The following is a 57,671-nucleotide window of genomic DNA, read 5'->3' as shown; positions in this document are numbered from 1 at the left end:
AAGCCCGTTCTTCCCAACCTCCTCCATTCTGTCACGGGTATCCATCATAATCTTACGTGGCGAAAGCAACTTTCCCGTAATATTGGCAGGACAAACCGAGGTACATCTACCGCATTCTGTACAGGTATAGGCGTTCATCAGGTTAACCCATGTTAAATCGTTTACATCTTTTGCTCCAAAACGCCCGGCAGCAGCATCGGGCGGCGTAAAGGATGGATCAAGCATGGCTTTAACTTCATTGGTTACACTTTGCATGTTGCTGAACTCGCCTTTAGGTTCCAGGTTCGAAAAATAGGTGTTTGGAAAAGCGAACATAATGTGAAAATGCTTGGAATAGGGCAGGTAGTTTAAAAAAGCAAAAATGCCGATGATATGGAACCACCAGCAACCTCTTTCAATGGCAAGCAAGGCTGTCTCTGTATTGGGCAGAAGGTTCTGTAAAAACTGGCTTACAGGAAAAGCTCCAGCAGCGGTATAATGCCCGGCACCCATGGCTTGCAATTTTGCGTCTGCGGCATTCATGGTCAGAAAAGCGGTCATCAACAGGATTTCAGTAATGAGGATGTAATTGGCATCAGACCTTGGCCAGCTTTTCATCTCTACACCGCTAAACCTTTTCAATTTAAGCACATTTCTCCTGACCAAAAAGATAGCACAGGCAAGCCATACACCCAGAGCAAGGACTTCAAATGAGCCTATAAGGAAGTCGTAAAATGCACCAAGACCGCCAAATACCCTGTGGGTACCAAAGATGCCATCTATCATGATCTCCAATACTTCGATATTGATAATAACAAAGCCTGCATATACAATAAGATGCAGAAAGGCGGGAATTGGCCTGAAAAACATTTTCGTTTGACCAAATGCTACCTTAAGCATTGTCATCCATCTTTTCTGGGGTTGATCTGACCTGTTTGCGGGTCTTCCCAGGCGAATGTTACGGATAACTTTTTTCAAGTTATAACTGAACAGCAGTACTGCAGCCAGTGTAATGACTATAAATATGATTTGTGACACCATTTGCATATCTCTTATCGTGTCGCTAAGTTAAAGTATTTAGAGCAAAACAAATTGTTATGCATGCATAAAATTAAAAATTTAGAAGGGATTTAAATAAAACCGATTTATGCCCTTATAAGTATTGATCTGGACCCCTTGGTGTTAGCTCTCATTAACGAACTTGGTTTAAACCTTAAAACCAAATATAATGAAGATGAATTTTAATCATTTCCCATTGGCATTATCCTTTGCCTTACTGCTGCCTTTTGGCTGCAAAAAAGATTCTGTTGAAAATGATGCTGCAACAGGAGCGCTTAACACAGAAAAAACGGCAGCGATCAATTCCGTAGCCGATCATGTGGTCGAAACAGGGATGACACTTGCCCAGATTAATGCCGTAATTGCCGGAGCTACAGCCGGAGATACGGTATATGTACAGCCCGGTACTTATTCCATTACGGGCAAGATCATCATGAAAGCGGGGGTATCCCTCATTAAACAAACCGGTACCAACCCTATTTTTGATGCAAGCAGTTCGGCAAACTTGCTAATCATGAACTATACCACAGATATGAGCAACTGCATTGTTTCCGGCATTACTTTCTGGAATATCCGCTTTTCTATAGTAAGTGCTGGAAGCACTGTATTTAAATACTGCATCTTTGATTACGGAAAAAGGACACCCAACACCAATAAAACCAATAACCTTAAAGATGCCTATCTGGAATTTAAAGACACAAATCTGAGCCAGGTAAATAATTGTGTCTTTAGCCACAGGATAGCCGATCCGGGGCGTGGTGTATGGATAAAGAATACAACCAATTCGAAGATCCTCAATAATGCTTTTGGCAATGGTGGCACAACAGGTTATTTCGTTACCGCCATAAACGACAACAGCCAGAGTAACTCTTTAATTGATGGAAATGTGGTCAAAAGAAATATCGTGTTGAACAGCGTAGATAGTTTAACCGATCATGGCATGTATGCGCATAGCTTCAACGGGCTTACCATAACCAACAATACCATTTCGGGCTGGCCCGCAAATGCTAGCGGAGGAAGTATCAAAGCCCGGAATGGCCAAAACCTGAATATCTCAGGCAATATATTGAATGATTCGGGAATTCTGCTCTACGAATATTTAAGCGGAACTGCCTTTCCTTATCTCAACAATGTGGTCGTTTCGGCTAATGAGATCAATATAGCTTCCCCGGCCAGTGATATGTACCATGGTATTGGGTATTACCGCGACAATACCAGCCATTCAGAGTATTCCATCCGGATTGCCGCCAATAAATTACCCAACGGGACAATTTATGCCTTGGCTTCAGCCATTAATGTAACGAATTTTAATGCTGCAGGTGGTGGGGTGTACAACAACGATACTGCGGCTGGCTATTTATTGTTGAAAAGCGGCATTGCTAATTCCGGTAATTATTGATTTTTCAGGTGAGTAGCCTTATCAATTGATTCCCTGTGTATTAATTAGAGGATTCCGGGTAAAACCGGAATCCTTTTGATTTGATGGCGCAGATATATTTAAATTATTTTGAAAAAAGATTTTGATGTTCAAAAAAAGACACTACATTTGCACTCCCAACCGAGGGGAACATGAGCAATCATGTTGAACAAATAAGATGGTACGGTAGCTCAGTCGGTAGAGCAATGGACTGAAAATCCATGTGTCGCCGGTTCGATCCCGGCCCATACCACGCAAAAAGCCTTAGAGACATCTAGGGCTTTTTTGTTTTTGTGCCTTATAATAAATTATCGTAGTCAAAATTAACTTACCCCGGATTTGCTCAACTCCTGTTTTAGTATTACTTTAGCGTCAGCATTATACGAATGGTAAATATTCTAAAAAATATCATCAGCAGACCATCTTAATTCAGCATTCAGCTGAATAACCCCTATTTTACTTCAATAAAAACACTTCATATTTAATTTCAGGCATCAGCCGGCGCAAGCAAGTTGGTGTAATTCATATTTGATTAATCTTTTTAAAATGATTTTTGAAAATAATCTGGCATTTGCCCGAAATATGGATCAGCAGGATCCACTCCGCGAACTCAGAAATGAGTTTTTGTTTCCACAACAAAATGGCAAACCTTTCATTTATCTATGCGGTAACTCGTTGGGCCTGCAGCCCAAAACCGCAAGGTCGCATATCGGGCAGCAGCTCGACAATTGGCACAACCTGGCCGTTGAGGGCTGGTTTGAAGGCAAAAGCCCCTGGATGTTTTACCATAAGGAAATCAAGAAACTGATGGCACCAATTGTGGGTGCAAGCCCCCAGGAAGTGTGTCCGATGAATACGCTCACGGTAAATCTGCACTTGTTGATGGTAAGCTTTTACCAGCCATCAGGCAAGCGGTTTAAGATCATTATGGAAGCTGGAGCTTTCCCTTCAGACCAGTATGCTATCGAAAGCCAGGTACGTTTTCATGGCTACGATCCTAAGGAGGCCATCATTGAAGTAGCACCAAAAGCAGGTGAACATACATTGCGTACGGCAGATATCGTTGCCGCTATTGCAGGCCAGGGAGATGAAATCGCGCTGGTGCTATTTGGTGGTGTCAATTACTTTACCGGTCAATGGTACGATATGCCTGCAATTACCAAAGCAGGGCATGCAGCAGGTGCAATTGTAGGTTTCGATCTAGCACACGCTGCCGGCAATGTGCCCCTGCAGCTCCACAACTGGGATGTTGATTTTGCCTGCTGGTGTTCCTATAAATACCAGAATTCGGGCCCGGGAGGTATTAGTGCCATATTTGTCCATGAAAAACATTTTCAGGACGAGCGTATTAACCGGTTTGCCGGTTGGTGGGGCTACCAGGAGCAGGAACGTTTCAAAATGACCAAAGGTTTTGTGCCCGAAGCAGGAGCAGACGGCTGGCAGGTAAGCTGCACCCAGGTAATCCCTATGTCCTTATACTATGCCTCCCTGCGTATTTTCGAAAAAGCAGGTTTTATAGCACCTTTAAGAGAGAAAAGCCAAAAACTCACCGCTTATCTTTTTTATGTGATAGCCGAAGTAAATAAAAGCTTAGGCGAAGAACAGTACCAGATCATCACACCTGGCACCATAGAAGACCGTGGTGCCCAGGTTTCCATAGTGGCCAGGCAAAAAGCCAGGGAGGTTTTCAATACATTGATGGCCAATAATATTCTGGGTGACTGGCGTGAACCAAACGTGATTCGCTTAAGCCCAGTGCCCTTGTATAACAGTTTTGAAGATGTATTTATTACAGGTGAACAGCTGCTGAAAATCAGTAAGGAACTGATTTAGGATCGCATTAGTTTGAAAATAAAAAATTAAGAAATGGAAATCACACCAGAAATTAACGAGCGCCTCTCCCAGCTACAGGAAAAATTTTCTGCCATGGGACAAGACATCAATGCCTATCTGGATGGTCTGCTTTATGCAGATTACCTGACTTATTGGGACTACATACACGTAGACACGCTATTGAGTCTTCAGAACCCCAAAACCCCATTTCCGGATGAAGAGATCTTCATCATGTATCACCAGATTACCGAGCTTTACTTTAAACTTACTTTGCATGAATGCAAGCAGATCAGCGGGCATCCCGCATTGACGGCAGCATTCTTTGCCGAAAGGTTAAAGCGTATCAATGCCTATTTTACGGCTTTGGTATCTTCTTTCGATATTATGGTGGATGGGATGGACAAATCACAATTCCTGAAATTCAGGATGTCGCTGCTCCCGGCAAGTGGTTTCCAGTCGGGCCAGTACCGTATGATCGAGATCAGTGCTACAGACCTCATCCGGCTGGTCGATAAAAGCAAAAGGGACGAACTGGCAGGGGCAACAATTGAAGAACAGTTTGAATACATCTATTGGAAATTTGGCGCTTCGGAATTGTCCACCGGAAAGCAGACGCTTACACTTCAGCAATTCATTGCCAAATATGCCATGCAATTCCTGCAGCTTGCAAAAGACAACACCGAAACTAATTTTGCAGCATTGTACAGAAGATTGGTAAAAGAAGGCCAGGATGTAACCGCGCTGCAGGAGGAAATGCGCAAACTGGATCTGTTCGTTAACGTTGAATGGCCCTTGTCGCATTACAAGTCCGCAGTCCGTTATCTCGAAAAAGACCCGGCAGATATTGCTGCTACAGGCGGCACCAACTGGCAAAAATACCTGCCGCCGCGATTTCAGAAAAGGATTTTCTTTCCTTTCCTCTGGACTGAAGTACAAATTGATGAATGGGGTAAAACCTGGGTTATGAATGTATTGAAAAACTACAGGATTTAACCTCTTCTCCGCAATAAACTGATCGTTAAGAAGCCAGGGGCTTTAAGTCCTGGCTTTTGCTTTCAGGCACAATTTACAGTGTTAAACGCATTGAGGTATTTGTCAATATAAAATTGCTTTTCGGCTGTTTTGTATTGCATAATAAACCTCGGATGCTCCAGCGGCACCAGTGTTTTAAAAAAACCGTACTTGTCATTTACCCTGCGCAGGAATTTTTCATTTTTTCCGGTCCCGAAGCAGAAACAAGCCTCTGTGTTAATACCCAATGCAATTTGCTTCCTGATGTTCTCCATCATAAATTCATAGACTGCGCTTTCCAGTGCCTTACTGTCATAATAATTGTAATTCTTTTCTTTACCGTCTGGAGTTATAGAAGTAAAACCGAGCGGACAAGGTGAACTGATGTAAAAGCGGCTGTAAAAAGCTTCCGGCCCACCAAATGCCTTGATCATTTCATAGATAAAAACCGAGGAAGGTTCGTGTGAAAGTTTGCCTGTATAAGGAATACCGCATTCGGTAATGAGCCGTTTGGGATCTGTAAACGGTATTCCGGTAAGTCCGGCACCAAACCTGCCGGGATTGATCCCCAGAATGAGATAGCGTGGAGATTCATCATTATAGTATTTGTGGTAAAATTTTTCTACCAGGCCCATGGTTTGTTCATGTTCCCTGAAAGGGTTCATGATACGGATACCCGGGGGCAGCTCAGATCCGGTATAGATCAGGTTACGATTAAACAGGATAACCTTATCGGCAAATGTCATGGCAGGCCATATTTCTTTTTGGGGCTTTTCAGCTGTAATTTAGTTAATTTAAGTAGATTTTTATTCATAGTAATTAAGAAACTTTTTGCAAACACGATTGTTTACTTATTGTATGCTGCTGCTTGTTGATGTGCTCTTGATTTAATTTAATAAAAATATCATGGAAACATTTTCGATAGCCTTTAAAGTTGGGAACCTGGAGTTGGATGCTATTGTTACCGCATTCGACCATCACCGTAGGTTTAAAGTGGAAATGGTGACCAATGAACATGATCCTATTCTGCTGCAACGTTTAACCGCCGGAGAGTGGAAGGTGGAGCAGGCCGGGCAAAGGAGCATATCGGAAAAAGGTTTCGCAGCCATGCAGGAAGCCATCGACAGCTACCTTGAAAAGATATATGCTGCCCATAACATATTGGTACTTACTGATTTCTCGCTGGCGGCCTCAAATGCAGCTAAATATGCTGCAGCAATGGCACGCAGCTTCAACAGCATCAATATCGTACTCTACCACTCGATGTCTGTCCCTCTTGCCACTGAAATTCCGTTGCAAACACCGCCCCCGGCGTTAGATTTCCAGCAGGAAGCTTTGTCAAAACTGGAAGAACTGAAAAATGAAATTCTGCCCATTAGCGGCAGCGGAACTACTGTAACCGTCAGAACCGACGAACGCCCGCTTGTGGCTGCGGTAAACATCCTTGCCGAACAGTTGCAACTGGGGCTGGTAATCATGGGCATCACTGGAAAAGGAAATCTGGAAAGGGTATTTATAGGCAGCAATACCATTACCGTTGCAAAGGAATGTAAGGTGCCTTTACTCGTTGTTCCGGCTAATGCAGTATTTGAAAAAATAGAACGTGTGGTATTTGCATGCGACCTTAAAAAAGTATCCGAAACTACGCCTACGCAAGCCATAAGGACCCTGATCCACAAACTGAATGCTAAGCTGTATATTTTAAATGTGGCCCGGGATGGGGCCAGCTTTAATCCGGCAACAATCAATGAACTGGCAGCCCTGCACCGTTTATGGGACGAAGAGCATCCAGAATACCACTATACCGATCATGACGATCTGGTGCAAGGGATCATGGACTTTACAAAAGAGCACCAGATACAGCTACTGATCACCGTGCCCCGGGAATACGGCTTTTTTGAGGGGATATTTCACCGCAGCATGACCGAGAAACTCGCTTATCATACCCATCTTCCCCTGTTGTTGTTCAGGGAAGACAAATAAAAACTATTTAAGGTAGGCTGCCAATGGGGATTTAATTTCCTTTAAGCCCTGGGCTGCAAGACGGGCAATTTCTGTGGCCCCGAATACACATAGGTGGCTATCGTCTTTTTTTCCTTGTGGTAATTTACTGAACTTCCCTGGCTCAATATACAGAAAGAGTTTTTTCGATTCTTCAGGACCATAACTCGTTACCAGGTCTGCCGATTTCTTGTTCAGGTCTATCACCGGTACACCAGTAGCTGCACCAAGCTGCTGCACTGCAGTTACATATTCTCCGTAGGTATCTGTAAGTTTACCGTCTTTACCAAAATGCCGGCGTACCAGTGAAGTAAAAAGAATGGGGTATGCTCCTTTGGCCTTGGTTTCCTCGATATAATTCAGCAGGTTCTGGCGGTAGGTAGTGGCGGGATCTGTATGTCTTGCCGTGTCTGCCTTCTGATCATTTGCACCAAACATAATAAATACATAGTCGCCTGCCTTCAGTTTTTCCAGCACTGGTTTCCAATGCCCCTCTGTTCTAAAACTTTTAGAGCTCCTACCGCTGCGGGCAGCATTTTGTACCACCACATTGTCTTTAAAAAATAGGGGCATCATTTGCATCCAGCCCCTTATGGGATAGTTTTCTCCGCCAAACTGGGAAAGGTAGGCAGGGGCAAAGTCGCACATGGTAGAATCGCCAATGGAATATACTGTTATTTTCTTTTGTCCGCTTTTAAAGCCGATGAATATAAACAATAGTGCCGCCGCCGCAACTAAGGTCTTTATGGTCTGTTTCATAATTGTAGGGTTATGTTTCCTCACGAATATACTTTTCTGCTGTTTCTGTGCTGCCTTATAAAGGTATAAAATTACCGGAAGCGGTTTCGATAACGTTATCGGTAACGCTTGCATACTTTTTTAAGGCTAAATGGTCATGATCTTCATCAGAATGATGTAATCTTGTTATAAGCGATTGCTCTGTCGTGCTAAACCAGCTATAACCAAACATTATGAAAAGATTTTTGCAAGTATTTTTTGTTTTGCTGCATTTTTCGGGGATTTCTTTTGCACAGCAAAACCGTGCCATCTCGGGTAAAGTCATGAGCCAGGCAGAGGATGAGCTGCTGCCGGGCGTATCGGTAGCTGTTAAAGGACAAACCATTGCCGTAAGCACCGATGTAAACGGCGAATTTAAATTAACAGTTCCGGGTAGTGCTGAGCTGACGCTCGTATTTAAGTACCTGGGCTACAAACCCAGGGAAGTAAAAGTTACAAACGAAACAGAGCTCACAGTAAGGCTTCAGCCAGAAGCCTATATGCTGAACGAAGTGGTTACTATAGGCTATAAAACATTGCAGCGTAAGGACATTACAGGTGCCGTGGCCTCTGTTAATGCACGCCAACTGAAAGACATGCCGGTAAACTCTGCGGCAGAAGCCCTGGCGGGCAGGTTGGCCGGGGTTCAGATTACGGCAAATGAAGGAATGCCCGGTGCTGATGTAAGGGTATTGGTCAGAGGCGGAGGTTCCATTACCCAAAGCAACTCACCACTATATATCATAGATGGTGTACAGGTTGAGGATGGTCTATCCAATATTTCACCTACAGATATTGAATCTGTAGAGGTATTAAAAGATGCATCTGAAACAGCTATTTATGGCGCCCGGGGTGCAAATGGTGTGGTGGTGATTACCACCAAGGGGGGGAAAGAAGCCAAAACCCGGATAAGCTATGATGGCTTCCTGGGCTTGGCACAACTGCAAAACAAGCTGGACGTGATGAGCCCTTACGATTTTGTATTGCGGCAGTACGAGCGGTCTAGGGGCCTTACCAATACTGAAACCGCTTTTGAGCAGGCATACGGCAGTTTTGCCAATATCGGTGATTATAAAAATCTGAGGCCGGTAGACTGGCAGGAAAAAACATTTGGCCGCGATGCGGTTTCGCAAACCCATACCGTGGCACTTACCGGTGGGGGCAAGGCAACCACCTTTAATGTTAGCTACACCAACAATTCCCAACAGGGCATCATGCTCAATTCTAAATTTAACAGGCAGCTTTTTAATTTGAAGCTCGACCACAGGGCCAGCGATAAACTCAGGGCAGGCTTTGGTGCACGCTACAACAACCAGAAGATACAGGGTTCGGGGGTGTCTACAAGCGAAGCCACGGCAACCTACAGCTTATTACGGCATACCATTAAATACAAACCGCTCAACACCACAGGTATGGGCGATGATGTGCTGGATGAAGATTATTTCAATGAAACCAATACCGGAAATGGCCTTGGGGTATTGAACCCCATCCAGCTTAGTGATGCGCAATACAGAAACCGGCCTTCCGACAACCTGAACATCAATGGTTATATCAATTATACGTTAATCAAAGGGCTTTCTTTCAGGTCTACAGCGGGGGTAAACTTCAGCAACAATACCCTCAATGCATTTGATGATTACATCACTTCCAATGCGCGGATAAATGGGAGTGGGCTGCCCATTGTAAACATCAATAATACCAAACGTTTTAGCCTCAATAACTCTAACGTATTTACTTATACCTTTAAAAAAGGGGTAAATAACTTTAGTGCCTTGCTGGGACAGGAAATCTATAACCTGAAAGACGAGGTTAGGCTCGATCAACTGAGGTTATTCCCTATGGGCATTACCCCTGAAAAGGCCCTCGGACAGCTGAGCCTGGGGCAAAGCACACCACTATATCCCAGCAATTTGATCAGTGAAAGCCGTCTGCTTTCCTTTTTTACCGGGCTGAACTATTCATTTTCAGATAAATACCTGGCCAAGTTTACGTTCCGGACAGATGCTTCGTCAAAATTTGCTGCTGATAAAAGATGGGGCTATTTTCCTTCGGGCTCATTGGGATGGAGGATATCGAAAGAAGATTTCATGAAAGACCTTAGTTTTATCTCCGATCTGAAGCTGCGGGCCAGTTATGGAGCATCAGGGAACAACAGGATCGGCGACTATTTATACCTCACCACTTTTTCTACCAATGCCAGATACGCGCTTAACGAAGTGATCAATCCAGGATACAGCTCTGCCAGCCTGGCCAATAAAAACCTGAAATGGGAAACTACGGTTACGCAAAATATAGGTCTTGATATTGCCTTGTGGAATAACCGGGTGCAGCTGAACATTGATGCCTACAAGAATAAGGTTAAAGACCTGCTGCTGGACGTGCGTATCCCTGCCATCTCAGGCTATGTTACACAGCTGCAAAATGTGGGCGAGACTTCAAACCGCGGACTGGAATTCCAACTGAATGCCATTCCGATACAGCGTAGAGATTTCTCCTGGACCACCAATTTTAACCTGGCCTTTAACCGCAACAAAATTGAAAAACTGGCCACAGCCTCCAGCTACCTGCCATCACCTGCAGTGGCTTTTGTATCGGGCCAGCCCTCAGATTATATTGTACAGGTTGGTAAGCCTGTCGGCTCCATGTATGGCTATATATCAGATGGTTTTTACAGTGTCAGCGATTTCAATTACGATGCTGCTACCCAGGTGTATACGCTTAAGGCTGGCGTAGCTGATGTATCAGGTGTATTGGGCACAGCCCAGCCTGGCTGGATGAAACTCAAAGACCGGGATGGCAATAACATCATCAACGAAAATGATAAGGACATTATCGGTAATGCTACTCCTAAATTTTCGGGGGGCTTTAACCAGCAGTTTACTTATAAAAACTTTGACCTGAGCATGTTCATCAACTTTGTAGTAGGCAATGATGTGTACAACGCAAATAAAATTGAGTTTACAAACAGCTATACCCCAAACACCAATATGCTGGCCGTGATGAAAGACCGCTGGAAAACCATTGATGCAAATGGCAACGTAGTACAGAAAGTTACGGTAACGGGAGGGGTTGCCCAGGTTACAGGTATTCCGCCTGATCAGCTGGCCGCACTGAACAAAGACGCGAAGATATGGCAGCCCATTACCGGAAGCGGGGCTTTTTATCCAACTTCATGGGCAGTTGAAGATGGCTCGTTCTTAAGGCTCAACAACATTACTTTAGGCTATACCTTTCCTGTAAAACTGCTGAGCAAGGCAAAAATTAATAAGCTAAGGGTGTATGCTACGGCAAACAATGTAGCCGTGATTACCGGTTATTCCGGCTTTGATCCTGAAGTGAACGTAAGGAGTTCAAATCCGGTAACTCCCGGGGTAGATTATTCTGCATATCCGCGCAGCCGTACTTATATATTTGGCATCAACCTTTCCCTTTAACCTATAAAGCTAAAAAGATGAAATCAAAGATATTTTTCCCAATAGCCATCGCATTTATTTGCGTACTCAGTCTGAACTCATGTAAACGTTACCTTGATGTGTCGCCACCCTCCGCTTTTGATGAGCGTTTTGTCTTCAGCAATGTAGCCAATGCCACCAGTGCATTGATGGGTGTTTATGAGCAGTTGACTGGCGATAATGGCTACGGAAGCCGGTTGAGCATGATGTACCCTTACGATACCGATGACTTCATTGGGGTTACCAATGCTTCGGCACCAGACAACAACTCCCGCGATTTATCCAGGTACAATCTGCAGCCTACCAATGGGCAGCTTACCTTACCTTTTCAACAGCTCTATACCGGGGTAGAAAGGGCAAACATCTGCATTAAAAACATTCCCTCAATGGTCATGTATAATAGTGGCACTGAAGCAGAAAAACAACAGTTAAGGCGCCTCTATGGCGAAGCGCTTACCCTCCGCGCCCAGTTTTACCTGGAGTTGATCAGGAACTGGGGAGATATTCCTGCCATATTTGAGCCTGCAATAGAACAGGCAGATCTTTATCTGCCAAAAACCGACCGAGACCAAATCTACGACAGGCTGATTGAAGACCTGAAAACTGCTGCTGAGCTGGTGCCATGGCGTAACGATGCCGGGATTGCAGTTGACGAACGCATTACCAAAGGGGCTGTTAAAGGTTTAAGGGCCAGGATTGCACTGTTCAGGGGTGGTTATTCACTGAGGAGTACTTCCGAGCAAATGGAACGTAAGGCAGACTACCTTGATTTTTATAAAATTGCCCGCGACGAATGTTCCGAAATTATGGCACGCAGGGATAAACACACGCTTAACCCTATCTATCAGGATATATTCAAAAATTACATTGACGCTTTTAAGATTGAGCCCAATGGCGAAGTAATGTTTGAAGTGGCCCTTGGAAAAGACATCAGCGGAAGAATTGGCTATTATGACGGGCCGCGTTTTTATGCATCTTCAGGTACGGCTCAGCTGGGCAACAGTTCGGTGCGGGCAGTGCCGGTTTATTTTTATGCCTTCAATGCCCTGGATACCCGAAGGGATGTAACATTGGCGCCTTACTACAACAATGCAGATAAGACCAAAGCAGTACAAACCATGGTAAATATGGTGAGCGGAAAGTTCAGGGCCGACTGGTGGAACCCCGCAGCCTCATCCGCCAGCCAGCAAACCGGTATCAACTGGCCCATCCTGCGTTTCTCAGACGTATTGCTAATGTTTGCTGAAGCAGAAAACGAACTCAACAACGGGCCTACTGCTGCAGCAAAATCAGCTTATGAAGAAGTGCGCAAGCGAGGATTCAAAGGTAATGAGGCTGCTATTGGCGTAACACCATCCGGCAAGGCCGATTTTTTTAACGCCATTGTAAACGAACGTTATTTTGAGTTTGGAGCTGAAGGCATTCGCAAATACGATCTGATCCGCTGGAACCTGCTGGCCTCAAAGATTGCCGAAACCCGTGCCAATTACACCAAAATGCTGAATAAGGAAGTCCCCTACAATAATCTTCCGCAGAATATGTATTATAAATCGGCATCTACGGAAGTAATATTCAGCAATTCCCTTTATGCACCAACGCCGGCTGCAACGCCTACAGGTTATACCAGGGTAGCCTGGGTAAGTTCCATTACAGCAGCCTGGATTACCAACTTTGCACAATATTTTAAACCCAATCATAGTGAATTGCTGCCATTGCCTCAATCTGTAGTAGAGTCGAACCCAAAGCTGAAACAAGACTATGGTTACTAAAATGATCAGGGGAGGGCTGGTAGGCCTGCTTTGCTGCATGGCTGCCACGAAGCTCTGCGCCCAGACAGCAGCAACTGCCAGCTGGGCTTTGACCACAAATCAGAATGGCACTGTAACTGGTAGCGTTGCTGCCGGGCCGCAACTGCTTTCCGGGTTATCCATCCAGGATTACCTATCAGGCGGGCAACGTACCATTCCGCCCGGGGGTAGCTGGCCAGCCCAGAGCCAGCCAGACAGCACACGGTTCATGCAATTTGTGCTGAACCCTACCAGCGGAAATGACTTAAATATCAGTTCCATAGCAATGATGATCAGCTTTTATGGTTCCAGTGCAGGACGTGTAAATATGGCCTGGTCTACCGATAGTGTCCATTTCACAAACCTAACGGCTAATTTTTCCCTGGTTTCAGGTACAACGCCAAAGGCCTATACCTTTGGAGGGCTGAACATTACCGTGCCGAGTGGAAAGAAACTGTATTTCAGAATTTCACCATGGGCGGCAAGTGCGGTGACCAGTAAATACCTATTGATAAAGAACCTGGTAGTTAGCGGAACAACAACATTAGCTCCGGCCGCGGCATGGGCCTTAACAGCAAACCAGGGATTAGCCATAACAGGACAGATTAGTGGGACGGCACAGACATTGTCAGGCCTTAAGGTAAACAATTACATCTCCGGTAATGGTGGCCAGCGCATTTTACCATTAGACGGCATCTGGCCTGCAAATGCAGGGCCAGACAGCGGCCGTTATGTGCAATATGTAGTGAACCCGGCTACGGGTTATGATCTGGTTGTAACCCAGGTAAAGGTACCCTTGAGTTTCAATTCCTCATCTGCCGGCCATGCCCGCATCTGCTGGTCTACAGATGGGCTTACCTTTACTGACCTTGCCGCAAATATAGCCTTGGCATCTGGTTCGACCCCTGTTGTGAACACATTCTCAAGCCTGAACATTCCGGTTACAGATAACCGTAGTTTTTACCTCAGGGTTTATCCCTGGACTACCAGTGCATTTGCAGACGGCCGTTACCTGGTCTCCAAAGATGTGGCCATCAGCGGAATTAGCGAGGTTTCCCCTCAGCTTGCCTTTCCCGGGGCAGAAGGGGGCGGGCGTTATGCCAAAGGGGGCAGGGGCGGAGATATCTATTATGTAACCAATCTTAATGATAATGCTGCCGGGAGCCTGCGTGATGCCGTATCACAGCCCAACCGTACCATTCTGTTCAAAGTTTCTGGTACCATCAACCTGCAGAGTGTTATTTCCATCACCAAAGACAACATCACCATTGCAGGGCAAAGTGCACCGGGTGATGGTATTTGCCTGAAAAACTATGGGCTGGCCATCAGGGCCAATAATGTTATTGTAAGGCACATCCGTTCCCGTCCTGGAGATATCATTACCGTGCCAGGCGATTCATCTAAGGTAGTGGATGCCATGTACAATGGATTTGGCACCCCCATTACCCAGCCTTTTAAAAACATCATTGTTGACCATTGCTCCATGAGCTGGTCTACTGATGAAGTGGGCTCTTTTTATGCAGTCTCAAATTTTACTTTGCAGTGGAGTATGCTGAGCGAAAGCCTTTACCGCTCACTCCATACCAAAAGTACCCCTCATGGTTACGGAGGGATATGGGGCGGGCAGAATGCCTCCTTTCACCATAACCTGCTGGCCAGCAATTCCAACAGAAACCCACGTTTTTCGGGCAGTACTACCACACTGCAACCTGAGCTGGAATATGCAGATTTCAGGAACAATGTGGTTTACAATTGGGTAGGCTCGCCCTATGGAGGGCCGGGCGGGCATTACAATATGGTCAACAATTACCATAAAGCAGGACCAGCCACTACGGGTGCTGCCACAAGCTCAGCTACGAACCGTAAAAACCGGATCCTTTTGTATACCAGCTACAGCACCACCTTAGCGGGAGATACTGTATTTGGAGGGAAATTTTACGTCAGCGGCAATTATGTGCATGGCTTTCCCGATGTAACTGCAGACAACTGGACAACAGGAGTGCAGCTAGACAGTTATTACAATGCTGCAGCCATGAAAGCAGCAGGAAAAGCACTCAGCGCCTTTCCTTGTGCGCCTGTTGTAACGCAGACGGCCGAGGATGCCTTTACTGCAGTGATGAACAGCGCAGGGGCCGTATTGCCCCGCAGGGACACCATTGATCGGCGCATTATCAAAGAAACGCTGACAGGTACTGCCACTTACGAGGACAGCAGCTATGTAGCATCCGGAATGGTACATCCCTCAGGCATTATAGACAGCCAGAATACGGTTGGCGGCTGGCCGGTATTGAACAGTACAACTTATCCAAGAGATACAGATAACGATGGCTTGCCAGACTGGTGGGAGAAGATGGTTCAGAACGCTGCAACAGATTCAATCGGACTGGATAAAAATACTTATGGTGCCGATGGCTATACCATGCTCGAAAAATATCTGAACGGCATCCCTTCACCCGATCAGCAGGTTAGCTTTCTGGCTATCAATGCGCAAAAAGGAGGGTCGGATACCGTTAAAGTAAACTTCAGTACCGACTGGGCAAAAGACCAGTTCAACCTGAGATTGTACCGCTCCACAGATGGCAGCTCATTTACAAAAATCGGTGAGCGGGCGGCTTCCATTAATGAAGTTGTTTATCAGATAAAAGACAATGCCGCGCCCCAGCAGCTGGTGTATTATAAAATAGGAAGCAAACGCATTGACGGTACCGGAACTACAGTTTACAGCAATACGGTAAGTATAGATAATAGCCCATCCTTAATGGCGCGGGCTTCGGTAGCTCCTAAAATGCCTGATACCGCTGCAATGCTGGAAACAAAAAAACTGAAAATGTACCCAAACCCCGTTTCAACGGTATTAACGGTAAAGCACCCTAAGGCCCAGATATCTGCAACGATAAATGTTTATGGCATAACGGGTAAAAAGCTGATCAGTAAAAAAGTTCAGGCAGGAGCGGAACAGACCGAGCTTGATGTGGCCCATTTGCCGCAGGGCTCGTATGTTATAGAGTTTAACAACATCAGTACAAGGCAAAACGTGATGTTCATGAAGATGTAAGTACTCTGGTTTAAGTCCTATTCTTTAACAATTTTCTTACGGATAAAACACTTTCAATTTACGGATGTTATATGCCCATAAATTTTTTGAACTATGCTTTATTTAAAATTGAAGAGGAAGAAAGTAGCCAAAGCAGTAACTACAAAAAGTAAAAAGGTACGAAGAACCAAAGATAGCTATCAGGAAGATCGGCCAGCGCAACCTCAACAGCAGGATTGATAAAAAAGGTATAAAATTGAATTGATTTGTAACTAACGTGAGTTGGGGCTAAATTTGTAGCCCTCAATAACGCATATCATGATCGCAGAAAAAAAAACAAATAAATTTCGGTTATCCCGAATCCTGGCAGTTGAAGACGATAAAGATCTGGCCGAAATTATTCAGGAAGTATTTGATCAATCTGGCTACCAAAGTCTTATACTTCGGAGAAGCGAAGATATTATCGATCAAATGTTTGATTTTAAACCCGATTTGGTATTGCTGGATTATTTATTACCCGGAATAAATGGCGGCGAACTTTGTGGCCAGATCAAACGGCACCAAGCGTTTAGCAAGATTCCTGTGATCATCTATTCAGCTTATCCAAAGGTACTTACCTCGTTAGGCGATTACGGATGTGATTTATTCCTGCCAAAACCCTTTGATCTGGATGAGTTAGCCAAACACATTGAAACGTTATTGTTAAAGAAAGAACACTCGACCTTGCTACATTAAACCCTGGCATTTAGGGAAATTAATTTTACCCCTTTGTTAATTTTCATCAGCCATAAAGTAGATCCTTGTCTTGAGCCAGATAAAATCGCTTAATAATCAGCTAATTTGGCTGACTCCCAGCGGAATTATTAAAGTTAACTTTAATAAGATCGGCAATGAAGCTGATTTTTTAAACCTCTTAATTATGAAAAAACTATTGTTTGTTTTGTTTCTGTCTTTTGCCTGCACAAGTATCTATGCCCAGGTAAAAGCAAACTCACCCAGCACCACCATGTACTGTAATGGCGATTCTTATGGCTTCTACATTGATGAGATTCCGGGAGCAGTTTCTTACACCTGGTCTGTTCAGGGCTGGGCAGGCGGAGCAACGGTATGGCCAGGATGGGACACGGCAATTGATATGACTTTTTCAAAACCCGGAATTTACGACATCATATGCACCGTTCAAATGGACAGTGGTCCCGATCAGGTGTATGCCTTGGCAGTGGATGTGTATGAAGAATAGCACTTATAGTAAAAAAGCTCTTCGTTCGGAAGAGCTTTTCTGTTTACACTGTTGAAAGCAGTTCTGCGGAGGCTTTATCGAAATAGAATCTGCAATCCGGGTGCAGCTGTAATATACTCGAAGGATATTTATTGCTTACCGGCTGCTCCAGGCTATCCTTTACCGCCTGGGCCTTCCTGCGGTCCGGCACAGAGCAGATGATGTGCTTGGATTTCAGGATCTGCTGAACCGACATGCTGATGGCCTGGGTAGGTACATCGTCAATACTTTTAAACCATCCTTCTCCAAATTGCTGTTTGCGGCATTGCTCATCCAGGTTCACCACCAGGTAAGGTACATGGGTATCAAAATCTGCAGGTGGATCGTTAAAGGCCAGGTGGCCGTTTTCACCAATGCCCACCAGGGCTACATCTATAGGGTTTTGCTGAATGATCTCGCCCAGGCGTTTGCATTCTGCTTCCGGGTTGTTCTCGCCATTAACAAGATATACTGCTTTTAAAGGCGAAACTTTTTCGAGGAAGCGTTCTTTAAGGTATTTTCTGAAACTGGCAGGAGAAGATTCCGGCAGGTCAATGTATTCATCCAGATGGAACATGGTTACCTTACTCCAGTCAATATCTTCTTTGATCAGCTGGTTTAAAGTTTCAAACTGGCTCGCCCCTGTGGCCAGGATAATGTTCGCTTTGCCATTGCTGGCGATGGTTTCCCTGATGAGGTCTGCCGCAGCCTTTCCGGCGGCAATTCCGAGTTCCTCAGGACTGTTTGTTACGCTTGTTTCCATTTTATTGTATTCGTGTTTTCAATGATTTATGATCTTCTTTTGCCGGTTTCAAGGGCAATAACTATCCGTTCTCCCCAAAAAGGGCAGTTCAAATGCGCTTGTTTTTCTGCTTAAATTACTCCTGTTGTGCCGCCCTTTGAAAGGGAAATATCTACAGGTAAATTCTTCTTCCAGGATCCCCCGGTAAAGTCGGGAACATCAATAGAATTTGAACGGTTATTTACAGACCACTCGCTCAAGGGGAGTATCGAGCTCCAGAGTGCAGCATCATAAACATCCTGGTCTAAAGGCAATCCGTTCCTCAAACAATCTATGGTACGCCAGTCCATCAGAAAGTCCATTCCGCCGTGCCCGCCTACTGCTTTGGCCATCTCACCGATCTTCCTGACCAGGTTAGGGGTATATTTTTCCTCCACAGCTTTGAAATCAGCTTCAGAAAGCCAGCCTTCATGGCTGTTGGAAATGCGTGCAGGTAAGGGGTATTTTTGGGCGGTACCCTTTGTTCCGCTAATGAGGTGCAGACGGGAGTAAGGCCTTGGCGAGGTCACATCGTGCTGCACCATAATGGTACGGCCCAGCTGCGTTTTTATGGTAGTGGTACTCATGTTGCCCCTGTAGGCCTTGCCCACATAAGGTTTAAAAAAGGCATCTTTGGCGGCCAGTTCCCTGGCCATTTCGTTCATCATGAAATCATTTGAAGAAACCGACACCAGGTAATCCATTTTATCGCCGCGGTTGATGTTCATCACCTGGCATATCGGGCCAAGCCCGTGGGTAGGATATAAGTTGCCTTTATGTTTGATGTTCTCCTTTAACCTCCACATATCGTAATACTTGGTCTTAGAAAAATTTCCTTCCAGCAGGTCGTGTATATAGGCACCTTCGCAATGGATGATATCGCCAAAATAACCCTGTCTGGCCATGTTCAGGGTAAGCATTTCAAAAAAGTCATAGCAGCAGTTTTCCAGCATCATACAATGCTTTTTTGTACGCTCAGAAGTTTGTACCAGTTGCCAGCACTCTTCAAGTGTGGTAGCTGCGGGAACTTCTGTGCATACGTGCTTGCCATGGTTCATGGCATAAACAGCCATTGGGGTATGCAGTTCCCAGGGAGTAGCTATATAAATGAGATCAATATCCTCACGCTCGCAGAGTTTTTTCCAGGCTTCTTCCTTATCGGTGTAAACCACAGGTTTGTGTGCGGTCTTTTTTAAATTATCAAGTGATGCAGCAGCCTTTTCCGGACGGAGATCGCACAGCGCATTGATGCTGGTACCGGCAATCCTGGCCATGCGTTTTACAGCTGCGGCACCACGGTTGCCCAGGCCTATGAAACCTATACGCACCGTATCCAGTTTGGGGGCGGCATAGCCGCTCATGTTAAACTCCTGCTTGTGTACCCTTTTGGCCAGCTTAAGGATGTCATCCTGCCCCGGATTTTCAGCAGGGTTGTAACCCGATAAAATACCGGAAGAGGCCAGTCCGAGGCCCGCAAGGCCGCTCAGTTTTAAAAAATCTCTCCTGTTGTTCTTCATTAATTGTGTGATTATTGATGATGAGTTTTTTTTCAAAGCTATTAAATGACTTTTAAGAATCTGAGGGAAAAACTGAATAAAACAGCGAGAACGTTATCGGTAGCGTTGCCGCTCATTTATCTGTTCTGTAGTGTTTTATTCTCTGCTGATATCCTTAGTTTCGTTTTTCAGATCATATACCATCAGCTATGGCCAAACAACCAGTTTCTTCTGTATCGGTAGGTTCCCTGAGTAAGGGAGATACCTTGATTTCCATCCTCATTATCGGGTTATTGTTTTTTATATTTGGTTTTGTCTCCTGGATAAATGCCATCCTGATCCCCTATTTCAAGATCGCCTGCGAGCTGAGCAATTTTGAGTCTTACCTGGTGGCTTTCGCTTTTTACATTTCCTATTTTGTCATGTCTGTACCTTCCTCCTTTCTGTTAAAATCTGTAGGTTTTAAAAAAGGGATGATGATTGGTTTCTGGACGATGGCCCTTGGTGCGTTTATATTTGTACCGGCTGCGCTGACCCGCACTTACGAGATCTTTTTACTGGGCTTGTTTTCTCTGGGTGCAGGCCTGGCCATACTGCAAACTGCCGCCAATCCCTACATTACGGTTTTAGGCCCTAAAGAAAGGGCCGCCCAACGCATCAGCATCATGGGCATTTGCAATAAAGGTGCGGGCATACTGGCGCCATTGCTATTTGCCGCGGTGATCTTAAAAGCTACTGATGGCGAGCTGTTTAAGCAATTGCCTTTAATGAGTGCGACAGAAAAGAGCGCTGCACTTGATGAACTGATCAGGAGGGTGATTGTACCCTATGCCTGTGTAGGTACTGTACTGATTGGCCTGGGCCTGATGGTGCGTTACTCGCCCTTGCCCGAAATTGATACCGAACATGAAAGCGAAGACCTGGCTGCTGCCAACTCTGGTAAGACCAGTATCTTTCAGTTTCCTCACCTTATACTTGGTGCTGTTGCCATATTCCTGCATGTAGGTACGCAGGTTATTGCCATTGATACAATCATAGGTTATGCCGGCTCCATGAATATCCATCTGCTGGAAGCCAAAGTCTTTCCTTCCTATACGCTGTTTGCCACCATTTGTGGTTATACCATTGGGATACTGATCATCCCGAAATTCATTAGCCAGGTAAATGTACTGCGCATTTGTACCCTGCTGGGTACAGTGTTTACATTGCTGATCATTTTTGGCCATGGTTCGGTTAACATTCTTGGGCATACGGCCGATATTTCCATCTGGTTTGTAGTGTTGCTCGGACTGGCAAATTCATTGGTGTGGGCGGGTATATGGCCGCTAGCACTTGATGGTCTGGGCAGGTATACCAAACTGGGTGCATCCATTATGATCATGGGCCTTTGCGGTAATGCCATTATGCCGCTTTTTTATGGCTACCTTGCTGATGTATATGACCTCAGGACTGCCTATTGGGTGCTGTTCCCGTGTTACCTGTACCTGGTGTTTTATGCATTTAAAGGTTACCAGATCAGAAACTGGTCAATCCAATCAATTAATCGTTAAATTTAAGCTGTAAATGATTTTCTAAAGGAGATAAACAATGAAACCGGAAGAACTTTCAAGAAGACAATTTTTAACCAGGAATGCGCTGGCTTTGTCGGGCTTAGCGTTAAGCTATGCAGGTGTTCCTGCTGTAGCGCAGGGCCATTTCAGAAATGATAGCATCAGGATAGGGGTAATTGGTACCGGATCAAGGGGCACCGGCCTGATCAAACTTATTGGCGGGATCCCGGAACTGCAGGTTACTGCCTGCTGTGACCCTATAGCCGAACACCTCAAAAATGGATTGAAACAGGCCGCTAAAGGTGCTAAAGCCTATACAGAATACCGTAAGCTGCTGGAAGATAAAAGTATTGATGCAGTGATCATCGCCACCCCGCTTTATCTGCATTGCCCAATGGCGGCAGATGCGCTGTCGGCCGGGAAGCATGTATACCTCGAGAAATCCATGTCGTACAACATTGCCGAGGCTATTGCACTGGAAAAAAAGGTGCGGCAATCCAGCCTGGTTTTTCAGGTAGGCTACCAGTACCGCTATTTTGGTTTGTACCATAAGGTAAAAGAAGTAATGGAACAGAACTGGCTTGGCAAGATCACTCATTTTGAATGCCAGTATAACCGGAACTCCAACTGGCGTTTTCCGGTAAGTGATCCAAAAATGGAGCGCGCCATCAATTGGAGGATGTACAAGGAATATTGTGGAGGGCCTTTGTCTGAATTGTGTGCGCATGCCATAGATGCCGTACATTACCTCACCGATTCCCGTCCCTTAAAGGTGACTGCAATGGGTGGTGTAAATTACTGGAAAGACGGCAGGGATACCTACGACAACATCAGGGCCATTTACGAATATCCAAAAGACATAAAAGTGAGTGTAACATCGGTGCTGTCCAATGCCTATAACGGCTATGGTATCCGTATTCTGGGCGATAAAGCAACCCTTGAGATACAGCGCGACAAGGCATTCATTTATCCTGAAGTGTTGAACAACAAAAAGGGCACGGTAGATGGGGTTACGGGGGCTACCATTGCGGTTACCACCCAAGGAAAAGGTAATGAGCTGGTATTTGAAAAACCCGGCGAAAAATCGTTAGAGCCAACGGTATATGCTTTGAAAGACTTTGCAAAATGTATCCTTACAAAAACGAGGCCTCTATCCAACGCAGCTACCGCAAAAGATTCGTCCATAGCCATTCACATGGGCAATACAGCAGCAGAAACAGAAACATTACAACTCTGGAAACCAGAATATTCAATTTAAATATGCAAAGCCAAAGGCTAAAAATATACAATGGGCAGGTCATCACGCCCTATAAAATCATTAAACAGGCCGCTGTGCTGATTGAGGACGGAAAGATTGTAGCCATACGGGAGGGAAACCCTGATTTTCCGGATGCGGAGGAAATTGATGCCGGGGGAAATTACATCTCGCCAGGTTTTATAGACCTGCACATTCATGGGGGCGGGGGCCACGATTTTATGGACAATACCATCGAAGCATTTCTGGGCATCGCTGAAACCCATGCCCGTTATGGCACTACGGCCATGTGCCCAACCACGCTCACGAGTGAAAAGGAAGACCTGCTGGAAACCCTGCGGATTTATGAGCAGGCAGACAAGCTGAACGTTAAGGGAGCCCAATTTATAGGCATGCACCTGGAGGGGCCATATTTTGCCCTGAGCCAGAGAGGGGCACAGGACCCAAGGTATATCCGCGATCCTGACCCTTCGGAATACAAGGAAATACTGGCCTCTACAAATGTGATTAAAAGGTGGAGTGCCGCGCCCGAGTTAAAGGGGGCTATTGAATTTGGCAGGTACCTGAAATCGAATGGGGTACTGGCGGCAGTAGCGCATACAGATGCCATTTATGAGGAAGTACTAGAGGCCTTTGAAAATGGCTATACACTAGCCACACACTTTTATTCCAGCATGTCGGGCGTAACGAGGCGCGAGTGTTTCCGCTATGCAGGCGTAGTAGAAAGCGGCTACCTGATTGACGAAATGGATGTGGAAATCATAGCTGATGGCGTCCATCTGCCGGCCCCACTGCTAAAACTGATCTTTAAAATAAAAGGCGCAGGGCGCACTGCACTCATTACCGATGCCATGCGGGGTGCGGGAATGCCACCCGGTGACAGTATATTGGGGAGTTTAAAGAACGGCCTGAAGGTGATCATAGAAGACGGTGTGGCCAAGCTGCCCGATAAAAGTTCTTTTGCAGGAAGTGTGGCCACGGCCGACCGGCTGGTGCGGAACATGGTGCAAATGGCCGGGGTTTCGCTGGAAGATGCGGTAAGGATGATCAGTAAAACCCCGGCCCGTATCATGGGTCTGGAATCGCGTAAAGGCGCGCTGGTTGCAGGTAAAGATGCCGACCTGGTGATCTTCGATAAGGATATCAATATCCGGCACACCATCGTAAATGGAAAAGTAGTTTACAGCCGCCCTTAGTTTTTTCTGCTGCTCGATTCCCTGACGATCAGTTTGCCCGGCAATACAATTTCTTCGGCATGAAAGTATTTCTTGGTGATGTGTTTGATCAGGAGCTCGCAACTTAGTTTTCCGATTTCGAAAGCAGGTTCTGCAATAGTCGATAAGCTGGGCGAGATAATCGTCGACATGGGGTCGTTGGTAAAGCCAATCACGCCAAACTCTTCCCCCACTTTAATCCCTTTGTTTTTTAGGGTAAGCATGGCACCTATGGCTTTTCTGTCGTTCACGGCAAAAATGGCATCTGGCTGCTGTTTCAATTGCAAAAGCTGCAGGGTGTCGGCTTCCCCGTGCTCCTGCGAAAAGCCTGAATAAACTACCCAATCTTCGTTCGGCTCAATGTTGTGCTGTTTCAATGCGTCCAGGTAGCCCTGTAGCCTGGCTTCGGTAAAGCTAAGCCCTTTAGGACCTGCAATATGTGCGATTTTTCTATATCCATTCTCAATCAGGTGCGCTACGGCTTCAAAAGCACCATTGTAGTCGTCCTGCATTACTTTCGAGGTTTCAATTTCACTGGCTACACGGTCAAAGAACACCACGGGGATGCCTTCGTCTACGATCTCCTGAAAATGGCTGCAGGAATCGGCATTTGAAGATATGGAGACCAGCAGTCCGTCCAGACTGGAAACTGAGAGGTTTTCCATGATGGCCAGTTCCCTTTCAGGTGAGTCGTTGGTGACAAACAAAATAATATTATAACCGTTATTGTAAGCTACTTCCTGGATGCCGGTAATAACCGTAGAAAAATAATAATTGGTAATAAAGGGCAGAATTACCCCAAGGTTGTGCGTGCTGCCCTTGGCCAGTCCGGTTGCATTAAAGTTGGGCTTGTAATTCAGCTCAGCAGCAAGGGCCAATACCTTTTCCTTAGTTTCCTGGTTTACATCGTAGGTATCCCTTAAGGCCCTGGATACCGTAGAGACAGAAATATTTAAAATTTTTGCAATATCCTTTATCGTTACGTAATGACGGGCCATAGAAAGGGTTTTTATGAGCCTAAGTTAGTAAAAAAAACAGGAAAGCGGGATGACTGCGAGTGTCACAATAGTGATTGTAATCTTTGCGAGACGTGGCTGTACTCGGTTTCGTTTTCGGGGCCGCCATTTTTCATCCTGAGATTTAATCGCTAAATTTATCTTAAATCTACAGTCGATGTCTCAGGACCAGATAGCTGCACAGAATCTACATGAACTTTATAAGAGGCTAAGTATAATGAGCACATTAAATAACAAAGTAATCCTTGTGACGGGAGCGTCAAGAGGCATCGGTGCTGAAATAGCAAAACAGCTGGCTGCAGCCGGTGCAAAAGTAATCGTAAACTATGCTGGCGGGAAAGATGCCGCAGACAAGGTCGTGTTTGCTATCAAGGAGCAAGGAGGCGATGCCATTGCCTTACAGGCTGATGTCAGCAAGGCTGAGGAAGTGGCTACTCTTTTTGACAACACGATTAGTCATTATGGAAAGGTTGACGTACTGGTTAATAACGCGGGCATCATGATTACCAAGCTAATTAAAGACACTACTGATGAGGACTTCACCCGCCAGTTCGATGTCAATGTAAAAGGTACGTTCAACACATTAAGGGAGGCTGCTACCAAACTTGCTGATAACGGCAGCATCATTAACTTTTCTTCCACTACCACAAAGCTGTTGATGCCAACCTATGGCACATACGTAGCTACTAAAGGTGCGGTTGAACAATTGACCCGCGTTTTTGCCAAAGAAGTTGGCGCAAGAGGAATCAATGTAAATGCCATCCTTCCCGGACCTACCGATACCGAATTGTTCACGAAAGGCAAATCCCAGGAAGTAATTGACCGTCTGGCTTCGCTAAACGCGTTTAACCGTTTGGGTGAACCGGCAGATATTGCCAAAATAGTGGTCTTCCTTGCCAGCGATGATGCCAAATGGATAAGTGGACAAACGATTGGCGCCAACGGCGCCATGGCCTAATGACGTGAACCTGCAGGTTTCCAGATCTTGAAAATGTTCTGGTGGCCCCCCTCAATTTCCCGGATGACCAGGCAAAGATTGTCTTCCCTTTGGGGGAAATGTTTATCAATGATCTGTTGTGTTTGCTGTAGCAGTTTCCCAAGGTGCTGTTCAAAGTCGATGTTACTTACATATAAGATGACCTGGTTCATTCTGGACGAAATGGTGCATTCAAAGGTGAATTCTTTTTTGAGCGCTTTTACTACTTTTGATCTCAGTTTTTTCATTAGCAGAAATTGTTGCTGTTACATTTTACACTACCTTCGGGTACGAGTAAATATAAGTATTATCTCCGGTTATAACGATGAATGTATTAAAGATATTATAAACCGTTGCTGTCGCTGGTCAGCACCTCAGTCATGTAATCAAAAAACGGGCGCATGGCCTGGAAGGTAAGGCTGGCTTCGGTTAAAAAACTGTCTGACAGAACTTCTTTATCAGTAAACTTTCTCCTGAGCAGGAACTGCTTATAGCGTAAAAGGTCAATGGCCTCGTGGTCCTGGTCAAAACCTTTGGGAGCTGTTTTTAACTGTTCGCCCCTCAATATTTCAAATTTAGTTACAAATGATGGGCTGCTGATGATCTTTTTTAAGGGGGCTGCGTCGAATGCAATGTCCTCCCTGATCAGTTTCAAATCGGCAGGTACCGGGCCCCAGAACCCGCCGGCAATGAAACTGTTGCCGGGTTCAATCTGAAAATAGTATCCACCCCTGCGGTATTTGGTTGCACGTTTAAAGCTACCACTCCAATGGGTTTTATAAGGTGTTTTATCTGTCGAAAAGCGGGTGTCCCTATATATGCGGTACAGGCTTTTTTTACCCGAGGGTGTTTCTATTACATCGTGGAGCGATAGTTTTTCCAGCAAAGCCTCGGCAAAGCCCTCAATAAGGTTTTGCTCTTTTTGGAATTCTGCTTTATGGGTATTGAACCAGTCCCGATTGTTGTTGTCTTTTAAAGTATTCAGGAAACTGAAAGCACTTTCATGGATCAGTTCTTGTTGTTCAGTGAATTTTGACATAGCGATGTGATGTGCTGCAAATATAGGCATAAGCCTTTTCTCTTGAATTGCCTATCTTTGGATATACGATAAAGATATGAAAGCTATAGGATTTAAAACCTCATTACCCATTACTGAAAAAGAAAGTTTTATAGAATTTGAAGCACCGGTACCCAAGGCTGAGGGGCACGACCTGCTGGTAAAAATAAAAGCCATTAGCATAAATCCGGTAGATTTTAAGATACGGCAGAATGCGGCTAAGGATACCATATTGGATACACCAAAGGTAATTGGCTGGGATGCCTGTGGTGTTGTTGAAGCCGTAGGTGACGAGGTAACGCTATTTAAAAAAGGAGATGAGGTGTATTATGCGGGCGATATTAACCGCAGCGGAAGCAATGCGGAATATCAGCTGGTGGATGAGCGGATAACCGGAAAAAAGCCTTTGTCGCTCACAGCTGCGGAGGCTGCGGCAATGCCGCTCACCGTACTTACCGCATGGGAGATCCTGTTCGACAGGATCCGCATCAGTCCTGAAAAAGACAAAGGTAAAAGCCTGCTGATTATTGGTGGCGCTGGTGGTATGGGATCTATAGCCATACAACTGGCAAAAAAAATAGCCGGACTTACCGTGATTGCCACTGCGTCTCGTCCTGAAAGTATCCAGTGGTGTAAGGAAATGGGGGCTGATATAGTCGTAGATCACCGCAACCTGAGCGCAGCCATGAATGCTGCAGGATTCAACACGGTGGATTTTATCCTTGATTTTGTAGATACCAGTGCTTATTGGGATGCCATGGCCGATTTGATCAAGCCGCAAGGCCATATTGCTTCAATTACCGGGGCTGGTACACCTGTTGCACTGAACAAATTGAAAAGTAAAAGTGTGAGCTTTAGCTGGGAATTTATGTTTACCCGCTCTTCATTTCAGACGGATGACATGCAGGAACAGCATCATATATTAAATCGTGTGGCAGATTTGCTGGATGACGGTGTTTTAAAACATACGCTGACCACCACCCTTAACGGACTTACCGCCGGTAATCTTAAAACTGCTCATGGCTTACAGGAGGGCGGTAAAACCATTGGTAAAACCGTAATTTTGCTCTAGGAAAAATTTTTTGCACCAAATGAGGAAGCTTTTGACTGCCAGGATACTGACCATAGGGACAGCATTTATGCTGATGTTCTTGTGTGTTTCTGCTAAAAGCTTTGCCCAGCTTTCTTTTGATCACCTTTCGGTAAGTAATGGCCTTTCGCAAAGTACGGTGCTTGCCATTTGTAAAGACAGCAGGGGCTATATGTGGTTCGGTACACGCGATTGCCTGAACAGGTATGACGGCAAAGGTGTAAAAATCTACAGGAACGATCCGGAGAACCCGGCCTCCATCAGTTCAGAAGATTATATTTATGCCCTGCTGGAAGACAAACAGAAAAATCTGTGGATCGGCACGCAGAATGGTCTTAACCGGTATATTCCTGAAAAAGATGCCTTTGAGCGTATCCCCTTTAGCGCAACAGACCCGAATAGCATTAGCGATAAGATTGTACTTTCCTTATTGGCAGATCGTAAGGGAAGGTTATGGTTTGGAACCAACTTGGGCCTGAGCATGCTGGAGAGCCCTTCTTCAAGAAAATTTAAAAAGTTTTATCAGAAAGATGGCCTGGCCGGAAATTCTGTTTATACTGTTTTTGAAGACAGCAGGGGCAATATCTGGGTCGGTACAACAGAGGGACTGAGCGTAATGAGCCTGAAGAATGGCCAATATCAGATCCGTTCTTTTCATCACAACCCTGCCGATCCCAAAAGTATCAGTGGGAATTCTATACGGACGGTTACTGAAGACCTAAAGGGCAGGATATGGATAGGATCAGAAACCGAAGGTCTGAACCTCTTTGTCCCAGAGTCGGATTCATTTATCAGGTTTAAAAGCAATGCGCTAAACCCTGATGGCCTCAGCAATGACATCATCCGTAAGATACTGCCCGGCAAAAACGGGAAACTGTGGGTAGCCACCATGAATGGTTTGAATGTCCTGGATCCTGAAACGCTTCGTTTTACCATCTATAAACATGATGCGGATAACCGGAAAAGTTTAAGCGACAATTCCATCAAAGAGATTTACGAAGACGATCAGGGTTCTGTATGGATTGGGACGATGTTTGGAGGGGTAAATGTTACGCACCGCAATACCATTCCCTTTACCGTTTATAAATACAATAAATACCGGAACAGCATCAGCAGTGACATCATCAGTGTGATTGAAGCCGACCGGCAGGGCAACCTGTGGATTGGTACCGAAGGACAGGGACTGAATTATTTCGACGTAAAGACTGGTATTTTCAAAAAATATGTAAAAGATCCGCGCGATCCCGGCAGTTTGAGTAATAACACCATTAAAGCCATTTTTAAGGACAGTAAGGACCGAATCTGGGTTGGCCTTTATCAAGGTGGATTGGAACTTTTTAATCCGGCCACCGGTAAATTTAAGCACTACCCGCCTAGCGCTGGCGGCTTAAGTTTCGGCTATATCAGCAGCATTGCCGAAGATGATCAGGGTAGGCTGCTCCTGGGTACTTCTTCAAGGGGGCTTAACATATTCGATCCGCAAAAAGAGCGCTTTCAGGTCATCGGTTCTGAGCCTGATACAGGCTTAAGACTGAGCAGTGGCTACATCAGGTTTGCTTATCAGGACACCAAAAAGAATTTATGGGTAGGAACGCCCAGGGGGCTCAACCTGCTGAGGCCCGGGGCAGCACAGTTCAAGGTCTTTTTAAGAAACGATAGGCATAAGGATAGTCTTAAATCCAACCAGATCAGCTGTATGCTGGAAGACAGCCGTGGCAGCATCTGGATCGGATCCATGCGGGGCGGACTAAGCTTGTACCATCCTGAAACCAGCTCTTTCAGCACCTATAACCGCGCAAACGGACTGGCCAGCGACAACATCATCGATCTGCTGGAAGACAATGATGGTAACTTATGGATCAGTACAGATCGGGGCCTGATTAAGTTCGATTTGCGCAGAAAATCTTTTAAACATTACAACACAGGCGACGGGCTTCCTGCAAATGAGTTCAACATCAATTCAGCCTATAAAGATAAGAATGGCAAACTGTATTTTGGGAGCTACAATGGGCTGGTGGCTTTCACCCCAGGCGAGATCAGGGAAAATACCCTTGTGCCCAAAATTGTTTTTTCAGGCCTTAAGCTGTTCAATAAACCTGTGCTTATTGATGGGCCCGATCATTTGCTGAAGGAAGACATCAGTTTTGCAAAGGTGTTAACCTTTGCCGCCAGCCAGAATATTTTTTCTATAGATTTTCTTGCCCTCAATTACATACAGCCACAACGCAACAAATACGCTTACAAACTGGAAGGGTTTGAAAAGGACTGGAACTATGTGAACATCCCGACAGCAACCTATACCAATTTACCAGCTGGGAAATATAAACTCCTGGTAAAAGGGAGCAACAACGATGGCTTGTGGAACAGTACGCCCGCCAGCCTGGAAATCAGGATACTTCCGCCTTTGTGGAAAACCTGGTGGGCCTATCTGCTGTATTTTATAGCGGGCGTGGCGGTACTTTATTTTGTACTCCGTTTTACCAGACGCCAGCAACGCCTCGAATCTGAACTTTATTACGAGCACCTGAACAATGAACGGCAACAGGAGCTTTACCAGATGAAGCTGGATTTCTTTACCAGGATTTCGCACGAGATTCGTACACCTTTAACCCTGATCTTTGCCCCACTGGAGAAACTGATCAGACTGACAACAGAAAACAAGACGGTAAACCAGCAACTCATGGGCATCAAAAGAAATACAGACCGTTTGCTGGGCCTGATCAGCGAACTGCTCGATTTCAGAAAGATAGAGAGCGGGAATGTCAGTTTGCAGGTATCCGAAAATGACCTGGTTGTTTTTTGCCGCGGTATCTACGACTCCTACACAGGGTTGGCAGAAATAAAGCATATTGACTATCATTTCAATTGCAGCGCCGCGCAGATCCTGGTGTACTACGACATTAGCCAGATGGAGAAAGTCTGCTACAATATCCTTTCCAATGCTTTTAAATACACACCCGACGGGGGGGAAATAACTTTTACGTTAAGCGAAACGGAGGGCCAGGCCATCATTACCATCACAGATACCGGTGTCGGCATTCCTGTAGAGCTTCAGGATAAGATTTTTACCAATTTTTACCAGGTAAAATCGGGTACAGCAAGTGCCGAAGGCTGGGGCATAGGCCTGGCACTGGTTAAAAACATTGTGGAGTTGCACAAAGGGCAGATATTGGTAGAGAGTGAACAGGCCGTTGAAGGCCGAAATGGTAAAACAAGCCTTACAGTTAAACTTCCGATAGGAAAAGATCATTTTAACGCAGATGAGCTCTCGGCTGTACCGGATGGCCTGGCAGTGGTATCCGATAAAATTGTACTGCCCGAACAGCAGGTAACCATTGCAGTTGCAGAAAGTCCCCTTGAAAAAAAATACACCATACTGGTGGTAGAGGACAATGACGAGCTGAGAGGTTTTATTGTGCAATCCCTTCAAAATACCTATCATATCCTGGAAAGTATGAACGGTTTGCGGGGATGGGAAACAGCCCTTGAGCGTGTCCCGGATCTTATCGTCAGCGATGTTACGATGCCGGAGCTGAATGGCCTGGAGCTTTGTGCCAGATTGAAGCAGGAGGAACGGACAAACCATATTCCTGTAATTATGCTTACTGCCATGGCTACGCAGCTACAGCAGGTACATGGGCTCGAAGCAGGTGCAGACGTATACATCACGAAACCTTTTAGCATACAGGTACTGGAACTGAGCATTCGCAACCTTTTAAATGGACGTGAAGAACTCAGGCAAAAGTACGTCCGGCAGATCATGCTTAGTCCCAGGAAGCTGGAAATGGTGTCGCCCGACGAGAAATTTCTAAACAGGCTGATGCAGCTGGTAGAAGATAAGATGGAAGACCCTGACTTCAATGTAGCTAGCCTGGTTGAGGACATCGGCATGAGCCAGACGGTACTGTATAAAAAGATCAAGGCGCTTACAGGTCTGTCCATTACTGATTTTATCAAGTCGCAGCGATTGAAAAGGGCGGCGCAGCTGCTGTCAGATCATAAAATGAACATTGCTGAAGTGGCCTATTCCGTTGGTTTTAATGATAGAAAATATTTCAGTAAAGAATTCCGCAAGCAATTTGGTGTTGCTCCTTCAGACTATTCCCAAAAAACAGATTAGGCCCCCCATTTGAACCGATCTGTGACCGCTATTGGGTAAATTAAAGCCAATATTTGGATCTGTATGAACACCAATTTCAGAAAAAGACCAGATATGAATCGCTTATGGCTTGTTTTTTTATTGTTATTTGCTGTAACAGCAAATAGCAATGCCCAGGCGCAGACAGACCTTTGTGAAGAAAATATTCCCAAAGACTGGCAGGCTGTTAATGGAAGCTTATCGCTTTCCCAACGCCATTTTAAACTGGGCCGGCAAAGCATACAGTGGGACTGGAAAGCAGGTAGTAAAAGTTTGCTTAAGCTAAAGGACAAGGCATTGGCCCAGGTAGCCGGCAATCCCCGCAGTACTTTTGTGATATGGATTTATAATGAATCGCCATTGAATGATAAATTGTTGTTTAAGTTTGGCAAGGAAGGGCAAACGGCCTGCAATTTTGAGTTTAAGCTGAACTTTAAAGGCTGGCGTACTGCATGGGTAATGTATCACCGCGACATGGGCGGTAAACCTGTACCAGGCATGAATACTTTGGAGGTACAGGCCCCGGCAGCTTCGAAGAAGGGAACCCTTTTTATAGATCAGCTGATGTATAATGTGACCATTAATCCACGGTCGCCCATGCGCGACGAACAGTTGCCTTTTATTAATCCCGGAGCGGATAAAGCTGCCAATGCCCATTGGAATGCTTTGTATAGCTTTAGCCATGCACCGGGTTATCTGCCCCTGGCAAAAAGCATTAGCAGTAATGAAATAACCGACCTGGCCACAATCAGCAAACGTTACCGGGAACAGGTATTGCCAACAGAAGACAAAGTGCATACTGTGCTGCCTGAAATAGTTCAGGAATTTGCGTATTGGAACATCCGAAGGGATGGCCAAAATATAACAGGACGCCCGGTATATTCGATGAACGATACGGAACTGGTATCGTTTTCCCCGGCCGGGAACGTAAAGGAAACGAATAGGTTATCGGGCATCAAACGTTATTCGCAGTTTATGCTGCGGGTAGCGCAGGCCCGTGCCACTTCAAAAGATGCGGGCGAACAACGCAGACTCGAAAGCATTTTTATGGATTTGCTGGATCATCTGGACGACCAGGGCTGGGCCTATGGCAGCGGCATGGGTGCGTTACATCACCATGGTTATAACCTGGAAGGATTTTATACTGCCTGTCTGCTGATGAAAGAGCTGATCAAAAGAGAAGGTAAGCTGGACCGGACTTTTAAAAGCATGAGCTGGTTCAGCGGTCTGGGCCGTACACTGCAGCATCCCCATAGCCTGCCCTCATCAAATATAGATGTATTCAATACCCTGCTGGGCAGCATGCTTTCGGCTGTTTTAATGCTGGATGATTCACCCGAAAAATTACGCTATCTGCACAGCTATTCCAATTGGTTGTCGAAAAATGTGGTGCCCGACCATACCATCGAAGGGGCTTTTAAGCCAGATGGCGCCGTTTTTCATCACGGTAACCTTTACCCTGCTTACGGAATAGGAGGTTATACCGGTATTGCACCCATAGTCTATGTGCTTAGCGGGACTTCATTCCGCATGCAGCAGCCTGCCCATGAAAGTTTAAGGAACAGCTTGCTGATGATGCACTACTATACCAATCCTTTTAAGTGGCCTGTAAGTGTATCTGGCAGGCATCCAACCGGCAACTGGGGCATTGCCGATATGCCTTATGCCTGGATGGCCATGGCAGGAACACCGGATGGAAAGCTGAAAACCGATACCCTGATGGCGGCGGTATACCTGAAACTAAACGAGGGAAAAAGAAACCAATGGACCAATGCGTTTAAAAACATGAATATTAGTCCGGCAGGTTATCCGCATGGGCACTGGAACTTAAACTATGGCTTGCTGGATATCCATCGCCGGCAGGACTGGCTCTTAACCCTGCGCGGGCATAACCGCTATTTCATCAGCCATGAGTCTTACCCGGGCGAAAACATGTACGGGCGTTACCTGGCCTATGGGCAGCTGGAAGTTTTGTTTCCACAAAGCAAAACAGATGATGGCAGCAATTTTAAAGATGAGGGCTGGGACTGGAACAACATTCCAGGCACCACTACACTTCAGCTGCCAATGGATAAGCTGCGGGCGAATGTTATCAATGCTGATGATTTTAGTGGCATTGAAGAAATGCTGATCTCTGATGAACCCTTTGCGGGAGGAACCACATTTAAGGGGCAGGGGATGTTTGCCATGAAGCTGCACGGGCACGACAAATACGATATGGGCAGTTTCAGGGCCACAAAATCCTGGTTTATGCTGGATAGCCTGGTGATATGCCTGGGGTCCGATATCCATAACAGCATTACTGAATATCCTACACAAACCACGCTGTTTCAGAACTACCTGAAGCATACCAGCGATCCTGTTGTGGTAAATGGACTGGAACTACGTACTTTTCCATATAAAGAAAATGGGATAGGAAGGAGCATGACAGTAATTGACAACAGGAACATAGGATATTACATTCCTGATGCAGGGAATGTGCTGCTCAGCAAGGACCGGCAGCTATCTCGCGACCAGAAAGATGCCCGCGAAACCAGCGGCAATTTTGCTAAATTGACCCTCGACCACGGAAATGCACCTTTAAACGCGGGTTATGAATATGCCATGCTGGTAAATACAGACAAACAGCAAATGAAAGAAATGAGTTTAAAGATGAACAGTAAAGCTCCTGTATACCGGGTACTGCAGAAGGATAGCATTGCCCATTCAGTTTGGTATGCGACACAGCAGATTACAGCTACAGCCATTTTTGGCAGCAATAAGGTACTTGCCGATTCGCTGCTGATCAGCAATAGCAAAGCATGCTTGCTCATGTACCAGCAGAAGGGAAATAGACTCTCTATGTCGGTTACCGATCCTGACCTCGCCTTCTATGAAGGATCGGATGACAGTCCGAAAGACGCTTCCGGCAAAAGGAAAGAAGTGAGCATTTATTCCAGGAAATGGTACAGGTTGCCGGCCAGGCCTTCTATTGTTAAACTGCGCATTAAAGGTGAATGGGCAACGGTCAGGAACAATGATGGGCTCGTAAAAGCAGTGGTAGGCAAGGATGGTAACACACAACTGGACATCCGGTGCAAAGACGGCCTGGTATCGGCGGTAGAACTGGTTAAACCAAATCAAAAGAAAAAGTAAAATGAAGAAGATAGGTGTATTTTTCTTGGCCCTATGTGTAACGGGGGCTGTTGCACAGGTCAGGCCATCAGCCAAACCCAATGTCATTGTAATTGTAAGCGATGATGCCGGATATGTAGATTTTGGTTGCTATGGAGGCAGGCAGATTCCTACCCCAAATATTGATGCCATTGCAAAGCAGGGTGTACGCTTTACCGATGCCTATGTTTCAGCTTCAGTATGTGCCCCATCCAGGGCTGGTATTTTAACCGGGCGCTACCAGCAGCGCTTTGGTTTTGAGCACAACACTTCCAGCGTGCTTGCTCCGGGCTATCAGCAAACAGACGTAGGAATGGACCCTACCGAAAAAACCATAGGCAATGAAATGCAGTCCAATGGTTATAGAACCATTGCCATAGGTAAATGGCATCAGGGAGATGAAGAAAAGCATTTTCCGCTGAACCGGGGCTTTGATGAGTTTTATGGCTTCACCGGGGGGCACCGTGATTTTTTTGCCTATAAGGGTAAGAGAACCATGGAACATGCGCTATATAATAACAAAGTTGTTGTGCCCGAAAACGAGATTAGCTATCTCACGGATATGCTTACGGATAGGGCGACCTCATTTATTACGGAAAACAAGGCGCGGCCTTTTTTCATGTACCTTTCTTACAATGCGGTCCACACCCCAATGAACGCAAGGAAAGACCTGATGGAACGTTTCAGCAATATTCCTGACAGCGGCCGAAGGGCCTACGCGGCCATGATGACCTCGCTGGATGATGGTGTAGGAAAAGTGATGGCCACATTGAAACAAAACAACCTGGATAAAAACACACTGGTTATTTTCATCAACGACAATGGTGGGGCTACTGTAAACTCGTCAGACAATGGACCATTGCGGGGCATGAAAGGTTCCAAATGGGAAGGTGGGATCCGCGTAGCCATGATGATGCAATGGCCAGGACATATTGCTGCCGGAAAGACCGACAGCAGACCGGTAAGTGCGCTTGATATCCTGCCCACTGCCATAGCGGCCGGAAATGGTAAACAGAAGGGCACAAAGAAACTGGATGGTCTAAACCTGCTGCCATACTTAAATGCAGGTAATAAAAAAGAACCGCATAAAGCCCTTTACTGGCGGAGAGGAGTAGCCGCAGCCATGAGAGCAGGAAACTGGAAGCTGATCCGCATAAAAGAAAAGGACAGCCTCAAAAATGTATTGCTTTTTGACCTGAGCAAGGATATTTCTGAAACAAAGAACCTTGCTGCAAAATACCCTGCTAAAGTAAAGGAAATGTTGGGCAGTCTTGTCCGATGGGAAAAAGGTTTGGACCAGCCCCATTGGTACAGTGCCTATGGAGATTACAACCAGATTATGAAGCACCGTATGGAAACCACAGGCCGTGACATGGAAAGAATGTACCCTTAAACGATTATATCCTATTTAAACAATGAAGAAACTGTTATTGATTTTTGTACTGCTTTTGGCTGTGATGTTACCCCGGTTGGCAAAAGCCCAATTGGCCGCCTCCCGCGAAATTATCATGACCCGGATAGTGATGGACCTGTCAAAGGCCGGCCGTAAAGCTGATAAAATTGCTGCCGCAAACCTATCAGCTTTACAGGCAAACGGAAGCTGGAAGGACGTACCCTATGCTGATCAATCCATAACCAACTGGATGCCTAACGAGCACTTACTAAAAATACAGAGCCTGATACTTGCCTATCTGAATAAGGACAGTAAATTGTATGGCGAGGAAAAGGTGTTTAAAGCAATTTCAAAAGCCTTAAGCTATTGGTATGCGCAGGATCCTAAAAGTAGTAACTGGTGGCACAATGAAATTGCAACACCACAGGCACTGGGTGAAATGCTGATCATGATGCGTTATGGAAAACAGAAGCTGGATGCTGATCTTGAAGGACAGCTTATTGAGCGGATGAAAAGGGGGGATGTAGAGAAGCAGACGGGTGCCAATAAAACTGATGTGGCATTGCATTATTTTTATCGGGCGCTGCTGACCAATGATGATGCCCTGCTTTCTTTTTCTGTTCAGGAATTATTTGATCCCATTCGCTTTGTACATTATGACGAGGGGCTTCAATATGATTATTCATACCTGCAGCATGGCCCGCAGCTGCAGATCTCCAGCTATGGGGCAGTTTTTATTACCGGGATATTGAAACTGGCCGACTATGTAAGGAACACACCCTATGCCATGAGTGCGGAAAAGCTGGCCATGTTCTCTAAATACTACAGGGAAAGTTACCTGAAAGCCATCCGTGGCAGTTATATGGATTTTAATGTAGAGGGCAGAGGTATAAGCCGACCTGGCATCCTGGGAAAGCAAAAGGAAAAAAGCAAGCTGGAAGTGGCCAAGAGAATAGATCCTGAACATGTGCAGGACTGGGACTATGCCATTGCCAGAACCGACAGTACACAATCGGCAAGTTATAAAGTTGAGGACCGTCACCGGCATTTCTGGAGTGGCGACTATACCCAGCACCTTAGGTCCGCTTACTCGTTTAACGTACGTATGGTAAGTAACCGTACCAAACGTAGCGAAGCAGGGAATGGTGAAAACCTTTTGGGAAGGCACCTGTCTGACGGTGCAACAAACATTCAGTTGCGCGGACCGGAATATTACAATATTATGCCGGTATGGGAATGGGATAAAATTCCGGGTACCACCAGCAGGGATTATGTGGAAGACCGCCCGTTGACCAAATTCTGGGGTGAGCAAGGTAGCAATGCCTTTGCGGGCGGTGTTTCAGATGGTGTGTATGGTGCAAGCGCCTATGCGCTTGATTACGACAGCCTGCAGGCCAAAAAAGCCTGGTTCTTTTTCGACAAGGAAGTTGTATGCCTGGGCGCGGGCATCAGTAGCAATACATCGGAGCACATCACTACAACGTTAAATCAGTGCTGGTTAGACAGTGAGGTCAGCGAAAATGCAAATTGGATCTGGCATAGTGGTGTGGGTTATTTTTTTCCAGAAGGTGGTAACATTAAGCTAAGCACAGCAGTTCAAAAGGGCAACTGGTACCACATCAACCATTCCCATTCAAAAAAGGAAGTTTCGGGAAAGGTGTTCAAACTCTGGTTTGACCATGGGGCCAGGCCGGTAAATGCACATTATGCATACCTGATACTTCCGGGGGTTGCTAAACCTGCTGAGCTGAAGAAGTTCAAACCCTCCGGTATACAGATCGTATCGAATACAGCAGAGCTACAGGCAGTTTACCATCAGCAGCTGGATATGCTGCAAGTCATTTTTTATCAGGCGGGTACAGTTAAGTTACCGGCACAGGAAATCAGTGTGAGTAAGCCCTGTGCATTGATGGTCAGCGAGCTGAACGGAAAGCAGGTGATCACAGTAGCCGATCCTTTGCAGAAAGAGCAGGGACTAGACATAACGCTCAGGGAGTTGAAAACGGGGCGTACCAGGACCTATAATGTCGAATTGCCGCAAAAAGGCTTTGCAGGTTCAACGGTTGTTGTTAATTGAATAAAAGCCAAAAAAAGCCTTGGATTGGCATATACGGATAATGTTAACTGATTATTACCCTTATATAAACTAATCTCTGCCCCCTTTTTCGATGTTTCCTTTTGCAAATTTGAGAACAGTAATCAGGGGGATGATTACGAGAAACCAAATTTAAACTTTTTAAGTATGAGAAAGATTTACCTTTTTTTAATGTGTATGATCTGTTCCATTACAGTTTTTGCCCAGCAAACACGGCGGGTAGAAGGTAAGGTTACAGAACAGGGCTCTGGCCTTCCCTTAGTCGGGGTAAGTGTGCAGGTCAAAGGTACCAAGACCGGCGCTACTACCGATAAAGATGGGCATTATGCTATCCAGGTTCCTTCGCAGGGCAACAGCACCCTGGTCTATACGTATATTGGTTACCTGCAAAGGGAAATGAGTGTTGGAGATAAAGGCGTAATCAACATTACACTTGCCGAAGATAACAAAACCCTGAACGATGTGGTAGTTATCGGATATGGAACGAGTAAAAAGGCCGATCTTGTAAGCTCAGTAGGGCAGGTGGACATGAAGGATATGGTAAAGGCCCCTGTTCGCTCTATAGACGAGTCGCTTGCCGGCCGTGTGGCAGGCGTGCAGGTAAATTCATCTGATGGCCAGCCCGGATCTTCTGTTAATATTGTCATCAGGGGTGCCAATTCCATTACACAAAACAACAGCCCGTTATATGTGGTAGATGGTTTTCCGATGGAAGATTTTAACCTGAATATATTCGACCCGCAGGAAGTGGAATCTATTGATGTATTGAAGGATGCATCTGCAACCGCAATTTATGGTGCCAGAGGTGCAAACGGCGTAATTATGATCACCACCAAAAAGGGGAAAATAGGGGCGCCTGTAATTTCACTTAACTCCACGGTCAGTCTTGACAACAACATCAAAACGATGAAGCTGATGGATACCTACGAGTTTGCCAAGATGCAGCTGGAACTGGTACCGGGGGCACAGGGCTCTGCAGCAGATCCTACACCAATCTATGTATTGCTGACCAGACCTGGTAAGACATTGGAAGATTACAGAAACGTTGCAGCTACAGACTGGCAGTCGCCGTTTTTCCAGACAGGCGTAAGGCAAGACTATTCGCTGGCTTTACGCGGCGGCACAGATAAAACCGTTTATGCCATTTCAGGAAATTTAAATGACCAGAAAGGTACAATTATCAATACCGCCTATAAAAGATATCAGGGGCGGATTACCCTGGATCAGACCCTGACCGATAAAATAAAGGTGGGGATCAATGCGAATTATGCTTACCTGCTCCGTTCTGGAAATTCTGCAGCACAAGGTACCGGAGGTAGTGGAACAACCAATATTTTATACAGTGTATGGGGCTACAGTCCGCTGAGTGAACTTACGGAAGAGGAACAGATCGATGAAACCACAGCCAGTGGAACAGACTATAAGTTCAACCCTATTTTGAATCAGAAAAACCTGCTGCGCAACAACAAAACCCACAATTTGAATGTAAGCGGGTATTTGGACTATAGCATCACCAAAGACCTCAGGTTAAAAATAACCGGTGGCATTAACAATACGAGGGTGATTAATGAAATATTTAACAATTCGAATACCTATCCCGGCAGCCCGAATACCACGCCAGGCCGCACCAGTGGGGTAAACGGTTCAATTTCGGAAGCCAATACCAATAACTGGTCTAACGAAAATACACTGACCTGGACCAAAACCTATAATAAAAGCCATAACCTGAACATATTGGGCGGTTTTTCGGCCCAGGGCAATACCAGTAGCCTGTACGGCTTTGGCGCTACCTTTTTGCCTAATGAAAAATTGGGAATAAGCGGCCTGAATGAAGGGATTGTGAACCCGGTAACTACAGCAGTGAGCTCACTATGGTCTTTATCTTCTTTTTATGGAAGGGCAAAGTATAACTATAAGTCGAAATATTATATTGAGGCTTCTTACCGTGCAGATGGTTCTTCGAAATTTGCTCCTGGCAATAAATGGAGCTATTTCCCTTCGGTTGGAGCGTCATGGCGTTTTATTAAGGAAGATTTTTTTAAAGACAGCAAGATACTTTCTGATGGTAAGCTAAGGGCCAGCTATGGTAAAACGGGTAACAACAGGGTAAATGACTTTGCCTACCTATCGTCCAACGATGTCGTACCCGGAAATTCCTATCCATGGAACAATGGATATGTAGCCAGTATCATCCCCACATCATTGGGTAACCCAAAAGTGAAATGGGAGACTACAGACCAGTACGATGCTGGTTTAGATGTTGCTTTTTTGAAGAACAGGATTTCACTAACAGCTGATGTATATAAAAAGAATACCAAGGACTTATTGCTGCGTGCCACTTTACCTACCTCTTCAGGTTATGCCACTGCATTTAAAAATGTAGGTGCCGTTGCTAACAAGGGGCTGGAACTTACCCTGAGCACTGTAAACATCAGCAATAAAGATTTTCAGTGGAACAGTAGCTTTAATATTTCATTCAACAGAAGCAAAGTGCTGGCATTGGCGGAAGATCAGCAGACCCTGCTGTCGACCACCAACTGGGACAACGGCTACACCAATATCCCTTCCTATATTGCAAAGATCGGAGAGCCGCTGGGTATGATGTATGGCTTCATCTGGGACGGCGTATATCAGTACAGTGATTTTAACAAAACTTCTACCGGCGAATACCTTTTAAAAGACAATGTACCTGCAAACGGAGCTAACCGCCAGAACATACAGCCTGGGGACATTAAGTATCGCGATATTAACGGTGATGGAAACGTAAATGCTGCCGACTATGCCATCATAGGCAACAGCCTGCCCCTGCATACCGGCGGTTTTACGAATAATTTTACCTATAAGAATTTTGACCTCAATATCTTCTTCCAGTGGTCGTACGGTAATGACATTCAAAACGTAAACCGTATGGTGTTTGAAGGGAATGCATTGGGCAAAAGATTTTTACAGCAATACGCCGGTTATGTCGATCGCTGGTCGCCCGAAAACCAGGGATCTTCCAACTACCGGACAGGCGGTTTTTCTGTAGCCGGATATTCGTCAAGAACAATTGAAGATGGTTCATTTCTACGTTTAAAAACAGTTTCACTAGGTTACAATATCCCTAAAACTTTGCTGGATAAAATTAAAGTTAAAGGGGCAAGGGTATTTGTTTCCGGGCAAAACCTGTATACCTGGACAAAATATACCGGGCTGGACCCAGAGGTGAGTACCTACAATTCCGTACTTACCGGAGGTTTTGATTATAGTGGTTATCCAAGGGCCAGGATTGTTGCTTTTGGTGCTAACGTTACTTTTTAAATTCAATTGACATGAAAAAGTTATTATTTTCTCTACTCATACTCAGCACAGGTCTGGTTTCCTGCAAAAAGTTTTTGGATACTGTTCCCACTGATAATTTATTGCCTGAAGAGTATTACGATTCAGAGGCAAAATTACTGAATGCACTGGCCGGGGTATATTATCCACTAGCCACCCCATCCATGTACGGCAATTTTCTGAACAGCGATTTTAACATTTCAGACGAAGCCTTTTATCAGCGCAGTGCACAGACAACCGGCGTACCGGTATATAATTTTGACTACTCGGAGAATACTGTGGCAGCCTTATGGCAACAATGTTATGTAGGGATTGAAAGAGCAAACATGCTCATTGCCAATATTAAAGTGGCCAAAATAGACGAGGCCAAGCGGGCGCCTATATTGGGTGAGGCCCTGTTTTTACGTGGTTATTACTATTTCTTATTAGCCAGCAATTTTGGTGATGTGCCGCTCAAGATTGTACCGACTAATTCTCCTGCCGCCGAAGACGTGCAGGTTCCACGTACCCCTGTGAAAGAAGTTTATGCGCAGATACTGGCTGATATGACTAAAGCCGAGGGGCTAGCCAGCAAGATCAGCGATATTGGCTTTGCAGGCCGCGTAGGTAAAACAACTGTTCAGGGCATCCTGGCCAGAGTCTGCCTAACTATGGCCGGTGCACCGCTAAAAGATGAAGCCAAGTACGCAGATGCAAAAACATGGGCCCTGAAAGTTAGGGAGTCAGGCGAACACAGGCTAAACCCAAGCTATAAGCAACTGTTTGTCAATATGCACCAGGACTTATACGATATCAAGGAAAGCATGTGGGAAGTGGAATTTAAAGGAAACGGCGCAGACGGTTTTGGCTCTAATGGCAGGGTAGGCAATTTAGGAGGCATTCAGATGCAGGTAGCTACGGGAATAGGACTTAAAATTGGCTATTGCTATGGCTTTTTGCATACGACGGCAAGGTTGTTCAACCTTTTTTCGCCGGGAGATTTAAGACGTGACTGGAACCTGGCTCAGTTCAACTATATTACAAGCTATTCTGACAGGTATTATTACAACTATTACACCGCTGCACAGGTTTATAACCGCGATGCTGCCAAATTTAGAAGGGAAGCCTATGTGTTGGACAATAAAAACCAGAATACTACGCCCATCAATTATCCACTGTTAAGGTACTCAGATGTACTCCTGATGCTGGCAGAAGCAGAAAATCAGATCAATGGGCCTACGCAATTGGCATATGATGCAATCAACGAAGTGAGAAGAAGGGCATATGGGATCGATCCCGGAACAGCAGGCGCTACAGTTTCTGTAGTAAATAACATTAACCTGGCCACCGCAGGCAATACAGGGTATTTAACTACCCTGAACAACATTCCGGTAACACTTACAGGAGGCGGAGGTACAGGTGCCACTGCCGAAGCTACGGTTTCGACCAGCACAGGAAAAGTTACCGCTATAGCAGTACTCAATCCGGGAAGGGGCTACACCTCGGTTCCGACTGTTAATATAGGAACGCAGTGGACAAGCAACACGGATTATGCGGCCAATACCCAGGTATTTAACGGCAATAACGTTTATACAGTAACAACCGCGGGCAAATCTACTGCCACCGCACCAGTACAAACTTCGGGTGCTTCTTCGGCGGCAGTAACCGGAGCGGTATTTACCTGGGCAGGTGCCAGGGCAACTGCCACAGCCACTATTGCGACTTCAACAGTGGACCTGGGTGGATTAGACAAAATCAGCTTCCAGCAGGCTATTGAAGATGAACGTTCTAGAGAACTTTGTTTTGAGTCGCTCCGAAAGGGAGACCTGGTGCGTTGGGGCAAATGGGTAAGCACTATGAATGCTGTAGGTGCCGAAATCAGGTCTGGTGCCGGAACAACTTTTTCTTATGGAGGTTTGGCTGGCTCAAACGTGGTTCCTAAACATGTATTGTTCCCTATCCCTGCCGCAGAAATTACAGTAAACAAGGCCGCAACCCAAAACCCGGGCTGGTAGCCTTTTAAACCAACGAAATATGAAAGCTTTATATACCATCATACTGGCCGGGACTTTAATGCTGGCAGCATGCGATAAATCTATAGATGAAAAACCGGTTTCATTTGATGTAACCAGTACAAAAACGAACGGGCAGGCAAGCAGCGATTTTAAAACAACTGATACCATTGTGTACCAGATCAGCGGAAATGCCGACATCGTAACTTTTTATTCAGGAGCAACAGGACAACGCTATGAATTCAGGGACAGGACTACTGCCAATGGCGTTCCACAACTTCAGTTCAGTTCAGTTAGGGCCAATGGCACGCAGGCAAATTCCATCCAGTTGCTCGTTTCTTCGGATTTCAAAGGTGTAGTGGCTAAGTCGCAAACAATTACCGGTGTGATCACCCGTGATACTGCGGCTACAAACGCCAATATTGCTGCTGCAAACTGGACAGACATCAGCAGCCGAGCGGCCTGGTCAACAGGAAGTACAACTGCAACGCCGTCAGGCAAGGTAGATTTGTCGGATTTTGCCGCACAGGGAAAGCCAGTGTTCATTGCTTTTAAATATAAGGCCCTGGCAGGCAGCATACAGAATAAGTGGACGATCACTGCATTTTCGCTTAACAATTTGCTGGAAGACAATACCAGCTATACGCTGGCTAATTTTGCTGCCTCCAACCAATCCATCACCAATTATGGGGTAAATACCCCGGGCCTGGGCTGGCTAAGTATTTATGATGAAAGCCTGAATGCCAATAAATATGGCTGGGTGTATACTACAGGTACAGGCGCCGCAGGATCGCTTGTGATTACCGGTGCCGCTACTGTAGCAGCAGCTACATCCCCTGCGGAATCATGGGCAATAGTAGGACCGGTAGACCTGCGTAAGGTAACACCTGATGCTGGTGTCGGCATCAAAGAAATTACGGCCCTGGTAAAACGTTATGTGTCAACGGCAGTATATCCTGCAGGTAATTACAAAGCAACTTTTGTTGCCTCGAACAATACGGTCGATGGCACATCGGTAGCTGTTAAACAATTGCCAATCAATATTACCAATCCATAATCCTGATCTGTTTGCATGAAAAGATTGCTGAAAATAAAGCTGCTCCTGCTGTGTGTACCTGCAATTTTAGTTGCCCAGCAGCCTAAAAACTCGGGAACTGCAATGCAATGGTGGAATGAAGCCAAATTTGGGATGTTTGTTCATTGGGGCTTATATTCGGTTGCTGCGGGCGACTGGAAAGGTAAACCATCAAGGGGCAATGAACATTTTATGCTGTACGAGCGTATTCCTTTAAAAGAATACGCTGCAATAGCGGATGATTTTCATCCGGTTAAATTTGATGCAGATGCCTGGGCAAAGGCCGCAAAAGATGCGGGGATGAAATACCTGGTATTTACCACCAAACATCACGATGGTTATGCCATGTATGGGTCAAAAGTCAGTGATTATAACATTGTCGGCACAACAAGATGGGCCAGGGATCCGCTTAAGGAACTCGCCGCGGCCTGTAAAAAATATAATTTGAAATTAGGCTTGTATTATTCGCTGGGCCGCGACTGGGAGGATCCCGATGTGCCTACCAACTGGCCGGAAAAGGGCGGACGTAGCAATACCTGGGATTATCCGGACGAGGATGCAAAAGACTTTTCCAAATATTTTGAGCGTAAAGTAAAACCGCAGATCACTGAATTGCTGACCGGATATGGACCTGTTGCCGTGATGTGGTTCGACACGCCTGAGCAGATCATTTCTAAAGCACAGAGTGCAGATCTGGAGGTACTGATCAGGAAGTTGCAACCTGGCTGCATCATCAACAGCAGGATTGGTAACGGGCTGGGCGATTACCTCGTGTCGGAACAGCAGATTTCCGCGGCAAAAATGTCTAAACCCTGGGAAGCATGTATTACCATGAGCGGTAAATGGAGCTATAACCGGCACGATAATGCATGGAAGTCGCCCGAGCTGATGGTTCGCCAACTGGTAGAGATTGTGAGTAAAGGTGGCAATCTGTTGTTAAATGTTAGTCCGGATGGTGAAGGGGCATTGCTGGATAAGACCAAAGAGCGTATGAACGAGATTGGCAAATGGATGAAGGTGAACCATGAGGCCATCTACGGTACCCGTCCATGGCTCATCACTAATGAAAACAGTGTTGCAGAAGACCTGGGTAAGGCCGGTGAAATAGCGCTCAAAAGTACAATGAAGGATACGGACAATGACAATACTTCGAAGCAGATTAATCCGGATGTATATTTTACGACTAAAGCCAATACCGTCTATGTGTTTGCGAGGAGTTGGAAAGCTGCAGATATCAATGTAAAATCCCTGGCAGCGGACCGGTATAAAATAAAGAAAGTGTCTCTTTTAGGGACTTCGGCAAAGATAAAGTGGAAGCAAACTGAAAAGGCCCTGCATATGGATCTTCCTGCATCATTGCCCGCTACTGTACCGGTTTACGTATTTAAAATAATCCTATGATAAAGAGGGCAATAGCACTGATTGTATTTACAGTTTTCCTTGTATGTCAGAGTTTGACCGTTACGGCACAGACGGAGAAGGGGATAAACTGGCCGAAGTTCCTTTCTGGTTGTGACCTCATTGCTGATAACTTAAGTGACAGCTGGAACGAAGGGCTTTTTACAGGAAATGGATTGCTGGGTACAATGATCTACCGCGAGGGGAACGCTTTGCGCATAGATGTTGGCAGAAGCGATGTTCGCGACCATCAGCAGGGCAATATGCCCATACTGTTTACAAAGGCACGGCTGCCGATAGGTCATTTTCTTTTGAAGCCCATGGGCCGAATTGAGAAGGTAAGCGCAAGACTGGATTTATGGAATGCGGAAATAAAGGGCATAATTTATACTGACAAGGGTACTATTGAATTCAGGAACCTTACCTTGTCTGAGACAGACCTGATTTATTGCAGCGTTGTTTACACCGGCGAGGAAAGCGGATTTACCTGGCAGTGGGTACCCGATGAATCCGTAAGTACAAGAACAAAATACGCGCACATTAAAGTGCCTGAACAGTATAAGGGCAACCCCAATGGTAAGCAAGGTAAAAAGGGGGAAGTTGAATTTTATAAGCAGGCCATGAACGCAGGAGGCGGCTATACCACTGCCTGGAAACGCCTGACTTCAAGTTCAGGGGCAGATTTTGTCATGACAGTGGCCTATGCCAAATCGGGGAATCGGTATAACGATGAGGCTGTTCAAACCCTCAGGGCTTTTGACCGGACTGAAATCGACAAACAGATTCGGAAGCATAAAGTATGGTGGCATAACTATTATCCGCAGAGCTTTTTAACATTGAACGATTCGCGGATGCAATCCTTTTATTGGCTCCAGCAGTATAAAATTGCTTCAGCAACCAGGGCGGGGAAGCCTGCATTGGATTTAATGGGACCCTGGTTTAAGCAGACCCCCTGGCCGGCGTATTGGTTTAACCTGAATTTGCAGCTAACCTACAGTCCGCTTTACACTGCCAACCGGCTTGAAATAGCCAGTTCATTAGTACAGCTCATTGATCAGCAGCAGGGCAATCTCATTAAAAATGTTCCGGAGGAGTACCAGTATAATTCTGCCGGACTGTCAAGAGCCGGAGGTGCAGACCTTGTCTCCCCCATAAAACTTGTGGCAGGTTCAACTGCCACGATCTCTAATGGGGAAGCAGAACTCAGTAATTTAACCTGGATATTGTATTATTACTGGCAGCACTACAGGTATAGCATGGATCAGGCATTATTAAAAAAGATCTATCCGCTGTTAAAGAGAAGTATCAATTATCCGCTGCACCTGCTAAAAAAAGAAGGCGATGGCAAATGGCATTTTAGTGTTAAAACGCATTCTCCTGAATATCCTGTTGGAAGGGGAAGCGATACCAACTATGATATTGCCTTGCTGAACTGGGGATGCAAAACCCTGCTCAGTATCAACCAGGAATTGAAATTGAATGATCCTTTGGCCCCCAAATGGAGAGAGGTGCTGAATAACCTGGTGCCTTACCCGAGGGATGAAAACGGCTTTCGTATTGCCGCTGATGTGCCGTTTAACCAATCTCACCGGCATTATTCGCATTTGTTGATGATTTATCCTTTGTATCTTGTAAACTGGGACCAGCAGAATAACCGTGATCTCATTAGTAAATCACTTGCACATTGGCATAGCTTTCCTTCAGCCCTGCAAGGGTATTCTTTTACAGGCGGGGCATCAATATATGCCATGATGGGTAAGGGCGGGGCAGCAAGAGATTATTTGAATCAGCTGCTGGATAAATTTGTGCTGCCCAATACCATGTACCTCGAAAGCGGACCGGTGATTGAAACGCCTTTGGCTGCCGCTGCCAGCATACAGGAACTTTACCTTCAATATTTTGACAATACAGCAAGGATATTTCCAGCTGTACCATCCGACTGGGCCAATGCTGCATTTCAGAACCTGCGTACCGAGGGCGCGTTTTTATTGAGCGCAGTACGTAAGGAAGGTAAAACCCGTTGGGTCAGGGTTGAAAGCCTGAACGGGGGAACGCTGAATCTGAAGACGGGATTTGACCCGACCCCAAAGTTGAAGGCCCCGCCCGCTGTGAAATGCCTGGATAAAGGTAATGGCATTTGCAGTTTAACTATGCCAAAGGGCAGTTCGGCCATATTGTATGTTGATGAGCAGGATTTGAGTATAGCTGTTGAAAATGTAATTACATATAGCAACAACGACAGCAGCTTTGGGAGATTAGGTAAAAAAAAGTGATTTAATTCGATATTTAGATAAAACAAATACACATGAAACGAACCGCATTTAACTTAAAAAAACGCAGCCTTTTGTTTGGGGTGGCATTGGCAGTCACGGCCTCAGCTTCTGCATTTTTATGGCTTTCGCCAAAAACAGAGCTCATCAAGAAGGATTTTACTGTTGCTGAGCAGCAATACCGGCAGCTCTTAAAAACATCGACCGATCTGACGCAGTTTCCCCGTACCAGCAACAAAGACGGCTCTGTAAGAACAACGGATATATGGGACTGGACCCAGGGCTTTTTTGCGGGAGGGCTTTGGTACATCTATGAGTACACGAAAAACCCGGAGTGGAAAGCAGCAGCTACCAAATGGACCGAGGCTTTGGAGAAGGCGCAGTTTTTAACCCAGCATCATGACATAGGTTTTGTGATGTATTGCTCTTATGGTCATGCGATCAGGTTTGAGAAAGATCCTGCAAAGCTGGCTTTGTACCATAAAATCCTGATCCAGTCAGCAGAATCTGCCTTAACCCGTTTTGACCCGAAAGTGGGCCTGATCAAATCCTGGAATGCAAAGAAGTCATGGGACAACAAAACGATGTGGCAATACCCGGTAATTATCGACAACATGATGAACCTGGAAATGCTGTGTTATGTATCTAAACTGACAGGCAATCCGAAATACAAAGATGTAGCGGTAAGTCATGCACTGAATACCATGAAGAATCACTTCCGCGCAGACTACAGCACCTATCATGTGGTTGACTATGCACCGGATGGGAAAGTGCTCCACCAGCAGACCAACCAGGGCTTTGCCGACAATTCGACCTGGTCCAGAGGTCAGGGCTGGGCCATTTACGGCTTCACCATGATGTACAGAGAGACCAAAGACAAGCGTTTTCTGGAAGCTGCACAGAAGGCGGCGAATTTCTACCTCACCCACCCGAACCTTCCGAAAGACAAAATCCCATACTGGGACTTTAATGTGGGGCAAAAGGGGTATCATGCCGACTGGGATTATGCATCCAGAAAGCTGTCTTACATTCCGCGTGATGCATCAGCCGGGGCCTTGGTCGCTTCTGCTTTATTGGAACTGAGTACCTTCAGTAAGGATGGGTCTAAATATTTTAAACCGGCAGAGCAGATGTTGAAATCGCTATCTGGCACCGAATACCTGGCTAAGCCGGGGACCAATTCAGGCTTTATCTTAAAACATTCTGTCGGTAGCTTCCCGCATAACTCTGAAATTGATGTACCATTGGTCTATGCAGATTATTACTTTCTGGAGGCCCTGTTGAGGTATCAGAAAATCAAAGGGTAAAGAATGATTGTGTTTCAGCTGCGTTTGGGATGCGCCTGAGTTTGAGCAACGATTGAGCAAGCTTTGGTTAGGGTTTGAGTAGGCCTTTGGGTATATCAACTCCTATCCAACCCCTAACCAAGGACTAACCAAGGGTTAAGCAACCTAAAGCACATCCCAAGCGCACTTTAAACGATAGTGAATCCGGTCTGAACACAGATGGAAATTATTTTTCCTCTTTTAACGCCCTGTTCAGACTCCTTAAAGTAATGCCCAGGTACTCTGAAAGGTCTTTTTTTGTGAATTCGATCTGCTGGGCCTCTAATGCCGACAGTAAGCGGGGCAGCAATTCGGAAATAGGTTGCAATTGCTGTCTGGCTCCTTTGAGTGAAATATCAGACAGCCGAATGGCCATAAGCTCAAGTAAAATCCGGGAAAATTCAGGGATGGTTTCCAGAAAGTGCAGGAATTGCACATTGCTGATCTTATAAACGCATAGTGGGGTTAGTGCTTCTATGCTGCAAATGGTGGGCAATTTCCTGATGGCTTCTATTTCGCCCAGGGTTTCCCCTTCTCCCAGAAAGGCGAGGATATATTCCTTTCCACTTTCTTCTGTAAACAGACATTTGGCAACACCGGATTTGATGACGTATACATTCCCGTTTGCTTCGCCCTGATGGATCAGCCTGGTGCCTGCATCCAGTTTTCTTAAGATAATAGCACCCGGCACATCTGGTTTTTCGGCCAGCTGCATAATGAAGTTCAGCAATTGTTCGTTTTTTCTGATCATAACTGTATCCGGGACAAATGTCCGAAATTAAAGATAAGTTAAGCCTAATTTTGTCAGCAGATTAAAATTAACAAATCAAAAAAGCACATGAAAGTATTGGTTACAGGAAGTGCCGGACATTTGGGAGAGGCACTGGTTCGTACATTAAGAAATAGAGGCGATGAAGTGATCGGGGTCGACATTCAGGCTTCTCCTTTTACAACGCATAAAGGTTCCATAGAAAATGCAGCCTTTGTAAAAAGAATCTCCAATGGGGTTGACGTGATCTTTCATACTGCCACATTGCATAAACCCCATGTTGCCACGCATAGCGAACAGGATTTTATAGATACCAATATTACAGGTACGCTTAACCTGTTGCAGGCTGCTATTGCTAACGGCATAAAAAAGTTCATTTTTACCAGTACAACCAGTGTTTTTGGTGATGCACTTGTACCGCCGCCGGGAATGCCTGCGGCCTGGATTAACGAAGAGGTGAAAACTGTTCCGAAAAATATATATGGTGTAACCAAGACTGCTGCTGAAGACCTTGTCAGTTGTTCCATAGAAATCAGGGTTTACCGGTGATCATTTTAAGAACATCCCGGTTTTTTCCTGAAGAGGATGATGTGAAGCAGATGCAGGATGCCTATGCCGGTGACAACCTTAAGGCAAATGAGATGCTTTTCAGGCGTGTAGAACTGGAAGATGCAGTAAGTGCACATCTTCTGGCAGCAGAGCGTGCAGCGGAGATTGGTTTTGGCAGGTACATTATCAGCGCCACAAGTCCTTTTTCAAAAGAAGACCTGGCCGAGTTGAGGACGAACACTCCTGGCGTGCTGAAAAAATATTTTCCGGATTACGAAGAAATATTTGAGCGCCGCAACTGGAAGATGCTACCACAAATAGACCGGGTGTATGTTAACCAGAAAGCCCGGGAAGAGCTTGGCTGGCAGCCGAAATACGACTTCAGGTACGTGCTGGACTGTATTAAGAGAGGTAAAAGTATAAAAAGTAAACTTGCCGGTGCTGTTGGTGCCAAAGGTTACCATCCGCTGCGGTTTGCAAAAGGATTTTTGTGGTAAGAAATTAACTTTGGAATTTAAAATACTTTTATATTTTTGAATGGGCATTTGAATTGATGCCTATTTAAATTAATGCACTACAAACCAGGTCTGCACATCCTTTCTGAATTTAACGCCGGAAAACCGGAATACCTTTTCTCATTTGAGAGCTGTAAAGTTCTTTTTGACGGCTTGATTGTTAAATATAGGCTGTCAAAAGTGGGAGAGGTGTACCATAATTTTGATGGAGGAGGTTTTACAGCTGTAGTTTGCCTTACCGAATCCCATTTATCTATTCATACCTGGCCTGAATTTAAGCTGGCTACATTTGACGTGTTTTTATCCAACTATCAAAAAGATAATGAGGATAAAGTGAGGGGGATTTATGCCGAGGTATTGGCCTTTTTTGAAGCTTCGGAACGTCAGAAAACAGAATTGACCAGATAGGTATGGCAACAACAGCGCTGACATCCTTCCCTGAAAAAGAACTGGCAGAATGCCCGGAATGCCAGGCCGGAATTACCCTTTACGATCCTGCCGGAAGTGAATTCTGTACCTGTACATCCTGCAAATCCTATATCCAGTTTGTAAATGAACAACCAAAGAAAATAAAAGCCACAAAGGGACCGCTATTACCTCCTGTTATTCCACTGGGAACCCTGGGCGCGTTAAAGGATATCCCTTTTAAGGTAATTGCCTACATTGAACGGGATGAAGATAATGTAAATTACGCCTGGAGGGAGTATGTCCTGTACAATTATGAAAAAGGGTATGCCATGCTGTCTGAATATGATGGACACTGGAACCTCATTTTTGGCAAGAATTTTTTACCCGGATTGGAGAAACCGCTAGACGGAAATGACTACATCATGTATCAGGATGTGGAGTACAAATTATTTCATAAATATGCCCCCCGGACAACTTTTGTAACCGGGGAATTTGATTGGGATGTGTTGAAGGAGCAAATGAATGTACGGGAATACATCGCACCCCCTTATATCCTGATTAAAGAGCAGGCCAGGTTTGACAAAGAAAAAGACTATTACCAGGGAGAGTATCTGGAACCCAAAGTAATTGCTGCAGCATTTGGCCTGGATGTAAATCTGTTTCCCTCAAAAACTGGTGTCCTTGCTAACCAGCCTTCCAAGGCCTACCACGATTGGAAATGGTCGTTGATGGTCGGACTTTATCTGATCTTAGGTGTGATGGTTATCCAGTTTTTTATTGCCTTCTTAAAACCCGAGCAGGTTATATTTGACGAAAACCTAGAACTTACCTATACACCCGACAAAGGACTGAATGAATTTAAACCCGTTATGTCCCCTAGTTTTGAACTCCGAGATGCTGCTTCGGCATTGGACATGACCATCAGTTCAGATGTAAGTAACAGCTGGCTGGAAGCCACGGTCGTGTTGGTAAATGAAGCCACAAATCAAACCTGGGAAGTTACCAAAGGAGTGGAATACTACGAAGGAATTGAAGATGGGGAAAGATGGAGCGAAGGTGAGAAATCAGCAGAAATTGTGGTTTCAGGGATTCCCAGGGGCAAATACCATATGAACATATATCCGGCCGCCGGAAGCCCGGCGAGTAATATGATGAGCATTAAGGTTACAACCAATACCATTTTGTGGCGGAATATTTTTGTTGCTTTGGCTGTTCTTTGTCTGATTCCAGTGGTCAATCTAATCAGAATGAGCATGTTTGAAAGAAAGAGATGGGAAAATAGTGAGTATTCACCTTATCATAGTTAACATGAACTCAGGATTAAAATACTTGTATCTTATCATTGGAACAATCGTTCTGACGTACTATGCTTACGCTTCGTACTACGGGAAGGCAATATGGGAGGGACAGGTAAAGCGGAATACAGAATATACCGGGAAAAGGTTTTACGGTGGTTACGGAAACAGATTAAATCATAAATAACATTATCAATATGGGTATAGATGAACTAATTAATTACAAATACATTGTAGCCTCTGTGCTGTACTCTGTATTGGGAATTGCGATATTGGTGATCGCATTCTGGATCATAGAAAAAATTACACCTGAAAACCTGTGGAAGGAAATTGTAGATAAACAGAATATGGCACTTGCAATAGTTTGCGCTGCATTCATTATTGCAGTAGCTATTATAGTCAGCTCTTCTATTCATGGATAGCCATGCATAAAAGGTTACCCGTTCTACTGCTGACTTCTGTATTTGTTGTTGCCACCTGCGGACTCATCTATGAACTGATTGCAGGGACCCTGGCAAGTTACCTGCTGGGCGACTCCGTTACGCAATTCTCGACCATTATAGGCTTGTATCTTTTCTCTATGGGCATAGGCTCGTGGATTTCAAAGTATTTTGAGAAGGATATTCTTTTCTGGTTTATACAGATCGAGATCCTGGTGGGTCTTGTGGGAGGGACAAGTTCCAGCATTTTGTACCTTGTTTTTGAAAGTGCCGCCTCTTTCCGGATCATCCTTTACAGTCTGGTCGGCATTACCGGAATCCTGGTTGGACTGGAAATACCCCTGTTAATGCGGATATTAAAAGACCGGTATGAATTTAAGGACCTGGTGTCTAAAGTGTTTACTTTCGACTACATCGGGGCTTTACTCGCATCTATAATTTTTCCTCTGTTGCTGATCCCTTATCTGGGACTGATCAAAACTTCTTATCTCTTCGGCATGCTGAATGTGGCTATAGCATTTATTGTCTGTTTAAGTTTCAGAAAGGAGATCAAGCGTGTAATTTATCTTAAGACCTCTGCCGTAATGTGCCTCTTTGCCTTGCTTGCCGGCTTTGTGTTTGCCAATGCCATTACGAGTTATTCAGAAAGTCTGGGCTATACGGATACTATTATTTATTCTAAAAGCACCAATTATCAGCGTATTGTTTTAACCAAAAAAGGTAAGATGCTAAGGCTTTACCTGAACGGAAACCTGCAATTCAGTTCGGATGACGAATACCGGTATCACGAGGCCTTAGTACATCCCGGGCTGTCTTCCGTTCCTCATGCTAGAAAGGTACTGATTATGGGTGGTGGCGATGGACTTGCGGTGCGGGAGGTGCTTAAATATCCTGATGTGAAGGAAATTATACTGGTAGATCTGGATCCAGGAATGACAAACCTGTTTAAATCCAATAGTATGTTGCTGGAATTGAACAAATCTTCCCTGCTGTCGCCCAAAGTAAAGGTGATTAATGCCGATGCCTTTACCTGGATAAGAAACCAGCAACAGAAATATGATTTTATTATTATTGATTTTCCTGATCCTTCCAATTATTCGGTTGGAAAATTATACACCAACTCATTTTACCGCTTGGTGAGGTCAGTACTTTCAGATCGTGGGCTGATTGTGGTCCAGTCTACTTCACCCTATGTTGCCCCGAAATCTTACTGGTGTGTAAACCAGACCCTGGAGTCGGTAGGCTTTCATACCATTCCATATCACAATTACGTACCCTCTTTTGGCGATTGGGGTTACATTATGGCTACAACAGGCCGCTTCGATGTAAAACCTTCAAATTTTCCCGCTGATGTAAGATTTATTACCGTTGAGGGTATGTCGCAAATGCTGTATTTTCCTAAAGACATGAAAAGGGTTGATGCTGAGGTGAATAAACTCAATAATCAGGTATTGGTAAAGTACTTTGAAGATGAGTGGGGGGCAGTAACCTATCAATAATATGAGCAGGGGGATTGCAAGGAAAGGTTTTTTACTGCGTGCAGGACTGATAGCCGCCGGTATATTTTTAAAAGGATGTGCCGGAAAGGTAGGTGGGAGACCCGACCGATATAAACATATCACAGGTGGTCTTAAGGGACCCGATCAGAAAGCGGGACATATGCTCAGGGATAAAGTCTCATTAACAGACCCTGTATACCAGCGCGAGGTAAAAACACTGATCATAGGCGGCGGCATTTCCGGATTGTCGGCCGCACGCTGGCTAAAAAAGGCGGGATACCAGGATTTTGAGCTATTTGAGCTTGAAGGCCATATTGGGGGCAATGCCCATGCCGGGGGCAACCGGTTTTCTGCCTATCCCAGAGGAGCCCACTATGTTACTATTGCCAATAACGATGATGAATTGTTAATCGAATTTTTTAAGGAACAGGGTATCATTACTCATTTTGAGAACGGACTGCCCTTTTACAATGAGTATTACCTGTGTTTTGATCCTGAAGAACGGTTGTTGATTAACGGACAATGGCAGGAAGGTTTGATCCCTAAATTTGGCATTTCGCCGGCTGACCAGGAGCAGATAGATCTTTTCTTTAAACTGATGGAAAAATTGAAACATGAAAAGGGACGGGACGGGAAGTATGCCTTCAATATTCCGGTAAATGATGCCTCTGCAGATGAAAAGTACAGAAACCTGGATAAACTATCTTTTAAAAGCTATCTGAGTAGGGAAGGTTTTACTTCTGAATACCTTTTGTGGTACCTGAGCTATTGCTGCAAGGACGATTACGGGCAGAAAATAGAGCGGGTTTCGGCATGGGCGGGTTTAAATTATTTTGCAGGTCATAAAGGAACTTCAGCAAATTCTGACGCTGGCGCAGTGCTTACCTGGCCCGAAGGGAATGCTTTTTTGGTAGGATTGTTAAAGAAAGGTTTGGAAAAGCACATCAAAACTTCGGCTATGGTATGCGGACTTGCTACAAACTCAGGGGGCAGGGTTGAAGTCAGCGTGCTGGATTTGAATAAAAACCAGGTCTATACGATACTGGCTGAAAATGTAATTCTTGCTGCACCTCAGTTTGTGAATAAACGTTTGCTGGGACATGAAAGACTGGACAGACTCAACTATGATGCAGTAAATTATGCACCCTGGGCAGTTGCCAATATTACGATTAATAATTTTTCCTCCTCCGGGTTACAAGACTTTTCCTGGGACAATGTGCCTTACGGAATGCCTTCGGTAGGTTATGTATACGCCGGACATCAGCAGACAAAACAGGAAAGTAACACCAGAGTGATTACTTTTTACCTGCCCTTGTGTGACAGGGAGCCGAGGATTTCACGATTGGCTGCTTATGCCAGAAACTATGAGCAGTGGCTGGATATGATTATCCCTGAACTGGAATACATGCATCCTGGAATCACGTCTATGATTGCTGCAGTGGAGGTATGGATATGGGGGCATGGGATGGTGGTGCCGGCGGTAAATTATATCTGGGGTCCCGAACGTCAGAAAGCACAGCAGCCTATTGACAACAAGATTTTCTTCGCGCATACGGATCTCAGTGGTATATCCTTATTTGAAGAAGGTTTTCATCAGGGGATACGCGCAGCAAAATCATTACTTGAAGCAAAAAAATGATCAAAAACGAGAACCGTACTGCGCAACCCTGGCTAAATTCAGCATGGTCTGATAGTATTTTTATCCTATTGCCCCCATTTTTATCGCTTTTGCTGGTATGTCTTTTTCCAGAAAAGTTTAAGGTTACGCCCTTAATGCCTGTGATGTATTGGTTTTTTCTTGTTGTATTCATCGATGTGGCCCACGTTTATTCTACTTTGTACAGGACATATTTTAATCCTGAACGTTTCAGAAAGGAGTCTGGACTGCTGATCGGTATTCCGCTGGTATGTTATTTTTCTGGTGTATTGTTGTATCATATCGATGGCCTGTTGTTCTGGCGGATGCTTGCTTATTTAGCGGTGTTTCATTTTATCAG

41 protein-coding genes and 1 tRNA gene (2 of these 42 running past the window's edge) are annotated in these 57,671 nt (G+C 45.3%); 33 read left to right on the top strand and 9 right to left on the bottom strand.

The features are described from left to right. Positions 1-1,020: the 5' portion of a 4Fe-4S dicluster domain-containing protein gene (locus tag B9A91_RS23230; RefSeq protein ID WP_084241499.1), read on the bottom strand. The gene continues 258 nt to the left of window position 1, outside the view; the window shows 1,020 of its 1,278 coding nt (coding positions 1-1,020); the start codon lies at positions 1,018-1,020; the stop codon falls past the left edge of the window. A 187-nt stretch (positions 1,021-1,207) separates the two neighbouring features. On the opposite strand from B9A91_RS23230, the gene B9A91_RS23225 reads away from it, so the two are divergent. From B9A91_RS23225 to B9A91_RS23210, 4 genes are all read left to right on the top strand, one after another. Continuing rightward, on the top strand, positions 1,208-2,437 hold the full coding sequence (locus B9A91_RS23225) for a right-handed parallel beta-helix repeat-containing protein (RefSeq protein WP_084241453.1): 1,230 nt from the start codon (positions 1,208-1,210) through the stop codon (positions 2,435-2,437). Positions 2,438-2,635: 198 nt separating this feature from the next. After that, positions 2,636-2,708: transfer RNA gene (locus tag B9A91_RS23220), tRNA-Phe, on the top strand. 293 nt (positions 2,709-3,001) lie between these two features. Continuing rightward, a complete protein-coding gene (kynU, locus tag B9A91_RS23215) occupies positions 3,002-4,288 on the top strand; it encodes a kynureninase (RefSeq protein ID WP_084241452.1) in 1,287 nt (428 codons plus the stop codon). 33 nt (positions 4,289-4,321) lie between these two features. Further along, entirely contained in the window at positions 4,322-5,281 is a 960-nt protein-coding gene (locus B9A91_RS23210) for a tryptophan 2,3-dioxygenase family protein (protein WP_084241451.1), read from the top strand. A gap of 62 nt (positions 5,282-5,343) precedes the next feature. Here B9A91_RS23210 and B9A91_RS23205 read toward each other — a convergent pair whose 3' ends face one another. Further along, positions 5,344-6,045, bottom strand: coding sequence for an SMUG2 DNA glycosylase family protein (locus B9A91_RS23205; RefSeq protein ID WP_084241450.1), 702 nt, complete (start codon positions 6,043-6,045; stop codon positions 5,344-5,346). Positions 6,046-6,205: 160 nt separating this feature from the next. Between B9A91_RS23205 and B9A91_RS23200 the strand changes: the two genes are divergently transcribed. Continuing rightward, entirely contained in the window at positions 6,206-7,282 is a 1,077-nt protein-coding gene (locus tag B9A91_RS23200) for a universal stress protein (RefSeq protein ID WP_084241449.1), read from the top strand. 3 nt (positions 7,283-7,285) lie between these two features. Here the strand turns inward: B9A91_RS23200 and B9A91_RS23195 are convergent, their stop codons facing one another. Continuing rightward, positions 7,286-8,059, bottom strand: a complete 774-nt coding sequence (locus tag B9A91_RS23195; RefSeq protein WP_235012665.1) for a rhamnogalacturonan acetylesterase — start codon at positions 8,057-8,059, stop codon at positions 7,286-7,288. A 212-nt stretch (positions 8,060-8,271) separates the two neighbouring features. Here B9A91_RS23195 and B9A91_RS23190 point away from each other — a divergent pair, with 212 nt between their 5' ends. From B9A91_RS23190 to B9A91_RS23170, 5 genes are all read left to right on the top strand, one after another. Next, the gene (locus B9A91_RS23190) at positions 8,272-11,511 is read left to right on the top strand and encodes a SusC/RagA family TonB-linked outer membrane protein (protein ID WP_084241448.1); all 3,240 of its coding nucleotides are present in this window, start codon (positions 8,272-8,274) and stop codon (positions 11,509-11,511) included. A 17-nt stretch (positions 11,512-11,528) separates the two neighbouring features. Further along, entirely contained in the window at positions 11,529-13,298 is a 1,770-nt protein-coding gene (locus B9A91_RS23185) for a RagB/SusD family nutrient uptake outer membrane protein (RefSeq protein WP_084241447.1), read from the top strand. Further along, positions 13,288-16,371 carry a T9SS type A sorting domain-containing protein gene (locus B9A91_RS23180; RefSeq protein WP_235012664.1) on the top strand — a complete coding sequence of 1,028 codons (3,084 nt, stop codon included), beginning with the start codon at positions 13,288-13,290 and terminating at the stop codon, positions 16,369-16,371. The genes B9A91_RS23185 and B9A91_RS23180 overlap by 11 nt, the downstream gene beginning before the upstream one ends. 297 nt (positions 16,372-16,668) lie before the next feature. Further along, complete coding sequence (locus B9A91_RS23175) at positions 16,669-17,085, top strand: response regulator (protein ID WP_084241446.1); 417 nt, start codon at positions 16,669-16,671, stop codon at positions 17,083-17,085. Positions 17,086-17,269: 184 nt separating this feature from the next. Then, complete coding sequence (locus B9A91_RS23170) at positions 17,270-17,590, top strand: cupredoxin domain-containing protein (protein ID WP_144009027.1); 321 nt, start codon at positions 17,270-17,272, stop codon at positions 17,588-17,590. Positions 17,591-17,633: 43 nt separating this feature from the next. On the opposite strand, the gene B9A91_RS23165 is transcribed toward B9A91_RS23170, so the two are convergent. Together B9A91_RS23165 and B9A91_RS23160 are read right to left on the bottom strand one after the other, a co-directional pair. Beyond that, positions 17,634-18,371, bottom strand: coding sequence for a glucosamine-6-phosphate deaminase (locus tag B9A91_RS23165; protein WP_084241444.1), 738 nt, complete (start codon positions 18,369-18,371; stop codon positions 17,634-17,636). Positions 18,372-18,481: 110 nt separating this feature from the next. After that, complete coding sequence (locus tag B9A91_RS23160) at positions 18,482-19,906, bottom strand: Gfo/Idh/MocA family protein (RefSeq protein WP_084241443.1); 1,425 nt, start codon at positions 19,904-19,906, stop codon at positions 18,482-18,484. Positions 19,907-20,094: 188 nt separating this feature from the next. Here B9A91_RS23160 and B9A91_RS23155 point away from each other — a divergent pair, with 188 nt between their 5' ends. From B9A91_RS23155 to nagA, 3 genes are read left to right on the top strand one after another with little or no spacing between them, the layout of a single operon-like run. After that, positions 20,095-21,435 (top strand): sugar MFS transporter, encoded by a 1,341-nt coding sequence (locus B9A91_RS23155; RefSeq protein ID WP_084241442.1) that lies wholly within the window; start codon positions 20,095-20,097, stop codon positions 21,433-21,435. Positions 21,436-21,472: 37 nt separating this feature from the next. Next, a complete protein-coding gene (locus B9A91_RS23150) occupies positions 21,473-22,693 on the top strand; it encodes a Gfo/Idh/MocA family protein (protein WP_084241441.1) in 1,221 nt (406 codons plus the stop codon). 2 nt (positions 22,694-22,695) lie between these two features. Next, a complete protein-coding gene (nagA, locus tag B9A91_RS23145; RefSeq protein WP_084241440.1) occupies positions 22,696-23,886 on the top strand; it encodes an N-acetylglucosamine-6-phosphate deacetylase in 1,191 nt (396 codons plus the stop codon). Here nagA and B9A91_RS23140 read toward each other — a convergent pair. Continuing rightward, positions 23,883-24,902, bottom strand: coding sequence for a LacI family DNA-binding transcriptional regulator (locus B9A91_RS23140; protein WP_084241439.1), 1,020 nt, complete (start codon positions 24,900-24,902; stop codon positions 23,883-23,885). The two genes, nagA and B9A91_RS23140, sit on opposite strands and share 4 nt — an antisense overlap. A gap of 235 nt (positions 24,903-25,137) precedes the next feature. Here B9A91_RS23140 and B9A91_RS23135 point away from each other — a divergent pair, with 235 nt between their 5' ends. Beyond that, the gene (locus tag B9A91_RS23135) at positions 25,138-25,878 is read left to right on the top strand and encodes an SDR family oxidoreductase (protein WP_084241438.1); all 741 of its coding nucleotides are present in this window, start codon (positions 25,138-25,140) and stop codon (positions 25,876-25,878) included. Here B9A91_RS23135 and B9A91_RS23130 read toward each other — a convergent pair. Beyond that, positions 25,875-26,144: a hypothetical protein gene (locus B9A91_RS23130; RefSeq protein WP_084241437.1), complete on the bottom strand. Its 270-nt coding sequence runs from the start codon at positions 26,142-26,144 to the stop codon at positions 25,875-25,877. The genes B9A91_RS23135 and B9A91_RS23130 overlap by 4 nt on opposite strands. Positions 26,145-26,239: 95 nt before the next feature. Continuing rightward, a complete protein-coding gene (locus tag B9A91_RS23125) occupies positions 26,240-26,935 on the bottom strand; it encodes a DUF2461 domain-containing protein (RefSeq protein WP_084241436.1) in 696 nt (231 codons plus the stop codon). Between the two features lie 76 nt (positions 26,936-27,011). Here B9A91_RS23125 and B9A91_RS23120 point away from each other — a divergent pair, with 76 nt between their 5' ends. The 11 genes from B9A91_RS23120 (at position 27,012) to B9A91_RS23070 (ending at position 50,181) form a co-directional block, all read left to right on the top strand. Further along, on the top strand, positions 27,012-28,025 hold the full coding sequence (locus B9A91_RS23120) for a zinc-binding alcohol dehydrogenase family protein (protein ID WP_084241435.1): 1,014 nt from the start codon (positions 27,012-27,014) through the stop codon (positions 28,023-28,025). 19 nt (positions 28,026-28,044) lie between these two features. After that, entirely contained in the window at positions 28,045-32,163 is a 4,119-nt protein-coding gene (locus B9A91_RS23115) for a hybrid sensor histidine kinase/response regulator transcription factor (RefSeq protein WP_084241434.1), read from the top strand. Positions 32,164-32,256: 93 nt separating this feature from the next. After that, entirely contained in the window at positions 32,257-35,316 is a 3,060-nt protein-coding gene (locus B9A91_RS23110; protein ID WP_235012663.1) for a chondroitinase family polysaccharide lyase, read from the top strand. Between the two features lies 1 nt (position 35,317). Further along, positions 35,318-36,727, top strand: coding sequence for a sulfatase (locus B9A91_RS23105; RefSeq protein WP_084241432.1), 1,410 nt, complete (start codon positions 35,318-35,320; stop codon positions 36,725-36,727). Positions 36,728-36,749: 22 nt separating this feature from the next. Beyond that, a complete protein-coding gene (gene cslA / locus B9A91_RS23100) occupies positions 36,750-38,804 on the top strand; it encodes a chondroitinase-AC (protein WP_084241431.1) in 2,055 nt (684 codons plus the stop codon). A gap of 165 nt (positions 38,805-38,969) precedes the next feature. Continuing rightward, a complete protein-coding gene (locus tag B9A91_RS23095; protein WP_235012662.1) occupies positions 38,970-42,122 on the top strand; it encodes a SusC/RagA family TonB-linked outer membrane protein in 3,153 nt (1,050 codons plus the stop codon). Between the two features lie 11 nt (positions 42,123-42,133). Continuing rightward, on the top strand, positions 42,134-44,134 hold the full coding sequence (locus B9A91_RS23090) for a RagB/SusD family nutrient uptake outer membrane protein (protein WP_084241429.1): 2,001 nt from the start codon (positions 42,134-42,136) through the stop codon (positions 44,132-44,134). 19 nt (positions 44,135-44,153) lie between these two features. Then, the gene (locus tag B9A91_RS23085; protein ID WP_084241428.1) at positions 44,154-45,188 is read left to right on the top strand and encodes a DUF5017 domain-containing protein; all 1,035 of its coding nucleotides are present in this window, start codon (positions 44,154-44,156) and stop codon (positions 45,186-45,188) included. Between the two features lie 15 nt (positions 45,189-45,203). Next, positions 45,204-46,607 (top strand): alpha-L-fucosidase, encoded by a 1,404-nt coding sequence (locus B9A91_RS23080; RefSeq protein WP_084241427.1) that lies wholly within the window; start codon positions 45,204-45,206, stop codon positions 46,605-46,607. Next, positions 46,604-48,877 carry a glycosyl hydrolase family 95 catalytic domain-containing protein gene (locus B9A91_RS23075; protein ID WP_084241426.1) on the top strand — a complete coding sequence of 758 codons (2,274 nt, stop codon included), beginning with the start codon at positions 46,604-46,606 and terminating at the stop codon, positions 48,875-48,877. The genes B9A91_RS23080 and B9A91_RS23075 overlap by 4 nt, the downstream gene beginning before the upstream one ends. Before the next feature lie 32 nt (positions 48,878-48,909). Beyond that, entirely contained in the window at positions 48,910-50,181 is a 1,272-nt protein-coding gene (locus tag B9A91_RS23070; RefSeq protein ID WP_084241425.1) for a glycoside hydrolase family 88 protein, read from the top strand. 205 nt (positions 50,182-50,386) lie between these two features. Here the strand turns inward: B9A91_RS23070 and B9A91_RS23065 are convergent, their stop codons facing one another. Beyond that, positions 50,387-50,950: a Crp/Fnr family transcriptional regulator gene (locus B9A91_RS23065; RefSeq protein WP_084241424.1), complete on the bottom strand. Its 564-nt coding sequence runs from the start codon at positions 50,948-50,950 to the stop codon at positions 50,387-50,389. An 87-nt stretch (positions 50,951-51,037) separates the two neighbouring features. Between B9A91_RS23065 and B9A91_RS24305 the strand changes: the two genes are divergently transcribed. The 8 genes from B9A91_RS24305 to B9A91_RS23030 form a co-directional block, all read left to right on the top strand. Then, positions 51,038-51,517 carry an NAD-dependent epimerase/dehydratase family protein gene (locus B9A91_RS24305; protein WP_200815721.1) on the top strand — a complete coding sequence of 160 codons (480 nt, stop codon included), beginning with the start codon at positions 51,038-51,040 and terminating at the stop codon, positions 51,515-51,517. Further along, the gene (locus tag B9A91_RS24300) at positions 51,514-52,014 is read left to right on the top strand and encodes an NAD(P)-dependent oxidoreductase (protein ID WP_200815720.1); all 501 of its coding nucleotides are present in this window, start codon (positions 51,514-51,516) and stop codon (positions 52,012-52,014) included. Before B9A91_RS24305 ends, B9A91_RS24300 begins: the two co-directional genes overlap by 4 nt. A gap of 72 nt (positions 52,015-52,086) precedes the next feature. Beyond that, complete coding sequence (locus B9A91_RS23055) at positions 52,087-52,440, top strand: S-adenosylmethionine decarboxylase family protein (protein ID WP_084241423.1); 354 nt, start codon at positions 52,087-52,089, stop codon at positions 52,438-52,440. Positions 52,441-52,442: 2 nt separating this feature from the next. Then, the gene (locus B9A91_RS23050) at positions 52,443-53,747 is read left to right on the top strand and encodes a DUF4178 domain-containing protein (RefSeq protein WP_084241422.1); all 1,305 of its coding nucleotides are present in this window, start codon (positions 52,443-52,445) and stop codon (positions 53,745-53,747) included. A gap of 185 nt (positions 53,748-53,932) precedes the next feature. Then, the gene (locus B9A91_RS23045) at positions 53,933-54,157 is read left to right on the top strand and encodes a DUF350 domain-containing protein (RefSeq protein ID WP_084241421.1); all 225 of its coding nucleotides are present in this window, start codon (positions 53,933-53,935) and stop codon (positions 54,155-54,157) included. A gap of 2 nt (positions 54,158-54,159) precedes the next feature. Beyond that, complete coding sequence (locus B9A91_RS23040) at positions 54,160-55,674, top strand: polyamine aminopropyltransferase (protein WP_084241420.1); 1,515 nt, start codon at positions 54,160-54,162, stop codon at positions 55,672-55,674. 1 nt (position 55,675) lies between these two features. Then, positions 55,676-57,313 carry an NAD(P)-binding protein gene (locus B9A91_RS23035; protein ID WP_084241419.1) on the top strand — a complete coding sequence of 546 codons (1,638 nt, stop codon included), beginning with the start codon at positions 55,676-55,678 and terminating at the stop codon, positions 57,311-57,313. Continuing rightward, positions 57,310-57,671, top strand: the 5' end (the start) of a protein-coding gene (locus B9A91_RS23030; RefSeq protein ID WP_084241418.1) for a hypothetical protein. It continues 712 nt past the right edge of the window; the window shows 362 of its 1,074 coding nt (coding positions 1-362); the start codon lies at positions 57,310-57,312; its stop codon lies beyond the right edge, outside the window. Before B9A91_RS23035 ends, B9A91_RS23030 begins: the two co-directional genes overlap by 4 nt.

It is taken from the genome of Pedobacter africanus, assembly GCF_900176535.1.
In the GTDB taxonomy this organism is placed as follows: Bacteria; Bacteroidota; Bacteroidia; order Sphingobacteriales; family Sphingobacteriaceae; genus Pedobacter; species Pedobacter africanus.
The sequence above is the reverse complement of the archived record's forward strand: the minus strand, read 5'-3'. Positions and strand labels throughout refer to the sequence as shown.

Excerpts from the sequence above, each read along its gene's own strand:
- B9A91_RS23225 (WP_084241453.1), top strand. The coding sequence starts at position 1,208 with ATGAAGATGAATTTTAATCATTTCCCATTGGCATTATCCTTTGCCTTA.
- kynU (WP_084241452.1), top strand. The coding sequence starts at position 3,002 with ATGATTTTTGAAAATAATCTGGCATTTGCCCGAAATATGGATCAGCAG.
- B9A91_RS23210 (WP_084241451.1), top strand. The coding sequence starts at position 4,322 with ATGGAAATCACACCAGAAATTAACGAGCGCCTCTCCCAGCTACAGGAA.
- B9A91_RS23205 (WP_084241450.1), bottom strand. The coding sequence starts at position 6,045 with ATGACATTTGCCGATAAGGTTATCCTGTTTAATCGTAACCTGATCTAT.
- B9A91_RS23200 (WP_084241449.1), top strand. The coding sequence starts at position 6,206 with ATGGAAACATTTTCGATAGCCTTTAAAGTTGGGAACCTGGAGTTGGAT.
- B9A91_RS23195 (WP_235012665.1), bottom strand. The coding sequence starts at position 8,059 with ATGAAACAGACCATAAAGACCTTAGTTGCGGCGGCGGCACTATTGTTT.
- B9A91_RS23190 (WP_084241448.1), top strand. The coding sequence starts at position 8,272 with ATGAAAAGATTTTTGCAAGTATTTTTTGTTTTGCTGCATTTTTCGGGG.
- B9A91_RS23185 (WP_084241447.1), top strand. The coding sequence starts at position 11,529 with ATGAAATCAAAGATATTTTTCCCAATAGCCATCGCATTTATTTGCGTA.
- B9A91_RS23180 (WP_235012664.1), top strand. The coding sequence starts at position 13,288 with ATGGTTACTAAAATGATCAGGGGAGGGCTGGTAGGCCTGCTTTGCTGC.
- B9A91_RS23175 (WP_084241446.1), top strand. The coding sequence starts at position 16,669 with ATGATCGCAGAAAAAAAAACAAATAAATTTCGGTTATCCCGAATCCTG.
- B9A91_RS23170 (WP_144009027.1), top strand. The coding sequence starts at position 17,270 with ATGAAAAAACTATTGTTTGTTTTGTTTCTGTCTTTTGCCTGCACAAGT.
- B9A91_RS23165 (WP_084241444.1), bottom strand. The coding sequence starts at position 18,371 with ATGGAAACAAGCGTAACAAACAGTCCTGAGGAACTCGGAATTGCCGCC.
- B9A91_RS23160 (WP_084241443.1), bottom strand. The coding sequence starts at position 19,906 with ATGAAGAACAACAGGAGAGATTTTTTAAAACTGAGCGGCCTTGCGGGC.
- B9A91_RS23155 (WP_084241442.1), top strand. The coding sequence starts at position 20,095 with ATGGCCAAACAACCAGTTTCTTCTGTATCGGTAGGTTCCCTGAGTAAG.
- B9A91_RS23150 (WP_084241441.1), top strand. The coding sequence starts at position 21,473 with ATGAAACCGGAAGAACTTTCAAGAAGACAATTTTTAACCAGGAATGCG.
- nagA (WP_084241440.1), top strand. The coding sequence starts at position 22,696 with ATGCAAAGCCAAAGGCTAAAAATATACAATGGGCAGGTCATCACGCCC.
- B9A91_RS23140 (WP_084241439.1), bottom strand. The coding sequence starts at position 24,902 with ATGGCCCGTCATTACGTAACGATAAAGGATATTGCAAAAATTTTAAAT.
- B9A91_RS23135 (WP_084241438.1), top strand. The coding sequence starts at position 25,138 with ATGAGCACATTAAATAACAAAGTAATCCTTGTGACGGGAGCGTCAAGA.
- B9A91_RS23130 (WP_084241437.1), bottom strand. The coding sequence starts at position 26,144 with ATGAAAAAACTGAGATCAAAAGTAGTAAAAGCGCTCAAAAAAGAATTC.
- B9A91_RS23125 (WP_084241436.1), bottom strand. The coding sequence starts at position 26,935 with ATGTCAAAATTCACTGAACAACAAGAACTGATCCATGAAAGTGCTTTC.
- B9A91_RS23120 (WP_084241435.1), top strand. The coding sequence starts at position 27,012 with ATGAAAGCTATAGGATTTAAAACCTCATTACCCATTACTGAAAAAGAA.
- B9A91_RS23115 (WP_084241434.1), top strand. The coding sequence starts at position 28,045 with ATGAGGAAGCTTTTGACTGCCAGGATACTGACCATAGGGACAGCATTT.
- B9A91_RS23110 (WP_235012663.1), top strand. The coding sequence starts at position 32,257 with ATGAATCGCTTATGGCTTGTTTTTTTATTGTTATTTGCTGTAACAGCA.
- B9A91_RS23105 (WP_084241432.1), top strand. The coding sequence starts at position 35,318 with ATGAAGAAGATAGGTGTATTTTTCTTGGCCCTATGTGTAACGGGGGCT.
- cslA (WP_084241431.1), top strand. The coding sequence starts at position 36,750 with ATGAAGAAACTGTTATTGATTTTTGTACTGCTTTTGGCTGTGATGTTA.
- B9A91_RS23095 (WP_235012662.1), top strand. The coding sequence starts at position 38,970 with ATGAGAAAGATTTACCTTTTTTTAATGTGTATGATCTGTTCCATTACA.
- B9A91_RS23090 (WP_084241429.1), top strand. The coding sequence starts at position 42,134 with ATGAAAAAGTTATTATTTTCTCTACTCATACTCAGCACAGGTCTGGTT.
- B9A91_RS23085 (WP_084241428.1), top strand. The coding sequence starts at position 44,154 with ATGAAAGCTTTATATACCATCATACTGGCCGGGACTTTAATGCTGGCA.
- B9A91_RS23080 (WP_084241427.1), top strand. The coding sequence starts at position 45,204 with ATGAAAAGATTGCTGAAAATAAAGCTGCTCCTGCTGTGTGTACCTGCA.
- B9A91_RS23075 (WP_084241426.1), top strand. The coding sequence starts at position 46,604 with ATGATAAAGAGGGCAATAGCACTGATTGTATTTACAGTTTTCCTTGTA.
- B9A91_RS23070 (WP_084241425.1), top strand. The coding sequence starts at position 48,910 with ATGAAACGAACCGCATTTAACTTAAAAAAACGCAGCCTTTTGTTTGGG.
- B9A91_RS23065 (WP_084241424.1), bottom strand. The coding sequence starts at position 50,950 with ATGATCAGAAAAAACGAACAATTGCTGAACTTCATTATGCAGCTGGCC.
- B9A91_RS24305 (WP_200815721.1), top strand. The coding sequence starts at position 51,038 with ATGAAAGTATTGGTTACAGGAAGTGCCGGACATTTGGGAGAGGCACTG.
- B9A91_RS23055 (WP_084241423.1), top strand. The coding sequence starts at position 52,087 with ATGCACTACAAACCAGGTCTGCACATCCTTTCTGAATTTAACGCCGGA.
- B9A91_RS23050 (WP_084241422.1), top strand. The coding sequence starts at position 52,443 with ATGGCAACAACAGCGCTGACATCCTTCCCTGAAAAAGAACTGGCAGAA.
- B9A91_RS23045 (WP_084241421.1), top strand. The coding sequence starts at position 53,933 with ATGGGTATAGATGAACTAATTAATTACAAATACATTGTAGCCTCTGTG.
- B9A91_RS23040 (WP_084241420.1), top strand. The coding sequence starts at position 54,160 with ATGCATAAAAGGTTACCCGTTCTACTGCTGACTTCTGTATTTGTTGTT.
- B9A91_RS23035 (WP_084241419.1), top strand. The coding sequence starts at position 55,676 with ATGAGCAGGGGGATTGCAAGGAAAGGTTTTTTACTGCGTGCAGGACTG.